This window comes from Niastella sp. sgz303648 (assembly GCF_059587045.1).
The window spans coordinates 115344-173014 of sequence record NZ_JCAPSW010000018.1 but is presented as its reverse complement, the minus strand read 5'-3'; the positions used below and the strand labels follow the sequence as shown (position 1 = coordinate 173014).

Here is a 57671-nt window from a genome sequence, read left to right as displayed (position 1 = left end):
ATCATGGACAAGCCCGTGGTAAAAGAGCTCATTCAAAACGATCTAACGCCGGGGAATCTGCGCTCAGCGCTGAGCGAACTACTCACCAATGTAACCAAACAGCAGCAAATGAAAACTGATTATGCCGGTTTGCGTAACCTGCTCGGCCAGGGAGGTCACGCATCGGCCCGGGCGGCTGCATACATAGTGCAATTTCTACAAAAAAATTAACGGTACTGCGGCCGCCTCGGCCTACCTCTTCATCGTCAACAGTTTAATAATAATTACAATAAGTGCGAAAATGAACATGAACAGCGAAATTCTGTTAATGCCGTGCATATAACGCATCCAGGATGAATGCGGCGCATTGGGATCGCGCTTTTTTATATAGAAATATTCCTGAAGTTGTCTCCACACTCCCATAATTGAGCTGCGCTCTTTGTTTTGAGCAATACAAAAATACAAAAGTTACAGGTTTCGGGTTACCAGTTACCAGGCCCCTGTTACCGGAAACCGGTAACAGGAAACCGGTAACCATTAAAATCACACATCCATCCTAAAGTATACGCCCTTACCTGAAACCATCAGTAAATTGAAAAACTTAAAACACACATGTATGAAAAAATGCCTGATGGCCCTTATTCTTTCGCCCTCACTACTGATCGCTGTAGCGCAGGCGCAGGATAAAAAAGGAGCCGTAGCCCCACCAACCGCCGACACCTCGAAACCCAAAAAAAGCGCCGGCATAACAGATAAAATAAAAACCAGTCGTAAAATAGATGGCTTGTTCACCCTGTACCAGGATACGACTACAGGATCCGTGCAGATATACATAAAGAAAAACCAGCTTGGCAAGGAATATATTTATCAAAGTTTTTCCATCAGCGGTCCCACCCAGTTATTTCTGAATCAGAGCATGCACCGCACCACCCTGGTGTTTAAAGTGCAGAAAGCCTTCGACAAACTGGAGTTTTCGCGTATAAACACCGGCTTTTGGTACGACCCCAATAACCCGGTTAGCAAAACCGCCGAAGTAGATAAACCCGAAGCTGTTTTTCTGGCCGAAAAAACAGTTTCCGAAGATGCAGACGGTTACCTGATCAACGGTGATGGTTTGTTTATCAGCGAAAAGCTCGATCCGGTAAAACCCGTTGTACCTCCTGCTTTTGCCAGCCTCATTTTTAATTTAGGCTCGCTCAACCCGGCCAAGTCACGCTACGCTAACGTACGCTCATTCCCCAATAATACCGATGTGATTGTTGACCTCGCTTACGACAATCCGGCTCCGATGAATTATGGCACCAGCGATATTACCGATGCCCGCTACGTTCGGGTGCGTATGCAGCACAGCCTCATCGAAATGCCGCAGAACGACTACAAACCCCGCAGGGATGACCCCCGTGTTGGCTATTTCCTCGAATATGTAAACAATCAAACCAGTATCAGCCCGGTGCCTTATAAAGACATTATTCATCGTTGGAACCTGAAGAAAAAAGATCCCACGGCCGCTTTAAGCGAACCGGTTGAGCCCATCGTTTACTGGGTTGAAAATACCACTCCCATCGAATACCGCCAGACCATCATCGATGCCGGCTTAAAATGGAATGAGGCTTTTGAAAAAGCCGGATTCAAAAATGCCGTGCAAATGAAAATAATGCCCGATGATGCCGACTGGGACCCCGCCGATATCAGGTACAATGTTATTCGCTGGGTATCTTCGGCCTCACCCTCCTATGGCGCCATCGGCCCCAGCTTTGTAAATCCGAAAACCGGAGAAATCATCGGCGCTGATATTACTATCGAATGGTACTCGGGCAGCGCTACGCCTATTTTCGATGAATTGTTCAAAGGATATGCCGCCAACGGTAACCTGCAGTTTCCTGGTATGGATCCGCAGCAGGAAGCCAACTGCACCCTCGCCGGTGAACTGAAAGCCCAGTTGCTGGCAGGTATGACCATGCTCGATGCCACCGGCGCATCGGCCAACGACATTAAAGAAATGCACAAACAGTTCCTTACCTACCTTATAATGCACGAAATGGGCCATACACTGGGTTTAAACCATAATATGGAAGCAAGTCAGATGCTGTCGCCCGCCGAGATCAACAATACCGAAATAACACACAAACTGGGTCTCATCGGTTCTGTAATGGATTATCCCGCCATCAACATTGCGCCCGACAAAAGCAAGCAAGGCGATTATTATACAACAAAAGCCGGGCCTTACGATCTGTGGGCTATCGAATACGGCTATACGCCTTTTGCCAGCGAAGCCGAAGAAACTGAAGGATTGAAAAAGATCATCTCGCGCAGCACCGACCCCAAACTGGCTTTTGGTAACGATGGCGACGATATGCGGGCACCCGGTAAAGCTATGGACCCACGCGTAAACGTAAACGAACTTACCAGCGATGCCATTGGTTATGCTGAAGAGCGTTTTAAAATAGTAAATCAAACCATGGGCAAACTGGTATCGAAATATACCAAAGAAGGACAGTCGTATGCCGAACTCAGGGCACGATATAGCACCCTGCTCGGACAACGGTTTAGCATGGTGTCGGCAGTAAGCCGTTATATCGGTGGTATTTATGTTGACAGAAGTTTCCCTGAGCAAAAATCGGGCAATAAACCATTTACGCCGGTTCCGCTGGCTACGCAAAAACGCGCCATGGATGTATTAAACAAGTATGTATTTGCTCCTAATGCATTTGATGCCGATGCCCAGGTATACGCTTACCTGCAGCCGCAACGTCGTGGTTACAGACAAATAGCTACCGGCGACGACTTCCGCATTTCCGACAATACGCTTGCTGTTCAGGCCGGAGGCGCTTTATCGCATTTATTGCATGGCGCTACTCTGTTGCGTATTACCAACAGCCGCCTGTATGGTAATCAATACAGCGTTGCCAATGTAATGAGCGATTTGCAAAAGGGCATATTCGATGCAGATATTACCGGCAATGTGAATGTATACCGTCAGTATTTGCAAACTTATTTTGTAAGGCAACTGGTAGCCATGATAGATCCCAAAACACAACAGTTTGATGATGTATCAAAAGCCGCCGCATTACATACGCTCAAAAAAATAAAAGCACAGCTGGCCACCGCCGTTTCAACCAACGAAGAAACGAAAGCACACCGCGCCAACCTCGTGTATATAATTAATAATGGGTTAGAGAATAAGTAACATTGATTTTTGCTTCTTCAAAAAAAAGAGCTGTCCGGTTTCGGGCAGCTTTTTTTATTATAAACAATCATTAATTATAGACAATCATCACCGGGCCGGTCTATACCAGGACCGGGCAACCTCCTTAAAGGCATGTTTAATATCTTTTATTACCACATTTACCTCAAAGTAAAAAACCTTGCCAGCGGCAGGGATTTTTTGTTGCGGTTCATGATGTTGCGTAAACCTTTTTCGATAGTGTATGTTTTTTCGCGGGATTCATCGTCATTAAGGGCTATCGACATATCGCAATAACTACTCTTCAGATCGAAAGTCATAATAACCACAATCACTTTCTGTCCCCAGAAATTGAATGCATTGTTATGCACAAGCTCAACTGAAATCTCTTCGATATTTTCATCAAATAACTCGTACCCATACTCATCGATTGAACGAAATACTTCCTTACTATGCTGCTTTTGAACAGTGATGGTAATGAACTGGCTCAAAGGATTTTCCTTTCCCTTTTCGAGGTTTAACAATAAAATTCGTGGGATGTTGCGGTTAATGTAAGTTTCAATGTGCTGAAATAAAGCTTTGTCTACGGTATAGGGGCCTAATCGCTTTTGAAGACTATACTTTTGCATAGCTTAATAGTTTTGATTGGAAATAATATTGCTATGCTATTAATCAGAGGGCCATTTCACATTAAATATAACTAACATTTGTGAGATATAAAAAACAAAAGATTTGCCCCATTTACCACCTATACCCCTACCTGTACAGCCCTTTACCAATACGTACTATTTTGTAGCCCCTGTTAAACAATACGACCATTCTGTACAATGAGGTTATCCGAAATTTGCTAACCCCCTGCCGGTGGTGCTATTTTTACATCCGGAAGCAGACAACACACAGGTGCTACCTCCGAAACCTTAATCTGACCCGTATCCTTTGAAAGTATTAACCCGTATGAGCGACCGTACCCTTAGGCCTTAACCCTAAAGCCCGTTTTGTTTTCGACCCTATGAAGCTGCCCTGAAAAACAGGGCCTGTTCCCTAAAAAGAACAACTGTATTATCCAATTGTATGAAAGATCTGAAACATTTTTTTGGAACCGCCAAAAAAGATTAGCCTCCCCAACACGGGGAGGTTTTTTTATGCATCCGATGGGTTTTCTGCGAATGCTTACCTTTTGCACACACTCATCAGATGCGTTACAAGATCGATTTCTGATCGTTTGAAGGAAATACTTTTATCTGTATCATAGTGGCAATAGACATCGCCCGTTGTTTGGTGAGCTCTGCCTTTTCGCCTTCAAACAGCTCGTCAACGGTGGCCAGAAACAACTTTTGCCAGCGGGCAAAATGCTCTTTCGACAATGGTGATTTCTGGTGAAGCTGCACATGGGCTACCATAGGATTGCCCCTAAAACCTCCGGTTTGAAAAATGATGTTTTCCCAAAAATCGTACATCCTTGGCAGATGATGCTCCCAGTTTACCTGGGCCACCTCATTAAACAGGTACCCTATCACTTCATCACCACGTACTTTATTGTAAAAGGCATCTACCAGTTCCTGTATATCTGCCCGGTTACTGATATCTCGTTTCATAATTTTCAATTAAGGCTGAACGCTAAACGCTTAATGCCGAACGCTCAATACAGAAGGCGCGTTCTGCGTTCCGCGTTTTGCATTCAGCGTTCTGCGTTCTGCGTTTCGCATTTTTATAAGTCTTTCCGGTTAAATTTCCTTACCGACCACCACAGCGGTAAAAAGGCCCAGGCTGCCATGATCAGTATGGTTGCTGTCATTCCCCACTGACTGCCAAAGAAATTCCTGAATATGGCGCTGGTGGCGCCCATCAGGGCCGAAATATCCAATTTCAGCAAAATCAATATGCGCGCAAGGTCAACAGGATTTAAACAACTGAACAGTATCATTGGTTTTTCCATAGGATAATCAATGAACTGGAACAACAGGAAAAGCACAATACCATCAAAAATAAGGGTAAAATAAAACCATAATAAAATTGAAACGCCAATTCCTTTGGCTTTATCGCGGGTAAGCACCGATGCCAGTAAAGCAATGGCCACAAAAACGACGGTGATCATCAGCCCCATGGCGGTCATTATAATACCAACATCGAAAGAGGCATAAATAAGTATGGGTAATCCGCAGCCCACCAAAAAAGCCACGCTCATACACAAGGCCAGCCCCGTAAAAATGCTCAGCCATATATTGATCCGCTTTAAGGGTTGCGATACCAGCAGCTCAATAAACTCAGCGGCATTGTATACATATATGGTAGAAAATACAATGCTCACCAGGGGCACTATGATCAGTATCAGGTTCAGCAAACTTAATATGCCTTTCGAAGGATTGTCTTCAAGGTTAAATACACTCAGCGATATGACTAATAGAAACAGTGTATACGCAATGGTGATCCTGTTACGGAGTAAATCGAGCAATACGTATTTGATGATCTTTTTCATGATTTTACAAGTTGATTAAACTATATGCACTTCGACTACGCTCAGTGCTGTACACCAGCCCCTTCGACTTCGCTCAGGGTGCCTGCATAACATGCGCAATGGCGCGCGACAGCTTGCTTTCGCCGGTATCGTGCTGTAACTGATCGAGCGATTTGTGAAAGCGGAGCTTTCCGTCCTGCATATAAATTACTTCGGTTACAATATCGTCGAGGTCGCTCAGTATATGCGAGGTAATCAACACCAGCTTGCCCTTTTGTTTTTCCCGGCGTATTTTTTCTTTCAGTATTTCGGTCGATAAAGGATCTAAGCCGGCAGTTGGCTCATCGAGTATCAGCACATCGGGGTTAAACAAAAAAGCGAGTGAAGCGCTTACCTTTTGCCGCGTGCCGCCCGATAAAGTTCCCATCCGTTTATCGAGCATAGTATCGAGCTTAAATAATTGTATCAGTTCTTCATCAAACTGATGCGTTGATTTTTTACGAATATCTTTCATCATATCGAACAACTGGGCGATCGTCATATTTTCAGGATAGCGGCCTATCTGCGGCATATATCCAATAGCTGCTCTGTATTCCCAGTTGAGCGCAATATTCTGCTGGTTAAAAGTTATAAAACCGCTATCGGGCACCACCATACCCAGCAAACACTTTATAAAAGTAGTTTTGCCCGATCCGTTAGGGCCTATCAGCGAAATGGTTTGCCCTTTATTACAGGTAACGCTTACATTATCGAGCGCTGTAAGCTTTCCGAATTTTTTGGTAACATTTGTTGCGATGATCATTTCTTAAGTTTCAGGTTACAGGTTTCAGGTTACAAGGCTTACATTCAGGGATCGTCCCTGCAACATGCAACCTGAAACGTGCAACGGTTATTTAAACGCTTTCATGCGTGGTCTGTCATCTTTTAAATTCTCAGGAATAAAACCCGGAATTGTTTTTTCGGCTTTATCGAGGAGGCCGGTCATGAAACTGCGGAACAGCATCATGGTAACCGGATTTCTTTCTGCAATCATAGCATACAAACTTACCGGCCTGTAAGGCACATCCCCTGCTCCATCGTGGTTAAGATCATATCCTTCATATTTATCCCAGTAATTATCATTGAATGTGTTTAATACCAGCGATCCGTTGGTGGCCACATCAAAACTGTTGCCGTTGAAATTGTTGCGGGTAATCGTATTATCGTTGCAACTGGCCTGTATTTTTATGGCCCAGCCATTATTATCAAAATTGTTTTGGGTAACCATAATGCGACTGGTGCCTTCCATATATATACCGGTGGTATTGCGCAAAAAGCGGTTGCGTTCAATTCGGCTGTCGGCTATTTCTTTCAATAAAATACCATAAGCAGCGCCGCCCCAGTTTTCGGAAAAGGTGTTTTGCAACATGGTAACGCCCTTCGAAAACATCACCGCCACGCCCGCACCATTATTTTTAAAAAGATTGGCTACATAGGTATCGTTGTTCGAAAACATAAAGTGCAATCCGTAGCGTACATTACCGGTGCTGATGTTGTTTTTGATCAGCGAATTGGTCACAAATTCAAAATAAATGCCGTCGCGGTGACCGGTAATGGTATTGTTAATGATCTGCATGCTGTCGCTCTTCCAGCAATGAATGCCATTGGCAGAAGTGATTTCGTTCACGGCATTACTGCGCAACTGATTGCCCGAAATAATGCAGGAAACCGCATGCTGGCTGTAGATGCCAAAGAAAGTATCGTCGAGTTTGTTATTGCGAATGGTTACATAACGCCTGTTGTAAATGCGAATGGCGGCAATATCATTATAACCTGAATAACCCGAATGCTGCACGGCAAAACCTTCCACAATAACATGATCGCTTTTCACGGCAATGATCTCGTATTTTTTTTGTCCGTCGAGCACCGGGTATCCCACGCCTTTTAAATACAGCGGCTTGTTGATGGTAATGGTTTGTTGCCGGTAAATACCTGGTTCAACCAGAATCGTATCACCAGGCCTTGCGTTGTTTATGGCTTGTTGTATCCATTGCAACGGGCCGGCCGGGCGAACGATCCATGTTTTGGCTGCGGCCGGCAAATACAACGCAACGATGCTTATTACCAGCCCAACTTTTTTCATATGTTTATTTATTGATAGCATCCCAGGTAAGTATTGTTCCGTTTAACTGTTTATTGAACTGTTGCCTTTTTTGATCAGAATTAAATGCAGCTACATTGCCGCCCATAGGACTGCGCAGCTCATCGCTATGCAACAGATAACTTTCATTGGCTTTTACGAATATGTTTTTGGCTGAATAATCGAGCAGGTAAATGCCTGCAATGTCAGCCTTCAAAGAATTGGATTTTAAAAACGAGGCGATGCAATGAATATCGTCGAACTTATACACTTTACCTTTTTTGGTAACGATCTCTCCGCCAAAACGCTGATCGAAGATGGTCATCTTACAAAAATCGCAGCCATCGCTGCCAAATTGTATTGGCTGCGGACCTGTGCTGCAGCTGCCAAAGAATACCATGCTGAAAAAAGCGGCAGCCGATAAACCTGTTTTCAAACCGGTAATTGATTTTTTTGCGGCACGAATTTCTTTAATGGCCAATACAAAAAGCAATAAACCCACTGCTATAAATATCCATCCGCCTGCATCGGGAATAGAATAAGCGCCAAAATTCAGCAGTTGCTTATAACCGATAAGCGGCGGCTGATAAGCCATACCAGGTACCTGTATGGGAGCAGTTGTATCAAGATTATGTCCGTAGTTATATTCCCAATGGTAAAAGTCGACCATAGCTGCCACAGCGAACAACAGGTAACATATGGCCCAGGTAATAAAAAACCATCTTCTGTTCAATGCTACCGACAGCAATCCAAACAATACAAAGGCACCGATGATATAAGGCAGTACAGTAAATTCAACAAAATCTTTTTCGTGCAGGGTGCGCATGCCTATATAATGGTTCAATCCGTTTACCACTTCCACATCGCCGCCGAGTTTACCGGCATGTATCTGCAACTTCAGTCCTTCGGGATATTGCGGGGCCGATAATTCAATTCGCCAGATCGGCAATACAATTACGCCGATTAACGACAACGCACATACCAGTGCTATTATGCGCGACAGGACCGATAGTTTCTTGTTCATAACTCATTTTTTTTAGAAGTCGGAAAGACCGAAAGTCCGAAAGAATCACACCTTTTAGTCAGCATCTTCCGGACTTTCCGACTTGCGGACTTCCGGACTTTCCAACTTAATTTGTGCCTGCTGAATCAGCGGCATTCGTTTTACCCAAACTAAAACTAATGGGTACATTACTACCGGGAGCCGATACACGGATGTAACCACTCATTTCCTGGTGCAATGCACTACAGAAATCGGTACAATAGAACGGGTATATACCGGCTTTTTCGGGAATCCATTTCAATGTTTGTGTTTCACCGGGCATGATCAGCAACTCGGCATTGTTAGCGCCTTTTACTGCAAAGCCATGCGGAATATCCCAGTCCTGCTCAAGGTTGGTTATATGGAAGTATACTTCATCACCTACTTTCACACCTTCGATATTATCGGGTGCAAAGTGACTGCGAATGGCCGTTGCATATACATGTACTTTATTTCCTTCACGCACTACTTTCGATTCTTTTTCGCCTTTGGTAGCATAGGCATTGGCATTTTCATCGATCTTATAAAATTTGGTAGAATTTTTCGAAATAAGATCTGCAGCGATTGCCTGCGCATAGTGTGGCTCGCCAATGGTGGGAAAATCAAGTATCAGTTGCATTTTATCGCCGGTAATATCGAACAGCTGCGCACTTTGCGCCAGTTCGGGACCGGTGGGCAAATAACGGTCTTTTGTAATTTTATTATAGGCAATTACATATTTCGCATTGGGTTTGCGGCTGTCGCCACCGGGCACACACAGGTGACCGATAGAATAATACGTAGGAACGCGATCGAGCACCTTCAGGTCTTTGATATTCCACTTTACAATTTCAGAACTAACAAAGAACGAAGTGTAGGCGTTGCCCTTGCCATCAAACTCGGTATGCAAAGGGCCTAAACCAGGTTTTTGTACTTCACCGTATAAAGCAGCTTCGTATTTGATAACCGGTATGCCTTCGAACTCGCCGTCATAGGCTTTATCGGCAATTGCTTTTTGAATTTTGTTGTAAGAGAAAACGGGTATCAGCGCGGCCAGTTTACCACTACCTACAATATATTCACCTGAGGGGTCAACATCGCAACCATGCGGCGACTTGGGGCAGGGAATGAAATAGCAAATATCTTTTAATACGGCAGGGTCAAGCACGGTTACTTCGTTCAATGTTTCCGAAACGGCATTATGTGTTTTTTCATCGTAGCTGTTACGGGTATATTTAACTGCTTTCTTTACCCCTTTTCCTGCTTTCAGGTATTCTTCTGCTTTCTTCCAGTTAACGGCCAGTATAAAATCTTTATCGCGCTGTGAAGCATTTACTTCAAGCAGGGTATTGGCCTGTTCAGAATTATAACAGCTAAAGAAAAACCATCCATGGCTTGGGCCTTTACCGGCATGGCTAAGGTCGAAGTTTACACCGGGCGTTTGCAGCTGAAAGGCAATGGCCATTTTACCGGTGGTTTTATCAACACTGATAAAGCTGAGCGAGCCTTTAAAATTCTTCTTGTAGGAAGATATAGGCACATCGAGGTTATCGCCAATGGGTATACTGAAACGGGTACCGGCTACTACGTATTCGGTATTTTGGGTAATGAATGGCGATGAGTGGTTGCCTGCACTGTTGGGCAATTCGATAATTTCGGCAGTGCGAAAAGTTTTCAGGTCAATTCGGGCAACACGCGGTGTATTATTGGCATTGGCAAAAACCCAGCGGCCGTCTATTTCGCCATTGGTTTGTGATAATTCGGTGTGATGCAGATCGTCCCAGGGCACAAATCCATGCGATGTATTCAGCATAGCTTTTGTGTTTTCGTTATACCCATACCCTTTTTCGGGGTCAACTGAAAATACAGGTATTACACGTAATAACCGGCCCGAAGGCAAACCATAAACAGACATTTGTCCGCTGAAGCCGCCCGAAACAAAATTGTAAAATTCATCGTACTTACCGGGCGCCACATACGCTTTTTTTGCGGCATCGCCACTTACAGCGGTGGCAGCATTATTCGGTTTACAGGCCTGCAGCAGGCCGATGGCAGCAACCGATATAATGAGAAGACTTTGATTAACTGATTTCATATATTTTATTTGAAGATGTTTGTTTTATTCAATGATTGTATGCGCATTGAATTTCATATTCACCATTGACCATTCACCATTGACCTATTTAACTCCATCATTTTTACGCATAAACTCATACACATGGCGCGCTTCCTCATCGGTAAGGTTTTGATTGGGCATGCGCACCAGACATATTTCAAGCATGGCCTGTGCTTTGGCATCCTTTTGCAACATTTCATCGGGGTTGGTTGCAAAATTCATTATCCACTCAGGTTTATGCCGGCTTGTTACGCCCTTCCAACCCGGGCCAACCAGTTTTTCATCGGTCAGCTTGTGGCATGAGGCACATTTTACTTCATACACCTTCTGACCGGCTTCGGCCATTGTTTTATCTAATGAAGCAGCAACATCAACCTTTGTAAATTTTCCGGCCCCACGTTCGGGATCGTAAGAAGGACTGCCAGTTTCGGTGGCTGCAGCCCCCGGCTCCTCTTTTTTTGAGGCATTGCCTGAGCAGGCGTACAGACCGGCTGCCAGGCTCAGTATCAGGATCATTTTGTTCATAACCGTTTCGTGTTTTAATTATTAATTCAGCACAAGATTACGTTGGTGTAAAGGCGGCCTTTATGATCGTAATCATAAATCAGGAAGGCGTGGTTTTACACACCGGGCCGGTTTACAAAAACATGACTTTCGTCATGCGTTTTTCAACTACCGGTTTTTTCTGAAAGCCAGTATGCTATTGGGTTTTACAGGCTGCTTATTGAAAGCCCGCGTTTTTTCATTACTCCGGTATACTGATAATAATCATGGGGCGCTCTGTGTAATATCATATCAGTAAAATCATGCTGTGTATAGCTTTGATATCACATACTAAATGTGGTAACCTATATGATGATCGACATTGATTTACTGCTCACCTGGGGCGCTACCTATAAAAAAGTGCAACGCGATGAAATTATCTTTCATGAAGGCGGTTGTGCTAATTTTTATTATCAGCTGGTAAGTGGCAAAGTAAGGTGGGTAAGCATCAATGAAGAAGGCAGGGAGTTTATACAAATGATGGTCGAAAAAGGAGAAAGCTTTGGCGAACTGCCTCTGTTCGATGATGGCGGCTATGCCGCCACAGCCATTGCCGAGGAAGACAGTGTGATAATCAGGTTGCATAAAAGCAGCTTTCTGCAATTGTTGAAAGATAACCCGGAGATTCATTTTGCCTTTACCCGGTTAATGGCCCAGCGGATGCGTTTTAAATTTTTAACCATTCGCGAAATGGCTTACTATAATCCCGAACACCGCATAAGCAGTTTGCTGCAGTATTTTAAAGAAAGCCACCGGCATACCTGCCCCGATTGTAACCAGATTAAATTAACCCGGCAACAAATTGCCGATATGACCGGCTTACGGGTTGAAACGGTGATCAGGGCCATGCGTCATTTGCACGACAAGGGTGAACTGTTTATCGACAAAGGAAAAGTGTATTGTATTGCTTAATTAGTAATAAATGAATGTATATAATAAATGGGCCAGGCTGGCATTATTAAATCTAACTATCGTTGCGGCGGCCGGTGTAATACTGCGCTATAAAATTTTATTTTCCTTACCGTTTTTTGATTATAAAAATTTATTGCACGCGCATTCGCATTTTGCTTTTAGCGGATGGATATCATTAGCTTTATTCATTGCCATTACTGCCGCTATATCAAACTATGCGAGCATCAGCATTTCGGCATATACAAGATTGTTCATTCTGGCACAGGTAGCCGCATTTGGCATGTTGCTTACTTTTCCTTTTATGGGTTATAAAGCGCCATCCATTGCATTTTCAACTTTATCTATCTTTTTCTCGTACGGGTTTACCTGGTTTGCCTGGAGGGATATGAACCGGAGTAAATTATCAAAGATTGTTATTGCATATTTTAAAGCAGCACTGTTCTTTTATGCATTATCGTCGTTAGGCGCTTTTAATCTGGCCTGGCTGATGGCTTCAAAAAACGGCGACCAGCATTGGTACATTGCCTCCATCTATTTCTTTCTGCACTTTCAATACAATGGCTGGTTTTTGTTTGCCATACTGGGATTATTTTTTTATCAGCTGGAGCGATTGCCGGTGGTGTTCAACAAAAACAAACCACGTACCATCTTCTGGCTACTGGCTGTTTCCTGTGTTCCGGCTTTTTTGCTCAGCGCATTATGGATGCAATTACCACAATGGTTGTACCAGATAGCCGTTGCTGCAGCATTAATACAGGTACTCGCCATATTATTACTGTTGAAATTCATCGCCCCTTTATATAAAGTGTTGCGCAATCAATTATTACCTGCCACTCGCATCCTTTGGTTGTTTGCGCTTATAGCACTAACTATAAAGTTTGTGCTGCAGGCATTATCAACCATTCCATCTTTGAGTCATTTGGCATTTGGTTACCGCCCTGTTGTGATAGGGTACTTACACCTCATATTCCTTGGCTTTGCCACATTCTTTATTGTTGGTTATAAGTTGCAGCAACAACTATTTCCTGCAGTGCGGGTTTCACGAACCGGGTTAGTGCTTTTCGTAAGCGGCGCCTTGCTCAACGAACTGTTTTTACTGATCACCGGCATAGCTGCCATTGAATATACCGGTGTTCCGGTGATCAATTATTTTTTACTGATAGCTGCAGTGATTATGTTCACGGGTGCTGTATTAATGACAGGTAAATTATGGCAAAACAACCCCACTGCCCGCATCCGATTATATGATCAAAAAATAAAAATGGTACATTAATTACCGTTGTAGACTTTTACCCACACTATATTGTAAACCGAAAAAATACACCGGGATATATTTCCACGCCTTTAGATTATTTGTATTAGTTAAAACAACTTCAACTGCTGTTTATTGCCGGGGGTATAATTATTGCAGCCCATAGCCCGCACCCTTTCCCGATTAATTAACCACAAAAAAAAATTTTCTATGGCAATGCAATCCAACGCAAAATCTAAAACTTCTTCAGCTGGTTCTGCAGCGGTGTCTAACTCAAAATTGCAGCAGTTCTTCATGCAACAATTGCAGGACCTTTACTGGGCCGAAAAGAAACTGGTAAAAACACTTCCCAAACTGGCAGATGCAGCTACCTCGTATCAGTTAAAACAGGCTTTCAACGATCATCTTGAACAAACCATTACCCATGTTACAAGGCTTGAAAATGTATTTGAATTATTGGGCGAAGAACCAAGGGCGCTTAAATGTCCGGCCATGGCGGGTATTGTAGATGAAGGTGAGGATATAATCGATGAAACCGACAAAGGCACTGCCCAACGCGATGTAGGTTTAATATTTGCCGCCCAGAAAGCCGAACATTACGAAATTGCTACTTACGGTGGTTTGGTTACGTTAGCACGTACCATGGGACAAAACCAGATTGCCGAGTTATTGGAACGAACTCTTTCCGAAGAAAAAGTTACCGACAGCCTGCTGACTAAAATTGCTGAAGAAGATGCGAATGTTAAAGCAAGCACTGAAAGAATGGAAGATTAGAACCGGCTATTCGATTTAACAAATAACTGTAAAGGGCTGTCTAAAGGGCAGCCTTTTTCACAAAACGGCATATGGCAATCGCCAAACGTGAAACGGCAAACGGCAAACGGCAAAAGCAACCCGCGAAACAAACATGTAATTTTCCTTTCACGTTTCACTTTTCACGTTTCACGTTTTACGTTTCACGTTCAAACACTTTTTTAATAAAAGATTGAGTTATGGCTAAAGATATAGAAGGAAAAATCCAATCTGCCAAAGGCAAACCATCGAACAAAACAAAAGAAGAGTCGGAACGCGCTGCAATGAATGCAGATGATTTAAAACAGGATGAGGAAATAACAGAAAAGTACACCACCGATAGCAACGAACCGGCGCCCGGTGTACACAAGCGGCATCCAAACCGTAATTCCGATAAAGCGGAAAATAAAAAAGAAAATGAACACCGGAGTCCTGAGGCTGTTAAAATCATAAATCAAACATATATCGATGAACGCTCTATTGCCGAACCCGAAGAGCTACCGGGCATCATGTATAAATCGTTATTTGAACAACTGGCCAGGTATCGGGCAGATTGCTGCATATCGGTATACCTGCCAACTCACCGTGCAGGCATGGAGGTAAACGAACAACACGACCGTATAGCCTTTAAAAACATGCTGCAGCAGGTTCGGGTATTGTTACAGGAAAAAGGGCTTTCACTGCAACAGATCGAAAAAATTATAGACCCCGGTTATAAGTTATTGCGCGAAAACGACCTGTGGCACCACATGACCAATGGCCTGGCCGTATTTATGGCTGATGACCTTTTTAAGTTTACACGGCTTTCTATTTCACCGAAAGAAGCAATACTGACAAACAATTCTTTTTATTTACGGCCACTGGTACCCGCTTTGATCGATACAGGGAACGACCATTTTTATCTGTTGGTGCTCAGTAAAAAAAGAGCTGTCTTTTTCAGAGGAGATGCTTTTTATATGGAAGAGATCTCTATTGAAGAATTGCCACGTGGGGTAAACGATGTTGTACATTTTGAAGAAAAAGACGATCAGAAATTTTCCCACCCCGGCGATAGCGGAAGCCCTGCGGCTAATTTTCATGGTGTGGGCGCAGGAAAGCCCGATGAAAAAGAAAATCTGGCGTTGTACATGAAAGAAATTGACAGGGTTCTTTGGCAAAAAGTTCTTGGCCGCGAACAGGCGCCTCTGTTACTGGCGGGTATCGATTACCTGATACCTATATATAAATCTGTTTCATCGTATCAGTATATATGCGACAATGCGCTGACCGGTAATTTTGAACATCATTCAGAAGTTTTGCTTTATACAATGGCCCGCGAAAAAATGGCGCCTTTCTTCGATAAGCATCATAAAGCAGCGCTCGACACTTACTATAACAAACTGGCCACGCCGCTTACCTCCTCTATGCCCGAATCGGTGATACCCTCATGCTATTATGGCAAGGTGGCTGATCTTTTTATAGATAACGACACGCACCTGTGGGGAACTTTTGATGCGCAGAACAATAAGCTGCAGCTGCACGCCACCCGGCAGCAGGGCGACGACGATATGGTAGATAAAGCAGTGATTGAAACCATTTTACACGGCGGCCAGGTTCATTTGCTCGAAAAAGAAAGGATGCCTAAGGGTAGTAATATAGCCGCGCTGATGAGGTATTAGAAATCAAGGCACAAGGCTCAAGAAAAAGGCACAAGACGCAGGATTCAATGCGCAAGGCCTGATAGGCACCTGCAGCTCAAATTCTTAAAGAAATTATAAATATTTAATGTAGGCAATAATACAGGGTAGGTTGTAATAATATCCACAACTATAATTCGTTCCTCAATTGCACGTTAATATTAAAGTAATATTGCAGTCAATTTGAGAAACACAGTGTGATAAAGTTTCAACCATCTGATCAATTAACCAACCCGCAAATTAAATCGGGTCTGCATTTAATATTAAAAGACGGTCTGGCTACCGAAACCATGAATACGTTAACGGCCGGTACGTTTCTTACCGCCATTGCTTTATACATGGGCGCTTCGAATGTGCAGATCGGTATACTGGCCGCATTACCCACCTGTACCAATATATTTCAGCTTTTTTCGGTTTGGCTGGTGCAACGGTTTAATAACCGGCGCGCTATTACCGTAGTAGGTGCTTTTTGCGGCCGCATTCCTTTACTGGTTATCGGCACGCTGCCTTTATTGTTCTCCAACACAGCCACGGTTTCTGCGCTGATCTTTTTATTGTGCTTTCAATATTTTTTTGCTTCTATAGCAGGCGGCAGCTGGAACTCGTGGATGCGCGACCTGATACCCACACAAATACTGGGCAGCTATTTTTCACACCGCAGCCGGCTGATGCAGATACTGAATGTTACGCTTAGTCTGGTAATTGCCATGAGCATTGATTATGTGAAAGATCATTACCCGGCTCACGAAATAACGGTGTATGCCGCTATGTTTATTATCAGCGGCCTTGCCGGTATGTGGGGCGTGCATGCACTGGCTCGTACGCCCGAACCGCAGTCGAAACCCATTAACGAAAACCTTGTAAAGCTGTTCACAAGGCCGCTTACCGTAACCAACTTCAGAAAATTGCTGGCTTTTAACTCATGCTGGATATTTGCCTTTAACCTCGTAAGTCCGTTTTACTCGGTGTACATGATGAAAACACTGGGCTTACCGCTTTTATACATTATTTGTTTGAACATTGTTAGTCAGCTCAGCAGCATAACATCGATGAGGTTATGGGGCCGTTGCTCCGATAAATTCAGCAACAAGACCATCATTCGCATTTGCGCGCCGGTATATATAACATGTATTATGGTATGGTCGGTGATCGGTGTTATGTCACCGGCTTTTATTTTGCCCTTGCTGGTTATCATTCATGTGCTTATGGGAGCATCGAATGCAGGCATTACACTGGCCCTTTCGAATATCGGGTTAAAGCTGGCGCCTGCACAGGAAGGCATTGTTTATCTGGTTACCAAAAATATTGTTACTGCCGTTTTTTCGGCTACGGCGCCGCTGGCCGGTGGTTTGCTGGCCGACTTTTTTACCAGTCATTTTGTAATAAACCTGTTTGGCCGCGGTCAATGGAATTTATTTTTTATGGTGGGCGCCGCCGTAGGTGTGCTTTCCCTGAAATTATTAAAAGCGGTAAAGGAAGAAGGTGAGCGCGACAAAAAATATATGCTGGCCGAATTACAACGCACCTGGAAAAAACAACTTCGTTACTGGTACCACCTGCCCTTATTACGCCGCTCATTTTATATGCGTACTATGGTGGTTCTGTTTAAGAAAAAGATATCGTTTGATTTTGATGATATTATTAAGTTTAAAGGATGGAACCCTAAAGGTTAATTGTTTGATTCAAACCCATTAAACCATCCCCGGCAGTTTAATGCCAGCCCCCTTCAGATCTTCTACTAACTTTTTCTGAACCTCATACTTCGACATCTCAAACTCAAAAGCATCTACCCAGCCGTTTACGATCACTTTAAAACCATCGGGGTCGAGGGCCGAAATGCCTATGTGTGGTTTGGGTTCGCTTTCAACCAGCGGCGATACCCGGAGCGTTTTTTCTATAACGGTTTTTATCTGTTCAAAATCGTAACTGTAATTAAATTTCATTTCCATATCGATCCTTCGCCTGCCCAGCCTGCTGAGGTTTATAATTACTTCATTCGATAACTTACTGTTGGGAATGATCACGGTTCTGTTATCGAGCGTAATAACAACCGTATAAAAAAGTTGTATGGAAGAAACTATGCCATCGTGCCCCTGTGCAATAATGTTATCCCCTACTTTGTAGGGTTTTAACATAAGTATCAGTACGCCGCTGGTAAAATTCTGCATGGTGCCCGACAGGGCCAGTCCGGCCGCTACACCAATGGCGCCCACCAGCGTAGTGAATATCGTCATTCTGATACCCAGTATCTGAATAATGCCAACACCCAGCAATACTTCCAAAACGGTAACCAGTAAGCTTATCAGAAATGGCTGGAACGATACATCGAGGTCTTTTTTCTGTAATCTTTTTTTCAGGCCTTTTCTGAATATTTTTATAAACCAGATACCTAATGCAAGCACTATAGCAGCTACCAATAACCGGGGCCCCATCGTTAAAATCCAGCTGTATAACTTATCGTATAAAATATCAGGCTTTACAGGTTTCATAGTTGTGAATTGATTTTCAAAATATTGCCTACAGCGTAATGATGTCCTGCGCTTTCACCGGATCGATTGGTTTGAAACAGCATTTAATCGAACGCAAGCTCCTTTACCTGGTCGACTGCCATTTCAATTACATTATTGCCAAATGGAAAGAGGTTCCCATGTAGACTTTTTGACAGAAGCACGCTATGTATTCAATGAAAATGATGCCACGCCTGCTTTGTGTTGTTTAATGAAAATCAGAACGCTTCTGTAGATTTTTTTCCCAATTCTTATACAAAGAGAAGCATGCGAATTCAAAAACAGCTTTATTTCTACGTAGCAGTTTTAGTCGTGAGATGGTTTAAAAATTGAATCAAATGCTGACGATATGTCTGTATAAAAGGAAATGTATGTATACACCGGGAATTAACGCTGTATTTCACGATTCATCGGCCTGTTTAGTGCAGGATGGTCCCATTGTATGCACACCACGCGATGCTATAGAATGTTTCCGGACTTCGCCGTTTGATGCGTTGGTGATCAATTCATTTTTACCGGAGAAGTAAATGAAGCCAAACATATCTGAAATAATACCCACTTATCATCGGCCGGCGTTGCTGATGCAATGCCTGCAGGCCCTTGCTATGCAGCAATTTCCCTTCACCAAAATTTAAAACATTGCTTTTATGAAAAAACTCCTTTTGCCCAACCTCAAAAAAATAGCGGTGTTCAGAGCCCTGCAGCTGGGCGATATGCTGTGCAGCATACCCGCTATGCGCTCCCTGCGCGGCGCCTATCCCGATGCAATCATTACATTAATCGGATTGCCCTGGGCAGCCAGTTTTGTAGAACGTTTTTCGAACTATTTTAATGACTTTATTTATTTTCCCGGTTATCCCGGTCTTCCTGAACAACCCTATATTGAAGAAGCCTTTCAGCTTTTTCTGCAACGGGTACAACAGGAACAATTCGACCTTGTATTGCAAATGCAGGGCAATGGCACCATTGTAAAGCCGATGGTGCACCAGTTTAACGCCCGTTATGTGGCCGGTTTTCATAATAAAGACAGCCAGGTAAATTCGCCGCTTTTTGTGGAATATCCCAATCATGGTCATGAAGTAAAACGGCTGTTGAAATTAACAAAGCACCTGGGCATTCCCGAAATAGGCACGCACCTTGAATTTCCGGTACTGCAGCCAGATTATAACGACCTCGATCAACTGCATCTGCCACTTGTTCACAAAAAATATGTTTGCATACACCCCGGTTCAGGAAGTGTATACCGCCAGTGGCCGGTTGAGTATTTTGCCTTATTAGCCGATTACTGCGCCGATAATGGCTATGTGCCTGTTATCACCGGCATCGAAGATGAACGGCCTATTACCCGTGAAGTAATTAAACACCTGCGTAATGAAGCAATAGATGTTACCGGCAAAACCAGTTTGGGCGCCATGGCGGCTTTATTACAGGATGCCGCCTTCCTGATATCGAACTGCACAGGTGTATCGCATATCGCCGCTGCTCTGCAAATTCCCGGCATCATCATTAGCATGGATGGAGAACCCGAACGGTGGGCACATCCCGGTCACAGGGTTATTGACTGGACAAAGACGCCTCATCTTGATATTGTATTGTTGGATACCGCAGCACTGGCCGACAGTCTGAAAACAAAAACTAAACGATTTGAAAATTTATCGGGGCAGAAAATTTATTAAGAAGGTTTAGATTCCGCCGCCGGCGTATCGGGTTTTGCGCTGACAGCTTCTTCAACCGGTATTACCTCATGATGTACGTCATGAATGTATTGCATTTTGAGGTGATCGTAAAAAGAATGCCTGTCCACAAGATATGCCACCAAACTGGCCACCATACCGGCCAGCATCAGGTGAAAAATAACATTGTGCCTGTCGGTCATTTCAAGCACCAGTATGGCAGAAGTGAATGGGGTTCGGGTTACGCCGGTTAAAAAGCCAACCATGCCCGCCAAAATGAGCAAATTGGCATTGTTGGCGCTTACCTGAAACCATTCAGACAAAACAGCGCCGATACTGGCGCCGGCAGTTAAAGCCGGAGCAAAAACACCGCCGGCCCCTCCGGTAGTAAATGACAAAACAGGGCCGAATATGCGAATAATCGGCATATACCAGGCCAGGTGTTTATCGGGTGTAAACAAGGCGTGGGTCATAATTTCCTTACCCGATCCCAACACTCTTTCGTTTATAAAAAAAGCGATGGCCGCCAATATTAAAGCACAGGTGGTAATATAAAGAACACGTTTGGAGCGCGATTTAAAACTTCTTGTCCAGTGCATAATGGATAATATCAACCGGGCCATGCTGCTGCCGAGCAAACCGGTAACAATACCTACCACAATAACGCCAAAGAAAATATATACCGATAAATTACTTACATCGGGATAGCCGAGGTACAAATAGGGCCCCAGCAATCCCTGCGCCGTTAAACCGGCAATGATTACGGCAGTAAACAAAGCGGTTTTAAAGTAACTGATATGTGTACGTGTTAATTCTTCCATGGCAAATACCACTCCGCCCAGCGGTGTATTAAATGCAGCGGCCAGTCCGGCCGCAGCACCTGCCATGATCATATTGCGTTTGGATATTTTTGGCCACCAGTTGGGCAACCATTGGTTAACTGTTCTGAATACCGATCCGGCAATTTGAATGGTAGGGCCTTCACGACCAACAACGCCACCGCCAAACACCATGATAATGCTGGATACTATTTTGATAAAAACAATACGAAGGCTCAGCAGTTTACTAACCTTATCGATGTATTTTGGCGTAGCGAGCTCCAACGCAGCAATTACCTGAGGAATGCCGCTTCCGCGGGCATTGGGAGCATATTTAAAAACCAGCCACCAGGCGGCAATAAAACAAACCGGGGTAACTATAAATAACAACCAGGTTCCCTGGTGCAGCATCCAGGCTGTTCCCATTTCGGCCCATGCAAACAAACGGGCATACAATACTGCCAAAAGACCGGTAATAACAGAAGCGATCCAGAAAGGAATTGCCTGCAATAAATTTTTCTTAAACCGTTCATTGTGTAATCTGTCGTACACACGTTTGAGCCGGTTGCGTATCGGGTGAATAATGCGCATCATATTGGTGATCCGGGGTTTGCGCACAGTGCAACTGCCCGGGTTATCATTTTTCGAACCGGGCAAAGATACCGTCTCACCACGCAATATCACATTAAAATGCACTTAATACAGGGCAGCAGGCAAAGGGGCAATGGGCAATTCGCAATGGGCAATATGCAATTGGCAATGGGCAATATGCAATTGGCAATGGGCAATTCGGACTCATTCCTACTTACTACTTATTACTTATTACTTACAACTTTACTCCTATACCTGCAACAGCATTCACCGAAGCAAGACTGTACTTTCTTTCAGCTGAAATTAAAGTTCCCGGTGAGGGGAAATTGGGATTATACTGGAATTTCTTTTTAGGCTTTGCATTGAAGTAGCTAACATCAAAAACAATATGCAGCATTTTATTTAGTTTGAATTGCAACCCTGCACCGGCCTGGTAACAAAATGCCCAGGGGAGCGACATTTTATCTACAGTTCCACCCGTCACCGGAAATCCGTTTTGATCGTATACTGAATAGCTGTATGCAGGAACCGCCGTTTTACAAACACCGGCCGTTAGCTTTGTAACCAGCAAACATTTCGACGAGGAACCCAACGGTTTGGAATAAAAACCACCGGCCATTATTTTAACCGCTTTCCATTTATTGGCTTTTGCGTTTATTGTTGAATTGCTGCTATTAACTTGTTTCAGATACTCTTCATAGGGATCAACAGTTTGGGGGTTAACGCTAATACCTCCCATCAGCATAACGCCGATATTTCTTTTCATATAATACCCTGCAGAAGCGTTTACGGCATACCCTGTTATGGCCAGGCCCGATGGTTCTTTATCCGTAGATCCGAATGAATAGGCTTTATCGGCAAACTGGCCAACGGGTATGGATGGTCCGCCATATAATTCACCGATATAACGTGGCGCTTTTTTTTGCGCCTGAATGGCCGTATTCATAAGCAACAGAATTAACAAGCAGGATAATTTCATACATATAATTTATAAGTGCACTTATTATCTGTCGTGGTAAACGATATCGCCGCTGTTCATGTTAATGAAACAATACCTGTAATTATGCTTCAATCCTTCTTCAGTTAACCTTTTTGTCATTTCCCTGTTTGAGGTTCGCTTTACCCCCTTCTGAAATGCGGAATTAATCAATGATGCAATAAAGCCATCGAGAAAATTATCAGTAGCCGGCATGGGTGATGAGGCCACTTCATCTATATGATTTTCCTGTATCGACAACAATGCATACATATCGGGCAGGTTAGCAGGAATATAAAAACTGAAAGTATTGTTGGATTTGTTCAATTTCAAATAAGAACTATCACCCAGTTTAATATACAGGTTCGTTCCATCACCAACTGCCCAGTGTGGTGATTTAAGAACAATGCTATCGGTGCCTGCAGCCAGCTTGTACACGCTATCCTTTTCATTGAAGGCCATTGCAACATGAGCCGGAGTAACCTGGTTACTCTTAAAATCATCAAACAAAGGGAAAATGCCCGAGGCTATATTATTGTCTTTATAAATTGGATAGTTCTTCCATTTTTCACTCGCCTTTACATTTATCTGTTCAAACGGAACATTATTTTCATCGTTCGAAAAACGAAAGCTGGCCGTATCGTTTAATAACTGCTGCACCTTAACGGGCAACCTGGCCACATCGATAGCTGTATCGGCAGGCAAAATAGCTGCCATCTGCATACAATCGTTCAGCATATGACGCAAGGCCCTTTGCAGATACTCGTACCCGCTATAAAAGTATTCTCTTTTTATAGTTAGAAATTTATTATACCGACCCTCTTCATTTTTATACCAGGCAGTGACTTCAAACAGCAGGCGGGTTCTTATGGGATAGGTAGCAATCACACCACTTTTTTTAAACTTTCTCAAGGTATACACCACGTTGGGAATTTGCAACTGCTCAATATTGAACAACAGTTCTTTATTTCCTTTTTTGCTTTTGCCCACCAGGCGGTACATATATTTTTTAATAGCTTCAGCAGCTGGTTCAGTAAATGATACGGTGTGTGGAGGATATGCACCGGTTTCTTCGGTATAAATGAGGGTGGTATCGAACCGGTTGTCTAATACCTGTATTTTATCAAACGGAAAATATTTAATGCGCCTGCCTGTTTTGGCCTGCTCCAGATCAATGTCGGAACGTTTTACCTGGCCGCTCACGTTTAATACGTCAACCAATAAAACAATGGCTACAATCAGTATTTTCACTGGGAATTTTGGGATTTATAGGATTTAGGCATTAAAACTAAAATTAGCAATATAACGGGGAATTTTGGGATTTCGTGATTTATAGATTTATGGATTTAATTTTGAAATAAGAAATTACTATGGGATTAGAGATTTTGGGGTTCAATCTCAAAATCACAAAATCTAAAAATCAGGATATATTATTGGTAATTTAAAAAGAACCGAAGAGATTAGTTCAATTTTTCAGGCACGCAACATTCCTATATCAAATCTTTAAATCAGACAGATATTGGCAATTAGCATGTTAGGCTGTTCCCTGCTGAAAACAGCAGTATGTAATTTTCGGGTATAAGATTGAAACAGATCAGTGTCCATAAATCTCGCCTCTGGACTGATTACGCCGGGAGTAAATTATTCCACAGCAAGCGGATGTGATTTCCAGCGCTCCAGTTTATGCAGGTTACGGGTAAAAAAGCCGGTCATAAAGTTGGGAAAGCCAACTTCCCGTAATTTACCTTTCACCCTTTCCTTCATATCATCAACTGATATGTTGCGCACTGTAAATTTTCCATCCTGGAAACAGTGACTGCAATACATGTTGCTTCTGGTGCCATCGGCGTGGGTTCCACCACCGTCCCGTTTCATAGGCATACCGCAGGATTGACAGCATTTGTAGGCTCTTTCCATAACAGTCGATTTTGAATATTTCTAATTTACAAAATTCTTTAATAGCACGATCAATGGATCGCATTTAATCTGATTTTTTTTCTATTTATTGGCTGTCTGGAGCGGCTCCCATGTTTATTCTACACATTTACAGGGAATTAAAAACGAGCCCTCCCCGGGTTAATTTTATATTATAAATTTTAATATGAAGCATGCCGGAATTACTGTATAGCAGAAATGGCTACCCGCAAAGCTTAAACGCTTTTGCAATAGAAACCCGATAGTTTAATCTATAAATTATTATGCCAGCCGCATATTGTTTTTTTGTTGACTGCCAGCCACTTTGCGCTGTATTTTGCCATCCTTGTCAACTTGTCAACTGATCAACTTATCAACCCGTTAACCTGCTCTTCATTTCATACATACCATCCTCATATTCAATCCATCCATCGAGAGAGTTATTAGTGAAATAAATTTTTACAGGAGCCATGATGGCTTTTTTATTGTCGGTAGGATACCATGCCCTGTTTTCGGGCACTATTATAAACAACCCTTCATCATCGCCCACTGCTTTAAAATGCTCAAGCGGAGGCTGCTTGCTGAAGTATGCGGCATTAAATTCATGCAATACCTGCTGCGACAGCGATTCAAATTCAGCGGCCTGAAACACCAGCCCCACTTCACTTACCGAAAGAAGCTGAGCGGCGCTGAATAGTTCCTCTGCTGCATTGTTCAAATCGAACCGCGCAATCAGCTCAACCACATTACCCGCAGGATCATAAAAGTAAACACTCTTTGCATGCCAGTTAGTAAACCCGGCTATAAAACCATTATAATCGCTTAAATACAATCGTTGCGCTTTGGTGGCTATCCAGCCCGATGCTTCTTCGATCTTATTGGCGGGAATATTAAAGGCAAAATGATACAGCGGTTGCTGCTGTCCGGTATATTGCAGAAATTGTACATCGGTATGGCCGGCTCTGAAAGTGAATGAATGATCGTCTTCATCGGTAAGCGAAAGTCCCAGCACTTCGCAATAAAACTCATGCAGTTCTGCCAGATGCATGGTTTCCATGGCAAGCATGCGAATGATCATACGGCAATGTTTGTACAAAGCTACGAAGAATACAGGCAGTGGGCAGCAGGCGGGTTACCGGTTACCAGTTGCCGGTTACCGGTTTGCAGTGGTAGCCATTGCACGGCTTAAACGACAAAGGTGAGCCACCTTTTGGAAGATGACTCACCCTTGAATATTGTTAATACTTATACATTCACCGGCTTCATGCGCGGAACCAGTATATTCATAATGATCCAGGCTGTAACATAAGCGAACGCACATACGCTGAACATCCAGGTGTAAGCGGTTGTTACATGACCCAGGTCGCCGAAATGCTTCGACAAACGACCGGCCAGCTGTTGCACCAGCACACCGCCAAGACCGCCTGCCAGGCCGCCGATGCCGGTCACCGAAGCCACTGCCCTTTTGGGGAACATGTCTGAAACGGTGGTAAACAGATTGGCCGACCATGCCTGGTGGGCCGCAGCGCCGATACATATTACGATCATGGCATAGATATAGGCGCGGTCGCCAAAAACATTTGTATTACCGAAATAAGGTGTACTGAGCAGCACAATGGGAAATACGGCGATAATGAACATGGCTGTCATACGTGCGCGGTAGGCTTCAAGGCCCCGGTTGATGAACACCATGGGAAACCCTCCGCCGAACGTGCTACCCAGGATGGCCACACCATACACGAGGAAAAGAGGAAGACGAATGGCCTCACCTTCCATATGAAACTGGTTTTTCATGTAGGTAGGCAGCCAGAATAAAAGGAACCACCAGATGCCATCGGTCATGAACTTACCAATAAAAAATGCCCAGGTTTGCCTGAAACCAAGCAGTTTAAGCCAGGGCACTTTGGCCTTATCTTCCTGTACCGAAGCGCCGGGTTGCACCGCATCGTCCTGATGAATATACTCGTATTCAGCTTTGCTTACTCTTTTTTGCTTCGAAGGTGGATTGTACAGCCAGAACCAAAGGATCAGCCATAGCAGTCCCACGGCTCCCGTAATGATATAAGCCATTTGCCAGCCTGCAATCCTGCCGTCGAACCAGGTAGCGTAGGCGATCACCGGCACCGTTAAGGAAGCGATCATAGCGCCGATGTTGGCACCGCTGTTGAAAATGCCGGTAGCCAGTGAGCGTTCTTTTTTAGGGAACCATTCGGCCACTGTTTTGATAGAAGCCGGAAAATTGCCCGCCTCACCAATGCCGAACAGGCTGCGCACAATAATGTGATTGATAACGGCTCCGCCGCAAACGGCATTGAGCGCTCCGAACAACGACCAGATGATCAGCGACAGGGCCAGACCAAGCTTAGTTCCTATTTTATCGATCACCCAGCCTGCCAGCACCGTAACACCGGCATAAAAAAAAGTGAACCACGAAATAACGTTACCAAAGTCAACCGGCGACCAACCTAAACCTCCTTCCGATTTGGGTTTGGAGAAGATCGGTTGCAGATAACCGATTACCTGGCGGTCCATGTAATTGATCGTTGTAGAGAGCAACAGCAGGGAGCATATCACCCACCTGTATTTTCCTATAGCTTGCTTCATGTAGGGAATTTTTAAGGCGTGCCGCGGTTACCAGATCGGGTTAAAGAACCGTGGCACACCTTACAGATTGCCACGAACTTTTTATCAATAAGCAATCGAACACGGGTCGTTTAACTATTTTCGTACAGAATTAATAATTTCAATGGCTTGTTTGGTAAGCTCTATTAGCTTATCATATTCCTTATTCTGCATTATTGATTTACTAACCAGTTTACTACCCATGCCAACAGCCACAACGCCCGAATCGAACCATGCGCTCAGGTTTTCTTTACTTACTTCCACGCCACCGGTAGGCATGAAAGAAATGCCCGGGAACAATTCTTTAATAGTAGAAACAAAAGCAGGTCCCAACAAATTACCAGGGAAAAGTTTTATCATTTTAGCGCCCAGCTGTTCGGCCTTAATAATTTCCGAAGGCGTCATACAACCCGGAACCCATAACATTTGCGCAGCATCTGCGGTTTTGGCTACCTCTTCTATCAACCCCGGGCAAATTATATAATCAGTGCCGGCGTCGATAAATGCTTTAGCCATGTCGCTGTTCTTAATGGTACCTACGCCAAGATACATATCTTTTAACTCAGTATCGCATACTTTACGCATTTCCCTGAAATTCTTCAATGCCTGTTCGCCGCGGTTGGTGTATTCAACTGTTCTGATACCGGCTTTATACAAAGCTTTTAAAATGTCTACGCTAACCTGCGTATCTGCATTATAATATAAGGGAAGTATACCTTGTTTAGGTATCAATTGTAACAGCGTTTCTTTCTTGCTCATACCTGGGATTTTATTTAATACGTTATCAATGATTATAATTTCACTTTCAGCACCAGTTTTTTTATTGGCCCTTCACCAATCATGGGTGCATGCACATCTTCAGGGAAAAAAATGGCAAACTGACCAGCCTGTAATTGAAAATACGTATCGGGCTGATCGTTATAAAAGATCACATCTTTCTCGGTATTGTATTCACCTTTAGGCTGCGTGCAGGTATTGCGGGGCCTCCAGCCTATCTGCTCGGTACCCGAGGGGCAAACCTGTATATCGATATAATTATTATGTGCTTCAAATTTTGCATCTGCCTGCTTTACGCCATCCTTTAAAGAAACCGAAGCATGCAGGTCGGTGCCATCTATCCCATACTTACCGGGTTCGATAGCGTTGAGATCCTGACCGGCAATAAACTCAAAAGCTTTGGCAAACCGTTTATGCATGGCAACATATTTTCCGGCATTTGCCAATGTATCAATTATCATAAAATAGGTATTTGTGGTTTAAATAAAAAAATCCGCCTGCATACCCCTGAGGGCATTACAAACGGATTTTATATAGAGATGATTCATTATCGTTGTACGCGTCCTGACGCGTCGCCTTTCATTAATTCTTTTACTTCCGATAAAGTAGCATGATTCAGGTCGCCGGGAATGGTATGCTTTATAGCAGAAGCAGCTACTCCAAACTCCGTGGCATCGGCCAGGCTCATTTCTGAAACCAAACCATAAATAAAACCGCTGGCAAATGAGTCGCCGCTGCCCACACGGTCTACGATACGTACTTCGTACTGGCGGCTATGATAGAACTCTTTGCCATCGAAAGCAAGTGCGCTCCATCCGTTATCAGAAGCACTATGACTTTCGCGTAATGTAGAAGCAATATATTTGAAACCGAATTTATCCTTCATTTGTTTGAATATATCCTTATACCCTTCGAGGTTCAGTTCGCCTTTTGTAACATCGGTTCCTTTGCTTGTAAAACCAAGGCATTTATCAGCATCTTCTTCATTTCCGATACAAACATCTACATACTTGCACAAACGGCTCATTACCTCACGGGCTTTGTCAACCGACCACAATTTTTTGCGGTAGTTGAGGTCGATACTGGTAGTAATACCTTTTGCTTTGGCGGCTTTTAATGCAGCTTCTGCCAATGCAGCGCCTTTATCGCTCAGCGCAGGTGTGATACCGGTTGTATGAAACCACGAAGCGCCATCGAGTATTTTATCAAAATCAAAATCACTTACTTCTGCGTCAGCTATTGAAGCTCCTGCACGGTCGTAAATAACCTGTGATGCGCGCATAGAGGCGCCGGTTTCGAGAAAATAAATACCCAGTCTTTTACCGCCCCTGGCAATGAATTGTGTATCTACTCCATAGCGACGTATATGATTGATAGCTGCCTGGCCCAAAGCATTATCGGGTACCTTGGTTACAAACGTACCATTCAACCCATAATTTGAAACGGCTACTGCTACATTGGCTTCACCGCCGCCATATGTAACATCAAAGCTATCGCTCTGTACAAATCGCTCAAAACCGGGTGTGGATAAACGCATCATAATTTCTCCCAGTGTTACTACTTTTTTCGGCATAGTCGTGGTTATTTTTTAAATTTTTGAAGGTAATGTATTATCTATACTGTTACCAGTTAAAATAGTTTTTAGCGTTGTTAAAACAAATGTCCTGTATCACCTGTCCTATCCATGCTATATCGTTCGGCAGTTCACCGTTCTCAATTTCTTCGCCAAACATATTACACAGCAAACGTCTGAAATATTCGTGGCGGGGATATGATAAGAAACTTCTTGAATCGGTAAGCATACCAACAAACTTGCTCAGCAGTCCCATGTTCGACAAAGCATTTATTTGTTTGGTCATGCCGTCTTTCTGATCAAGGAACCACCAGGCCGAACCAAACTGCACTTTTCCTGCTACGCTACCATCGTTGAAGTTACCGATCATGGTAGCCATTAATTCATTATCGGCCGGATTGAGGTTGTATACAATAGTTTTTGCCAGCTGATTATTGGTATCGAGCTTATCAAGGAAACGGGCCAGTGCCCTTCCCTGCGAAAAATCGCCGATCGAATCCCAGCCTGTATCGGGGCCCAGGCGTTTCAACATGCGGCTGTTGTTGTTGCGTAATGCGCCGAGGTGAAACTGCTGTACCCAGCCTTTTTCCCAATCCATTCTGGCAAACTCAACCAGCATAGCCGATTTGAACTGCAGGTTCTCTTCGTAACTCAACTGGCTGCCGCCTCTTACTTTATTGAAGATGTTTTTAATATCGTTATCGGAGTATGCTTCCGCATAAATCTGTTCAAGACCATGGTCTGAAACCGAGCAACCCATGGTAGCAAAAAAGTCGTGCTGCTTTTTTAATGCAGCGAGGAAATCGTTGTAATTGCCTACCGATACATTGGCGGCCGCTTCAAGCTTTGACACATATGCATTAAAAGTAGCGGCGTCATCAACATTCATAGCCTTGTCGGGCCGGTATGCCGGCAATACTTTTACTTCGAAACCGTCGGCTTTTATTTTTTTATGATATTCCAGGTTGTCGATGGGATCGTCGGTGGTGCACACCACTTTTACATTCATCTTACGCAGCAGGCTGCGTACAGAGTATTCCTTTGTTTGCAGCTTTGCCGTGCAGGCTTCGTACACTTTTTTAGCGGTAGATGAATCTAAAATATCGTATACGTTAAAATAGCGCTGCAGTTCAAGGTGCGTCCAGTGGTACAGCGGATTACGCAGTGTATAGGGCACCGTTGCAGCCCATTTTTCGAACTTTTCGTAATCGCTTTTATTGCCGGTAATAAATTCTTCGGGTACCCCATTGGTACGCATGGCGCGCCACTTATAGTGATCGCCGTACAACCATACCTGGGTTAAATTTTCAAACTGCACATCATTGGCTATCTGGTCGGGAGGCAAATGGCAATGATAATCGATAATAGGCATTGCTTTGGCAAACTCATGATACAATTGCTGAGCAGTAGGCGTTTGCAGTAAAAAATGCTCGTCAATAAATTTTTTCATTTGGCCGAGTTGGTGAATGGTGAATAGTGAATGGTGAATTGGCACTCAACATTCACATCTCTCCTTCTATTTATTAAATGATATTATTCGTGCCTGAACTTAAAACTTAATACTTATTACTTAGAACTTATAAAGAAACCCCACGCTTCCAGGGAATAAAATCATCCTGGCCGTGGCGCACTGCACTGATCTGAATTTCACCGCTGGCTACTTTAATCACATAATCGAGTATGCGCTCACCGGCCTGCTCAATGGTTTCTTCACCTTCGATGATGGTGCCGGTATTGATATCAATGATATCGCGCATTTTATTATATAAAATAGTATTGCTTGCTAATTTTACAACCGGCGCTATGGGATTGCCGGTAGGTGTTCCCAGGCCCGTAGTAAATAAAACAATGTTGGCGCCACTGGCTACTTCGGCCGTAGTGCTTTCAACATCATTACCGGGCGTGCATAAAAGATTCAAACCGGGTTTGGTAACTTTTTCGGGATAATCCAATACATCTGCTACGGGTGAAGTGCCTCCTTTTTTGGCAGCACCGGCCGATTTAATGGCGTCGGTGATCAACCCGTCTTTGATATTACCGGGTGAAGGGTTCATATCAAAACCGCTGCCTGCAGCTACCGCTCTTGCATTATAGGTTTTCATCAGATGCGAAAACCGCTTTGCGGTATCAACCTGTACACAACGGTCGCTTAAACCCTGTTCAACGCCGCACAATTCGGGAAACTCAGAAAGAATTACAGCACCACCCAGCGCTACCAGTAAATCGGATGTATAACCGATAGCGGGATTAGCCGAAATTCCCGAGAAGCCATCACTACCACCACATTCAAGGCCAATGCAAAGCTGGCTCAGCGGAGCCGGTTCACGTTTATTTTTATTGGCTAATACAAGTCCTGCGAATGTATGTTTAATGGCAGCAGCCAGCAGGTCCGATTCCATACCGATCTTCTGCTGCTCCAGAATATACATGGGTTTGCTGAAGTTAGCATCGCGTTTGCGGATCTCTTCTTCAAGAATGCTAACCTGTGCATTCTGGCAACCCAGGCTTAATACCGTAGCTCCGGCTACGTTAGGATGGGTGATATAACCTGCCAGTAACCCGCATAACGCCTGTGCATCCTGCCGGGTTCCGCCACATCCGCCATCATGGGTGAGGAATTTTATGCCATCTACATTGGGAAATAAGCGTTGCGACTCTTCGAGGGCTGCATCTGCCTGCAGATCGGCCTGCAAAATATCTTCAACGCTTTTACCCGTTTTGTATAAATCAATTAATTGTTGCGCCTGATAACGGTATTTTCTGTTTCTGCCATAACCCAGGTCGCGAACGAGCGCTTCCTGTAATACTTCGAGGTTACGGTTCTCGCAAAATACCATGGGTATTACCAGCCAGTAATTGGCGGTGCCTACGCGGCCATCGGGGCGATGGTAACCCATAAATGAACGGCCGGTAAATTTCGATACATCGGGTTTCTTCCATTCAACGTCGCGCTCATCGCGAATTACAAAATCGTTGGCTGCATGTTTTACATTGGAAGTTGAAATTAAACCGCCTTTTTTAATGGGCGATTGGGCTTTGCCCACCAAAACCCCATACATCATGATCGGATCGCCTGTTTGCAGATCGGCAGTCACAAACTTGTGTTTGGCAGGAATATCTTCCTGCAGCTGCCACTCCTGACCATTCAGTGATATTGTTTCGTTCTTTGATAAGTTGGTCAGTGCTACCACTACATTATCATCTTCATGAACTTTAAGGACCCTTTTCTTCATTACGCCAATACTTTTTTGGTCTGATGTATTTGAATTGTTTTAGTAATACCTGTTTCGATCAGGGAAGCCAGATTATCTTTTACTGCCTGTACAAATCCGGGAATACTACTTAAATCGGCGCCCCATAAGGCAGTATCGGCCAATACTTCATCGGCAATTTGAGCGGGCGTTAACCGGCTCCACTTTTCCTCGAAATACGCTGCAAAATCGTCGGTGATCACATATTCCTTACCCTGCCATTCGCCGTAAAATTTATCCTGTTTCTTTTTTACGGGTTTCAAAAATAACAGATAAGCTGCAAATCCAAGAGCTATATTCTCAGGCACCGATTTCATTCTTTCGGCATACTTCAAAATCACCGGCACATTACGCATTTTCATTTTCGAAGTATACTGCATGGTAATATTGATCCAGAGGTGTTCAATATTCGGATTGGCGAACCTGTCTAACACCTTATTGCCGAAAGTTTGTGCTACCTGGTGTTCTACGTCGTAAGGAATGCCCGTTGCTATTTCATTTAACATCAGGCGGGCAATAAAGGTTTGCATATTGCTGTCGTCCATAGCCTGTTTTACCGTACCAAAACCAGCCAGATAAGCCAATCCGCACGATAAGGTATGCGTTCCGTTCAACATGCGTAGCTTAAGCTCTCTGAACAGGTTAATATCGGGAGCAATTACCACCCCCTCGTCTACCGACGCAAAGGTAAGCACGGATTTAATGTGTTCGCCACCTTCTATTGCCCACAGGCGGTAAACTTCCGACATGGTTAACAGTTCATCTTTATAACCGAATTGTTTTTCGAGCTGCTCCTTTATTTTGCTATCGGGTTTTCCGGGTACTATGCGGTCGACCAGCGAGCTGCAGAAGTAGTTACAGGTTTCGAGCCATTGTATAAAAGTGTCATCCAGACCATTTAAATGGGCCAGCTCCAATACAATGGATTCCAGCTTTTTACCATTATCGGGGATCAGTTCGGTAGGAACGATCACCATGCCGCTCTGTCGGCTGCCATCGAAAGCTTTGTAGCGTTCAAGCAAAAATGCCAGCAATTTACCGGGGTAAGATACCGGCGGGTGGCGATGCACATCGTCCTGCACCAGCTGAATACCTACTTCGGTGGTGTTGGAAATAATGATCTGCATGTTCGGGTTGTGCGCGCACTGCAATATTTCGCTCCATTCGTCTTTGGCGCTTAACACCCGGCTTATTGATGAGTTGATGATATTCTCTTCAACCTTTTTGCCATTGTCTAATCCGCGAACGCATAATGTATACAATCCATCCTGCTTATCAAATGCCGACGAATCGCTGTCGGTTGATTTTACCACTACCACACGGCCGTTGAATATTCCCTGCCGGTTGGCCTTGTCAATAAAGTAGTCGGGCAAACCGCGCAACAATACGCCTGTGCCAAACTGTAATACTTTTTCAGGAAGATCAAATACAGAATCTGCAGGGGTTTCGATGTCCTGCGCACCAATGTTTTTCAGATTGTACCTCGAAAGGATCATACACTACGCGTTTAGAATTTTTAAAATCACTTTATTTTATTGTTGATGGCCTGATTGTTTGATTGTTGGGTTGGCTACCGCCCAGCCATCTAACAAAAAACCATTGATCAATTTACTTTGCTAAGATCATATGTATTACAATATTTTCTATCCTGCACTGACCTTGTGTAATGGTTTGATGGTTTAATTGTTTGATTGTTAGGAACCTGAATTTTCAAAACCTGATTGATCCGCAACCTCCCAACAATTTAACAAATTAACAATCGAACCATCTATTTTGATAAAAGCCATTTGGCCAGTTCATAAGCAGCTTTAGCATTTTCATACTCTACAGGTAATTTGCGACCATCGGTATACTCATTGTACAACCAGGGATCGCCTACCGCAAACACAGTTCCCTTACCATATTTTGCCACAGCCAATATAATATCGCCATCCTGTGTTACCAGTGCTTTGGCCGGGGCTTTTGTTTCAATGATGCTTATTTCTTTCAGGTAAACTTTTTTCGTTTGTTTAAATACCTCGTTACCGGCGGGTATTGGCACTGCACCTGTTTCGTACTGATTGCCCTGTACAAAGTTGCGTCCTTTATAGCTGAAAGTAATGCCAAATGCCTTTGCGAGTTTGTTGAAATGATCTATATCACAATTAGCGCTGTCGTTGGCCATCAGTAACAACGCTCCTCCTTTTTGTACCCAGCTGCTGATGGCTTTTACATGGCTGTCTTCAACATAATTGGGGTTTTTATTGTCTTTCAATCCATCCGGATCAACAATGATGTAAACATCCGTTTTTGCCAGGTTAGCGGCAGTAGGCGCTGCCTCGAGCGTATTTAGTTTTGCACCGTAGCTGCTGAAAACATCGCCGAGATAACTGAAGCCGTTATAGCTCATTTCGTTCCAGGTATAATGGGTGGGCACCTGTACTCCGCCGAGGTTCTTTTTAGCTTCGTGATTAAAGTAATAATCAACGGTAACCGTTTTTCCTTTACCCGGTAAAGCAGCTGGCAGGTTTTCCATTTCAGCTCCGGCTAATAAAAAAGCGCCGATACCCTTCCAGTCGTTTACGATCACCTGTTCGCTCATATAATAATCAAAACTACCATCGCGGTAAGGGTTGCCGCCGAGGCCCGATACCTTTACTGTTCCTTTTAACTGTACCTGGCCATTTGCGTTTTTATCGACGAATGTTTTTAAAATGCCTTCATAGCCTTTTTTGGCATTTTGCCAGTAAGTAACAGGCAAATACCCTTTGCGAACGCCTTTCGATAAAGTATATACCAGCATGCACGATGCCGATGCTTCGAGGTAATTTTTAGGTGTAGTGGGTTTATCAACTATATCGTACCATACGCCGCTTTTGGCATCCTGCACTTTCACTACGGCTTTGGCAAAGCGGTTCAATATGGCAATGATCGTATCGCGGCCGGGGTGATTGGCCGGAAAATAATCCAGCGCATCAACCATCGCCATGCCATACCATCCCAATGCACGTGCCCAGAACAGTGGCGATGTGCCGGTTTGTTTACTGGCCCATTTTTGCTCTTTCGATTCATCCCATCCATGATACAACAAACCTGTTTTAGGATCTCTTGCGTGGCGTTCTATGGCTGCAAACTGGCGGGCTATATCATTGAAAGCGGTGTCTTCCTGAAACTGCATGGCATATTCGGCATAAAAGGGCTGCGCCATATATAAGCCATCGAGCCATACCTGTGAGGGATATACTTTTTTATGCCAGAAGCTGCCTTCATGGGTGCGCGGATGATTTTGTAACTGATTGCGCAATATGTCGGCGGCTTTTTTGTATTTGGGTTTTTCTGTTACACGGTACAACAACAGGCACAGCTTGCCATTATTTACGTTGTCGATATTGAACTCTTCGGGATTATATCCTTTTATGCTGCCATCTTCCTGCACCCATGCATCGATGCTTTTTTGAATGTACCTGAAATAGGCGCCATCGCCGGTAGCATACCACAGGGCCTGCATGCCTTTCAGCACCACGCCCATATCGTAGCTCCATTTCGAGGGCTGTATTTTTGCGGAATCGTCCCACCAGCTCATAACCGAGGCCGCCATTCCCTGCGACCAGTTTTCCTTACCGGGCACAACGCCGGCAGGCGCTGAAGTAACACTTTGCTGTGCATTGGCAATAGAGACAGATGCAATTCCTATGGCAATCAATACCTGAGATATCTTCATTGTGAGAAACTTTTTTGTTACCGGTTTCCGGGTACCAGGTATCCGGTATCCGGTAACAGTATTTTTTATTTTATAGTTACATTCTGCTCCGATGCTCCAAATTCATACAATATCTTCTGCTTCGCTTTACCTGCGTCGGTGTTTATTATGCTGATGCCCTGTACACGATCCCCTCCCACTCTGAACAATAACTCTGCGTCGGGTTTATACTGCAGTTTATCGAAAGTAAGGTTATCGCTGTTGATAATATCCACCACCGGGTTGGTTTGCTTACTTAAGATGGTTATGTTCTTAAATGTAATGCCCGATGCTTCCTGTATATCGATGCCCTGATCGGCCTGCAATACCATGTTTTCGAGCTTTACATCTTTTACATGCATTTCGGGTATACCGCGCACAAAAATACCCCTGGCGGCGCCGTTACAAACAACATTTTTTATAACAAAATTCCTGAACTGAGGAGTGGCTTCCGTTACCGGCAGGGTTTCTACCTTGGGCAGTTCGCGTTTTTCGCCGGCCTGCGCCACGGGGTCTACGGCCATGTAGTACATATCGAACAAAATGGCCTCGCCGGCTATATCTTTCATCTGGATGTTGTTCACGTAAATATTCTCTACAATACCGCCACGGCCGCGGGTGGTTTTAAAACGAAGACCAATATCGGTTCCTATGAAAGTGCAATTGGTTACCCACATATTACGGGCGCCGCCGCTCATTTCGCTTCCGATAACAAAACCGCCGTGAGCATGGTATACTTTACAATCGCGGATGATCACATTTTCAACGGGCAAGCCTCTTTTACGGCCGGCCTCGTCGCGACCGCTTTTCATACAAAGGCCGTCGTCGCCTACATCAAATACTGAGTTTTCGATGAGCACATTTTTACAGCTTTCCACATCAATGCCGTCGCCGTTTTGTGCGTACCAGGGATTTTTTACCGTAACATTTCTTACGGTAAGATGCTCACACATGAGCGGATGCAAACACCAGGCAGCTGAGTTTTGAAAGGTCACTCCTTCGAGCAACACCTTTTTGCATTGGGTGAACACGACTAAATTCGGACGAAGAAAATCTTTTATGCTGTTGTAAAATTCGGGTGTTTTTTCGGGACTGATAGCGCCGGGATTTTTCATTTTGGAGGCATTCAACCACTTTTCAGAGGGATACCATGATTTACCATCTTCGCCTACAATACCGCCCGAAGCCACCAGTTTTTTCCATTGTGTTTCGGTGAGCTTGTCTTTACGAACCTGGCGCCAGGCATCGCCATTGCCATCGATAATACCATAACCGGTAACAGCTATATTGGTGGCCTTATCGGCCGATAAGGGGCTTTGGTTGCGCATTTGTGCAAGGCCTTCCCAGTTACCTTCTACAAGGGGATACTGATCAAAATCTTTGGTATACTGTAATAATGCGCCTTTTTGCAGGTGCAGGTTCACATTGCTTTTGAGCACTACGGGGCCGGTTATCCATAATCCTGAAGGCACTACCACAATGCCGCCGCCTTTTTTGCTACAGGCATCAATAGCTGCATTAATGGCTTTGGTATTTAAGGTAATACCATCGGCTACGGCGCCGAAGCGGGTTATATAAAAAGAATCTTTCTTAAACGAAGCTTGTTGTATTACGGGTAAGCTGTTTTGTGCTGCTATACTTAATGGCGACAATAACACAAAAACTGCTGCTGCTTTAAACCATTTGTTCATTACACGTTGTTTACATCAAAGAAATTAGTTATCCGGGAAAACATATTGATCAGTATTACGATATGCGTGTATGCCTGCAGTAGTTTTGTGCCTGTAAAATTAGGCAATATCAGCAATCGTTCGAAAACATAGTTACAGGTTACATGTTTCAGGTTACAGGGAATAATACAGGGAAAACCCCCATGTAACGCAAAACTTGTAACCTGTAACTAAGATAATACCTGTTTTTCACGACAAGTGTACACAGATATTTATACCCACCGAAACGAATATGGAATTTTATTTACGCAAACGTTACCGGCAACGTTCACAAGGGAGAATTTAAATAAAATGCTGGCAATCAACGTAGAATTACCGAAAAACCATACTCCTTTACGCGACTGCCAGCAATAATATAAATGCCTGTGGCATATACATAGCTATAGCGACGGTTTAGTGTATAGTAAAAAAGGGGATTGTTTAATTGCCTGATTGCTTAACTTTTTCTGTTTTTAATTTCTTTATGGTAAGAATATCCTGTCCTGTTGCATCTCCCTGTTCCTGCAGCTTGCCAAATGCGGCAGCCGTAGCATAATCCAATATTTCCTGCGGCGCCTGCTGATGGTAAATTCCATATATCAGTCCGGCCATAAAACAATCGCCACTGCCGCTTCTGTCGCGCACACCTTCACAGGCAAACTCGGTCGATGTGTATTGCTTACCGCCGGTTGATAAGGCAGTATAGTATTTTACATTATTATTTTCTCCGTCGAACCGGAATGTATTCGCTACCGTTTTGCATTTAGGAAATCTTTGCATCATCTCAAGCGAAGTGGCTTGTGCATGATCAAGATAAGCCTGCTTGCTTTTTTTATCATGAATATGCTCATCAAGCGCTGTTCCCAGCAGGGAATGTGCGCTCCAGATATTTCCCATTAACACATCACAATGCGCTGCCAAAGCCGGCATTACTTCCGTTGGTTGCTTACCATATTTCCATAAGCGCGAGCGGTAGTTAAGGTCCATGGAAATAATTATATTCTTTCGGGAAGCGGCTTCAACAGCTTCGAGGCATACATCTGCCACATTTTCATTTAATGCCGGATTGATGGCTGTAAAATTGAACCATTCCACATCCCTTAATACCTTATCCCAGTCCACCATTCCTCTTTTTAGTTCTGAAAAAGAAGAATGATCCCGGTCATATGCCATGCTTCCTTTTAAATCAGCCCCTCTTTCGAGGTAATAAATACCGATGCGGTTGCCCGAAAATAAAATAGACGATGTATATATTCCTTTATATTCCAGGTAATCTATCACATGATGGCTCATAAAATTGTCGGGCAATACAGTAAAGTATTTTACCGGAACATTCCATCCCGCCAAAGCCGTTGCCACATTGGCTTCAGCTCCTCCAACATATAAAAGCATCGGGTTTTTATTTGTCATTTCTTCATTCGAGGCTGGCGATATGCGCAATAATAATTCTCCGAAACAAAGTACTTTCTTCTTATGCATATAGGTACATGGGATATTTAGGAGCGAACAAAAGCCAAATATCGCATTTTTTATAACCGTCTGCAATGATTTTAAACAGCACGGCACAAACTGCTTTTAAAATGTTGAACCGAAGCGCTTTCTTCATCTCCATATGATGTACCTGTAAGCCGGGTATGTCAATTGTCAACAACCGGATTCAGGGATTAAAGGTGAGCCGCACTTTGCAGGGCGGCCCACCTTCCATGACCTGAAAATATTTATTGGTATCCCTGATTCTGTGTAAACTCGGTCTTATTAGTAACTGCATCAATTTGTGTTTGCGGTATTGGCCGCACGGTTTGAAAGGCTTTTATGTATTGAGCGGCATCGGGGTTCAGCGCTTTTACACGATCAATCAGTTTATTGGTTCTTTTTAAATCGAACCAGCGTAATTGCTCGCCGCACAATTCACGGGCACGCTCATCTAATATAAAATCAATGTTTACATCGGTACTGCTGATCTGCATGGCCGCTTCATGGCCCGGAATAGCAGCCCGCTTACGAATGATATTCAGGTAATAAGCCGCAGAATCGCGCTTGCCGATATTAAATTCGCCCTCGGCAGCTATCAGGTACATTTCGGCCAGGCGCATTACAAATACATCCCGGGCACTTTGCGCTTCAGCAGTTGATGCACGGGTTGAATCTTTGAACTTCTTCAGGGATACATAAAACTTTCTTTGGCCGGGAATGCCATTGGAACCATACACCCGCGAAATATCGTAGGTAGTATAGCGTTTGGCATTCATGTCTGAAGCATTAAGCGTGTTTTTTGAAGTATAGCAAACCGTATCACCCACTTTATAATCAAATGAATCCTTTATAAATGTATTCCCCACTGCCCGGGCCGCTTTATTGCAATACCATACTGTTTGAAATGATGACTGGTAACGTGAATCATCATTCTCGTTAAACATATTCAGGAGCGACAACGTAGGCATGTACCGGTTAAAGGGCCGGCCATTGTTAATGTCGCGGATGAGTATCGACGTATTCACCTGGTCATATACCTGCAGGAACATCAGGTGCCCGTTATTTGAACCGCGGCTATGGCCGGTAGGATATGCCGAAGTGGCCAGGTCGTTATTGGTTAAATTGGTTGAATAATCAATAGCCCAGATCACTTCTTTGTTCTTGATATTAGCCATGTTCCACAAATCGCCGAATTTGGCCAGCAGGGTATAACCGTAATTGCTGATCACATCATTGGCCATAGCTATAGCCTGTTCATTCATGCCACGTGTTAAGTACATGCGGGCCAGAAAAGCCTTTGCCACAGGAACGGTGGCACGACCGTAATCGGTGGTTTTATCGGGCAAATTCTTTATCGCAAACTGCAGATCTTCGAATATCTGTTTGTAAAAAGTATCTACCGGAGTTCTGTTGGCTGTAGTTTCAACGCCAACTGCCGGTTGGGTAGTAAAATGAACACCGCCCCAGGTTTCAACAATATGCCAGTAATAAAAAGCGCGCAGGAACCGAAGCTCGCCTTCGCGTGTGGCTTTTTGTGCAGCTGTATAATCAGGTATTGCGGCAATTTTCGAAATACCTGTATTACATAAAAAAACGCCTGCATAAAAATTATCCCACAACAGGTTTAATGCCGATGTGTTGCTTCCCTGCAGGTTATCGTACCTGGTTAATTGCGTATATACATCACCGCTCCCGTTCGTCCATATATCGGTACCCATTTCCGAAACACTGTATCCTTCTTCTTTACCGTACCAGAAACGGGTGTAGGTATACGCTGCATTTACCAGCGTTTCGAACCCTTTGGCATTTGTATAGGCTACATCGGGCGTTAACTGGCTCGGGTTAATTTCGTTTAGTTTTTTGTTGCATGAAGTTCCTGCCACTACTACCGCCAGCAACCAAAGCAATATTGCATGTACATGTATGTTCCTTTTCATATTGCAGTAATTAATTCAATTAATAAGTTTTGTTAGAATTCAAGATTCAATCCGGTTACGATCAGTTTTGTCAATGGTCTTTCGAAAGAACCCTCTCCTTCCGGATCATAATCTTTCACTTTTGAAAACGTGAAATAGTTTTTGGCGCTTACGTACCAGCGCAAACTACTGATATGAATTTTTTGGGTAAGTGTTTTAGGAAGCGTATACCCGATGGTGATATTTCTGATCTTTACAAATGATCCGTTTTTATAACCCAACGTAGTAGCAAAAGGCAATGAAGCTCTTGACACATTAATATTCGGGCGCGGATAATCGTTCGTGGGATTTTCGGGCGTCCAGTAATTCACGGCCGCTCCGTTTTCGATAGCATTGGGCTCAAACTTGTTTGCATAATCTGATACAAAGGTTTGTCCTATTCTTGCAAATACATATACATTCAGATCGAAGTTCCTGAAAGTAACATCGTTGCTGAAGCCAATGGTATATTTAGGTACAGCCGATCCTACAATAGTACGGTCGTAATTGGCGTCGATCTTTCCATCGGGTACGCCTTTGCTGCCGCTTAAATCGGCTACGCGAATATCGCCGGGTTTATAGCCAAAGCTTTTTGCTGCAGCAGAATCTGCGGTTTGCCAGATGCCAAGCTTTTGATAATCGTAGAACGATTTAACCGGTGAACCGATGAACAAACCGCTGGCGATATCGTTTATGCCGTTTACGAGGTCGGTGATGCGCTCTTTATTGCGGGTATAGGTGAGCGCGGTTGTCCAGGTAAGTTGGTTGGTTTGAATGTTCACGCTGCGCAATGACACTTCAATACCATTATTGCGTGTTTTACCAACATTCTCCACTACCCTTGCGTGGCCCGAAGAAGTGGGCAGGGGACGCAGCAGCAACAGATCATGTGTTTTTGAATCGTAATAATCAACACTACCCGATATTCTGTTCTTGAGCAAACCAAAGTCGATACCTATGTTTTGTGTTCCTGTTAATTCCCATTTCAAATCGCGGTTACCGTTTTGCGGATCATAACCATAGGCCTGCATGGTTTGATCGTTCCATGAAAACGGAATGAGTATTAAACCGGTATTGGTTGAATAGGGTTTAACAGCCGCATTACCTGCAATACCATAGCTGGCGCGTATTTTTAAATCGCTGAGTAAATGCTGCGAGGCCATAAAGTCTTCATCGATCACCCGCCATGCTACAGCAGCAGAGGGGAAGAAAGACCAGCGGTTAGCTTTGGTAAGTACTGAAGAACCATCGGCGCGGCCGGTTACTGTTAACAGGTATCTTCCTTTATAACCATAGTTTATTCTAAAGGCGCCCGATAACAGGTTGCTGCCGATATAATTGCTCCATATGGCCAGGTTCGAGGGGTTGTTCAGCAAGGCGTAGAACGATTGTCCGGGCACCAGCTGTCCTGTTCCCTGTGCGTAGGAACTATCCTGCTTGTTCGAAATATAACTGGTAACAGCTGTTACATCTACACAATGATCGGCAAACTTTTTTTGCCAGGTGATAATGTTTTCCCAGATCAGATCGGTTTGGGTAGCATTGGTAACTTTTGCCGATGAACCGGTAGAAGTTGAACGGCTGATAGAATTTTCGCCGTTGAACAATCCGTTTCTCGAACTACCATTCGTGATACCTAAATTAGAGCGGAGTGTAAGACTGCTGAACGGTTTCCATTCGGCATAGGCCGATGATAAGATACGGGTGGTATTTGTTTTGTTAACAAAAGTCCCCGGCAATTCTTCCAACAAGGGGTTTATCTGGTTGGCATTGCCGGGAAACTTAATTAGCGAACCGTCCGTAGCATAAGGTGTATAGTAGGGAATAACTTTATTAGCAACAGTTAATACGTTATCAGTTCTTCTGTTTTCATCGTACCAGGTTAGCTGGCTTTGCAATCCCACTTTAAAAGTTCCGATAATGGTTTGGTCGATATTGAGACGCAGCGTGTACCGGCTGCTGTAATCATTGGCCAGCAATCCTTTTTCCTTGAAATAATCGAATGAGAAGAACACTTTTGTTTTTTCACTGCCGGAGGCTACGTTCACACCATAATCCTGTTGCGAACCTTTCTTTAATAATAAACCGGGCCAGTAGGTCGAAACGCCGTTTTGAACAGCTGGAAGATCCGCTTTAAATATGCCTGCATCATCGGCACTCGATTTCCAGGCGCCGGCGGCGCGATTGGCTTCGCGTTTTAAGTTAGCATACTGCTCACCGTTCATCGGCACCGGATAACCCGTATCGTCGGTAACGCCATAGTATGCATTGGCCCCTACTCTTACTTTACCCGAAGCGCCTCTTTTGGTAGTAATGATAATTACGCCATTGGCGCCACGTGAACCGTATATAGCGGTTGATGCAGCATCTTTCAACACCTCCATCGACTGAATATCGTTGGGGTTGATGTCCTGAAAGTTTGAATACTGTATACCATCTACAATAAACAGCGGAGTATTTTGAGCAATGATCGACCGGTTACCCCTCACCGTTACATTCACATTACTGCCGGCGCCTCCACTGGTACGGGTGATATCAACTCCGGCTACTTTACCCTGAACACTTTCCATCACATTACCGGCCGGTACTTTTTTTACTTCATCGCCTTTTAATGAAACCACGGCTCCGGTCAGATCTCTTTTCTTTACAGTGCCATAACCGATTACGACAACGTTTTCGAGATTAGCCGCAGCAGACGCGAGCGAAATGCTGATCTGTGTTTTGTCGCCCACTTTTAATTCCTGCGGTTCAAAACCCACGTAGGAAAATACCAGTATATCGTCGTCCCCGGCAGATATATTAAATACACCCTGTTCGTTGGTGGAAGTTGCTTTTGTTGTGCCTTTTACGGTTACGGTTACTCCCGACAACGGCGACCCGTTTTGATCGGTAACCTTTCCCGAAACTTTTTTTTCGGTAGCCTGGCGGGTACCATCTTCATTAATAACGATCAGGTCGTTAGCCATGAACCTGTAGGTAAGTTCGGTTTGGGCAAACAAATAGTCGAGTGCTTGGCGTATACCTGCATTCTCAACATGAATAGATACCTTACGTTTGATGCCACGCAACTGATCGTTGTATAAAAAACGATAATGTGTTTGTTTTTCAATGTTCATTAAAATGCCGCCAATCTCGGCATTTTTATAGCTGAGGCTCAGTTTGTCTTGCCCAAAACCACGGGCCGACACCTGCAATACACCAACGAGCAAAAAGAAAGTAGTCATTTTCATAACAAGCAGCGCTTTGGAAAGCAACGGGTTTTTAACCCCCGTTCTAAAACTTTTCATACTTTAGTATTATTATGGGTTAAAAGAAATCTGGTCCCTGGTCCGCTAACCGCCTTACGAGTTATGACCGGGGAAGATGCAACACAAAAACTTAACCTGTAATGCACGGGGAATGCTGCTAACATTCTCCGTTTTTTTTATCCGCTATGTAGGATGCATGTTACTTCGATGATTTAATGAATATTTCATTGTTTTGAATTGTTGCGTTAAACGGAACCGCCGCCTTTAAGGCCGCAAAAGCCTGTTCCACAGTTTCATTTTCGAGCGACCCGTTGAAAACCAGTTGCCGTACGGCATCGTCTTCAAAATAAATCCTGATGTTATACCATCTTTCGAGCCTGTGGGCCAGCTGCTCAAAATTCTCTCCTCTGAACTCAAGCCGGTTATATACCCAGGCGGTTTCGATATGCTGATTTTCTTTTAGTGTACTATCGATATGAATGATATTCTGTACCCGAGTTTTGTTATCTGAATGAGCTGTAGTTGTTTCAGTTGCGATTTCAGCATCATTTTTACCTGCCGGCAGCACAATTTTTTCGTTGGGATGTAAATAAACAGGCGGCGCCTGTTTATCGTCTTTGCGGGTAATTTGCACCAGGCCCCTCATGAGCGTTGTTTCAATTGTTTTTTCGTCGGGATATGATTTTACATTGAAAGCCGTTCCCAGCACTTTGATATCAATTTTACCGGCATGAACGATAAAGGGCTTTTTCCCTTTGTTTCCCCCTCCACCGGAGGGGGCCAGGGGGAGGCTAACCACATCAAAAAAAGCTTCTCCCTCGAGCGTTACTTCACGGGCGGGGCCGCTGAAATCGGCATACACGATGCGCGATCCGGCATTGAGCCATACGGTAGAACCGTCGGGTAACAGGGTTCTTGTTTTACTGCCTTTGGGTGCAATAATTTCGTTGGCAGCCAGCGTAGGTTGCTTTCGGTTCCATTCCATAAAAAGCCATATACTCAATCCCAAACCGGTTAATACGGCTGCCCATGCCACTACTTTACGCCATTTTACCATTTTAAAAATCGTTGCCTTTATAGGAGGGTCGGCGGCTTTTTCGGCGGCCGACAATTGTAAAATGCGGCTGATCTTGTCGTTTTCTACCGGTTCTTCGTTCGTGGGGGTGTTCACCGGCCATAGCTGGTGTAGCATTTCGTACTGCTGCATCAGTTCGGGGTGTTGTTGCAGCAGGCGACTCAACTCCTCTTTATCGGCTTCCGTTGCATCACCACTCAAATTGCGTGACAATAAAAACCAGATTCGTTCAGGTGTATCCATGCTATCGTTTGTACGTTTACCATGGAAGGACAGGGAAATTGGAAAAGACCATTAAAGGAAAGAGAAATTTTTTTTCCAAGCATTAAAGAGAAGAAGTTGGGGGAAAAGTTTCAGGTTGCAGGTTGCAGGTTTCAGGTTGCAGGTTTCAAGTTTCAGGTTACAAGTTGCATATTTTCCCCTTATAGGGCCGCTGGTCCCGGGGAGCTTACCATGAAACCTGTAACTTGTAACCTGTAACTTATTTATACCTTATTAGTTATGGTTCTGGAAGTTCGATTCACCTGCAAGTCAGTGCATATTTTCTTAATGGCAATGGCCATTTGCACATCTACGGTGTTGATGGAAATATTAAGGATTTCAGCTACTTCGCGGTGTTTGAGGCCGTCTTCACGAACAAGTTTGAAGATCATTTTGCAGCGGGCGGGCAGATTTTCAACCGCCTGTTGCATTCGTTTCATCATTTCGGCCGTCACCAGTTGATTATAAGGATCGGTAACCATGTGACCGGTTTCGATATCAAGGTCATCGAAGGGGGCCCTGATCAGCTCGCTGGCTTTTTGGGAAATGGCGTTTAACGACCTGTTCTTTACTGCTACATACAGGTATACGGTTAAATTATCGATTTCGTTTATCCGGTGCCGGTTGCTCCATAATTTTACAAAAACATCCTCCACAATTTCTTCGGCCATTTCAGCAGAGCGGGTAATTACGCGGGCAAAATGATGCAAACGCTTATTGAATAACCGGTACAGTTCTGCCAGACATTGTTCATTTCCGGCATGTATACCCTGTTGAATATGTAGCAGGCTGGTAGTCATATTTTCTCAATAGGCAAAGTCCCGGCGTTAAATGTAATCATTTTATTTTAAGTCCGAAAGTCCGAAAGACCGAAAGTCGGAAAGAAAAACATCTGCATCATACTTGTTCCGATCTTCCGGACTTGCCGACTTCCGTACTTACGTACTACTCTACGCGAAACCAATCCACATCGGCAAAACCCGAATCATTTGTTTTTGTAGTACGGGAACAAAACAATCCCAGTTTGGCGCCGATCCATCGCCCGGTTTGGGCTGTGAATGGATCACCTGCACTGGTGAAATTTTTTCCATCTTCGCTGTATGAAAAGTTGCATATTGCGCCTTTGCTCACCTGCACACGGAGATATATTGTTGCCGATGTTATTTTACCGGGTGTTTTTTCATCTTCCGGTTTTCCCTGTTCGGCCTGTTTGCAGGTAACATAGGAAAGATAAATACCATCGGCTTTTTTAACAAGACCGATCCATGCATAATCGGAGCCCATTACCACCAGCCCTGTTTTTTCGCCTTCGAGCCTTGGTTTAAAATCGAGTTTGGTAGTTGCGGTAAATGCTTCGGCCGGAAACTTCTGCATTAATACATTCGGTACAAACCAAAGGTTTTTAGTGGTATCGGCAACCTGCCACGAAAACAACCGCAGGTATCCATTACCGGGAAAAGCCCAATAAGGTTTTGGATTCGCCTGCCATTGCCACTGCAGCCCCATTTCAGATTCGTTAAACTCATCTGATTCCTGCGGAGTTTGAACCGGATATACTTTACCAACATTTGGTTTTTTATACACCAGCACCGGTTCGCCTTTCCCATCACCGTCCTTATCAACTCCAATAACGGGCCAGTTGTTTACCCACTTCATCGGTTGCAGATGAACGATACGTCCGTAAGCGCCCTTATCCTGAAAATGCAGGAACCAGTCTTCACCGGTTTTGGTATCAACCCAGGCGCCCTGGTGCGGACCATTTATAGATGAACTGCCCTGATCCATCACCACTTTTCTTTCATAAGGGCCATAAATATTTTTTGAACGCAATACCAGTTGCCATCCGGTGCCTACACCGCCCGCCGGTGCAAATATGTAATAATACCCGTTGCGTTTGTACAGTTTCGGACCTTCGAGGGTTGGATCCTGATCGTGGCCGTCGAAAACCAGCACGCCGTTATCGGTAACTTTTGTTCCGGTGGCATCGAGCGTTTTTATTACCACAATGCTTTTTATGCCGGCGCGGCTGCCCGCATAGGCATGTACGAGATATACCTTGCCGTTATCATCCCAAAGCGGACAGGGATCTATCAATCCTTTGCCACCTTCTACCAGTATGGGCTCTGTCCACGGACCGGTAATGTTCTTTGCTTTTACCACATAAATACCAAAATCGGGATCGGGATAATAAATATAAAATTCGCCATTATGATAGCGGATGGCAGGCGCCCATACGCCATTGCCATGTTGTACCTGTGAAAAATGATCTAAAGGCGGCTGACGCTTTAATGCATGGCCGATGATCGTCCAGTTAACAAGGTCTTTCGAATGCAGAATGGGCAATCCCGGAATGCCGTCGAAGCTGGAGGCAACGAGATAATAATCATCTCCTACCCTGCAGGCATCGGGGTCGCTATAATCGGCAAACAGCACCGGGTTTTTATAAGTGCCGTTTTTATTATCGGCCACCCATACTTTTGAAACGTAGGGTTGCTGAGCGGTTGAATACAATGCGGTAAATAAAGCACCAAATACAAATAATTTCTTCATTATGATTTATTTCGTCAATCGGCAAACGTGAAAAGGCAAACGGCAAACGTGAAACGTGAAAAGGCAAATCGCTCCATTAATGTCAACTTGTTAACTTATAAACCTGTTAACCTGTCAACTTCCTACTTCATACTTCCTACTTCAATAACCAAGTATATTTTTCAAAGTATACTGCTTCACCTCCTTCTTAGTCAACTGATGCGACCAGGCAACGCGGCCCGATGGATTGGCGCCGGGTCCGGTGCTGTTGTATTCGGCATAATAAGTCGTTTTTTCATTTTCGGCATTGCGCCAGTTATCCCATCCGGCAGGTGCAATATGACTTCCCATATCGGTGTTAATGAATACAGTTTTGGCATGAGGCCGCCAGGGGCGTCCTAAAAATACTTTGGTAACCCCCGTATCTGCAATCAGTGAACAATTAAGAAATACAAAACCATGTGCCTGCGAGGGCGTAGTGGAAGCGGCTGTTATAAAAGAGTTCAACAAACTTTTGATGGAGCAATTTTCGAACACAGCAGTAGCCCGGCCAAAAATAAAATCTGTAGTGCCTTCAATAAAACAATTATAATAATGTTGCGGACTACCTACTACATATAAAGTATCCTGATTGCCTAATAAACGGCAATGTTTTACTTCACAGTGATCGCCTTCCACATGCAATGCTACTGCCTGTCCTACCCGGCCGGCTGTATTTTGAATGGTAAGATACTCAACTGAACAAAAATTGCCCTGTATCAGCACCGTATAGGAAGTGAAAGTACTGAACTTATCGCGCCCGGTGGCATCTTTACCGCATGGTAAAGGCTTACCTGAATAGTCGTCATTGGTAATGATGGTGCTATCGGGGTTTTCACCTATCAATGTGATGGCAGTTTTCCACGAGGGAATTACCAGTTTTTCGTGATACACTCCTTTCTTAATAAAAATAATAACCTGCACCTGCGAAAAATCGCGCACGGCATTTACCGCTTCCTGTATGGTTTTATAATCGCCGCTGCCATCCTGTGCTACTGTTAATTTTGACGGATAGGTTTGCTGTTGGGCCATGGCAATCATACCGGCAAACAGCAGCGTAATAAGCACAAAAGATCTTTTCATGTTGTCAGTAATGAATCGTCAATGCCCGCCCCGGATGACCCGATCGGACGGGGTCAATGGTGAATAGTGGCCGAAGTTATAACAAACTCATTTTATTCAGGCTCCTTATATTGAAAAAAACGGGCCAACGTTTGCATTGAAAATCGCGAATGGTCAATGGCGAATGGTGAATAGTGAACAAAGCCGTGCCGCGGTGTTCATACGCAGCACGGCTTTGTATTTTTCACGTTTGCCATTTGACGTTTGCCGTTTTCACGTTTGTCGTTTGCCGGCATTATTGTTTTATAAATCTCAATAACACACGTTCATTTAATCGCGTAAACTCAACAAAATACATTCCGTTCGGCAATCCGCTTATGTACACGGTTGTTGACCCGGTATTTGATTTTGTTTGATATGTTCCCATTAAATTTCCATTGGCATTGTATATCCTGCAGAATCCAACGGTATATAATTTAGGATGATAAATGATTACATAGTCGCGCGCAGGGTTGGGATTGATGGTGTATTCGGTATAAGCCGTACCTGTAACAGTTGTATTAACGACTGTTGCACCATTTACCTGCACCACCATGTTGCCATCGAAGGTACCGGCCGATTTTGCGTTTAACCGTATCATCAGGCTCTTTGTTACAGTAGCACCCAGCGCTGGCGTAAGCGAATACGGCGATGTGTTCGTAATCCACGTTTTACCTGTATCAACCGATATTTCGTAATTAGCCGGCGGAGTAATAATAATGGTGCCGGGCACATTTGCAATGGTAAGTACTGCTGTTTGCACATCCGATGGCTTACCCACTGTTTGTAAAAAGCTGTGCAGGGTATTAACAAACGTTGTTACAACGGGGTTCAGTGTTTGTCCGGTTACAGCTACATTCATCGTGACAGCACCCGTAGAAGCATTGGTAATATTGCCTGCATAGGTACCGGCGGCAGATGCATTTAACCGAACGCTGATGGTAGCAGGCATAATAGTGTCAACATTACGGGCAACCACCAGTGCAGTACTGCTGTTGTACCAGTTAGTGCCATCGGCCGATACCTCAAATCCTGCAGGCGGTGTAATCGTTACATCGGCAGTAAGGTGAGCAGCCGTAAGCGTATAGGTTTTAACAGCCGAAGGGGCGCCTGTTGTTTGCATAAATTTATCGGGGCTGCCGGTAACAGTAATAACCGGGGGCAATACTGCGATACCTGTTACAGCCACATTTTGCGTGGTAACACCAGTAGCCGTATGCATAATAGAACCTGCATATGTACCAGGTGTTGTTGCATTCAGTTGTACCCTGATGGTAGTGGTTGGTACTGTTCCTTTTGTTTGGGTAAGCACAAGCGGTGTTGTATTGGTGAACCAGTTTGTTCCGTTTGTTGAAACCTGGTATCCTGCAGGCGGCGTAATCGTAATGTTGCCGGCCAGGTTGCTGCCCGATACCGTGTAGGTTTGAACTGCAGAAGGACTACCAATAGTTTGCGAAAATGATATAAGCGTGCCTGTTGTAGTAACACCAGGCGTGAGCGGCACACTGCTTACTACAAACGCACCGAATTTAGTAAGGTTAGCTCCTGCCACTGTATATGGTGCAGCTAAAGTACCGCTGCCACCGGCTGTTGTAGTAATGGCCGACCATACGTTATTCTGATAATTGTACAGAGATGCATTGGCCGGTGTAAATGCCGAACCCTGATCTGTTGTTAACCAGCCAAGCGTAAGGCCTACATTAGCGGCGCCCGAAGCGTTATCGGGTGTAATGCTCCATTGCTTTCTTACAATCCTGGTAGTATCGCTGATACTATAATCACTTGTATCTTTTACACTCACACTAAAGTTATCGGCAGTGCCGCTGTTGGTAAGGGTAGCCGGCGTATAAGATGAAACAGAAGAGCCTACCGGGAATAATACGTTACCGAGTGTGCTGTTAACTGTTTGTTTCAGTGTACCGGTTCCGTTTGTTACAATATAATTGGCCGGCACATTGCCCATGATGGTTGTATCGGCGAGCGTGTTGTTACCAAGTAATAATTTTCCGGCTGTTAAATTCACGATGCCGGCAGTTAATACTGCAGATAAAGTAACATTATTGCTGTTGTTGATGGTGAGCGTATGCACACCGGCGGGCAAGGTAGCACCGGTTGTTTGTGCAGCCGATCCGTTAAAGGTGTAATTACCGTTGGTGCTGTATTGTTTGGTGCCGGTATTGGCAAAGTTGCCATCGATACCTGTTGCTGCACCAAAGCTTACTGAAGCACCATCGGCAACAGTGGTAGTTCCTGCACCGCTTACCACGCTGGCGCCTGTGATCAGTGTTCCGTTCACCACCAAACCAAAACCAGCTGTTGGTACGGTAAGGTTGGCGCCCAGCGTATAATATCCGTTCACGAATATCCAGGTATTATTGAGCGTACCTATATGCGCAAATGTTTTATTGCTGCCGTTTAATTTAAGATATAAAGGATCGGTGTTCTTCATATTGGCGCCAAAGGTTCCGCCGGTCACTTTAAAGTCGCCTGCCACTACCATGGAGTCGGTTATACCTGAAGCGCTTTCATTAAAGTACACGCTGCCGCCGGTTTGAATATAATTACCGCCGATACGGAAGGTGGCGGTAGCCTGCGATAAGGCAATATAGGTGGTACCGGTGCTTTGTACGGTAAAGTTGCCGGTTACAGCAGCCAGCGTATTACGCAATGCAAAATAATTCTGTTGCGCCGTACAGTTCCATACCATGTTGCTTACGGTAGTGGGTGTTGTAAACAAATTGGTTTGCGCTGTTTTTATACCGGTTACCAGTAAAGTACTTCCCGATGCAAACGAAACGCGTGCAGGCAAACCGCCGTTCATATCGTGCTGGTAGGTGCCCGTAGCCGCTACTGCTACCGAATCGGCAGTATTAAAGCCCAATGTACCTGAGTTTACAAATTTACCATTGATCTGGTATACCACTTTGCTATTGGTTGCTATAGTGCCGAGGTTGGTAAGCGTACCATCTACCTGCAGCACAGTTTGGGTGCCATCGATACCGGCCACCTGCAGTTTTTGACCTGCGGCAACCACCAGCTGACCGCCGCTGGCAATCACGGTTTTTTGAATATATCCATACCCATTGGTGAATGACGTAGTATAACTAACAGTATGGCCGTTTTGAATAGTTGCCGTATTTACACCGCCATCATAGGCCGGGTAATCGGTAAGCGCAGCAGCTGCTGTCCAGACTGTACCATTGTATTTTTGCCAGGTAGCGGTGTCGCTCCATTCGCCTGATTTTACAGAGCGGTAATCGCCTGCAACAGGATTTTTAGTGGAGCTTCCTTTTACAATAACATTTTTAAGTTGAAGATATCTTCCTGCACTGGTTGAACCGGTACAATTATAAATACGGAACGACAATGTATCGCCTGCTTTTACCGACACACCTGAAGAGCCATTTAACAACAGGGCAAACACATCGGTAACACCTGACGTTTGATTACTTAAATCAAAGGCCCCGGTGAAGGTGCCGCTGGTGCCGGGCGTTAGGCCTGTTCCGTTTTTGATGGCAACTTTTATTTCGGTTGAATCGGTTCTGAAATTAGTTGTTGAGTAAACTACTGCCAGTTTGGTGCTGCTCGATGTATTATAAAATGCGGCCGACAGAATAATTGAATCAACTTTTACCGTATGGGTCGATGCAGCTACTACTGTAAACTGCTGGTAAATGCTTCTGTTCAATGTTCCGCCGGGACCACCTTTGGCAGTTGTCCAGTAACCGTCGGCGGTAGCACCATAAGCTTGTCCGCGTAAAGCAGAATAAGCAGGTACTGCTGCTACTGTTACGCCATCGCTCAGCACGAGATTTTTGAATGCCGGCGTTGTGCCGGTTACACCAACGGCCCGTATTGCAGCACTATCGGCATTATTGGTTGTTAACGGCCATTGCTCAAGCACTATAGAGCCTGAGCTCAGCGGATCTGTTTGAATGGTGCCGCTTACAGCTATGTTTACACTGGCAGCGTTGGTACTGGCATTTACAATGTTCCCATTCCAGGTACCTGCTACGGTACCATTTAATCGTATAGATACATAGGTATTGGCTACTACGCCGTTCGATTGAGTTATAATAAGTGGCGTAGTGCTGTTATACCAGTTGGTATTATCAACCGAAACTTCATAAGGCGCAGGCGGCGTAATCGTAATGTTATCCATTAAGTTGGCGCCCGATACCACATAGGTTTGTGTAGCAGATGGCGTACCCAGTCCCTGCAGGAAACTGCCCAACGAGCCCGACACAGTAATAGTAGGCGTGCTCACTACCGACGTTGTATCGGATGTAATACCTGTAAAACCACTCTTTGAAGCCTTTACTATATAATAATAAGTTTGACCGGGCGGCGGAATGTTTTCGGTAAAGCTGAAGTTGCAGGCAGAGTCTTCGGTACTAACCTGGCTGCTTATCATCGAGAAATTGGTTTTGTCGTTACTTCTGTACAACTCACAGGTAACGCCGGTCATCGGCCACGACAAATTCCAGGTAATGGTTGATGTACTGGTGCCTTTTTTGGCAACAAGGTTCGATACAGACAATTCGGGTTTAAACGTTGCGCTCAGCTCAGACCATACCGCATAAGGATTCCAGTTGGTCATGGCCGGCGTATTGGCATTTATAAACACCGTATCGTTGTTGTAATAATTTACAGCCTCAGCAGCGGTCAGCTGTTTTGACCAGCTTACACGGCCGCTCACGTCAACCGCCGTTCCATCGTATTTTTTTGAATTATATTCACCATAGGTAATATAACTGGTAGTAGTACCCGCATCCCAGGTGCTCCAACCGTAGGGCTGTACGGTAGAGCCCATTGTGGTATTCAGGAACACGGTTTTGTTGCGCGATTTGGCAGCATCAGCTGTACCGGCATCATTTTGCCAGGGGCGACCCAGTGAATACAGGGTAAAGCCCCTGTTCTTTGTGATCTTACAATCTCTGAACACATAGCCGTAAAGTGATTCGGCTTTGGTGTTCACCGCAGTTACATAACCGCCGGTGCCATTGTCTAACCTGGTTCTTGGATATATAATACAGGTGTCAAAGATTATAGTTGAAGAACCGAACATGAAATCGGTATTTCCATCTATATAACAGTTCTTAAAATAACAACGTGTTGCTTTATTGTTACCGCCATAATAGGTATCCTGTCCGCTATTGAACCGGGTGTTATAAAACACCACCCTGTCGGAAGTGGTGTATACGGCAACTGCCTGCGGGCCATCACCGGGCGCGGGCACTGCTGCATTGGCATCGATACCATAGCCGGTTGAATTTTCAATGGAGAGGTTCATAACCATTACATCTGCCGCATTAACGATCAATGTAGCGCAGGTAGAAGTGCCATAGGTGCCGCCGGCAGGATTGGCTTTACCTGAATAGTTATCGTACGAAAGAATGGTTTCGGCCAGGCTTTCACCTACCAGTTGAATAAAAGGTTTGGTAGATGGAATATTTACCGTTTCAACATACTTGCCTTTTCTTATAAAGATTTTATACGGCGCAGTTTGCGAGGCGGGCGCTGCATTGATCGCCGCCTGTATGCTGGTATAATCGCCGCTGCCGTCTTTGGCAACTACCAGTTTTGTACCTGTTGGCGGGGGCGTGCCTGCATTTACGGTAGCACCGCTTACTGCCATATTAATGCTGGTTGCACCGGTGCTGCTTATTACAATGTTTCCAGAATACGTACCGGCTGCCGCCGCATTTAAACGAACCGAAACCGTTGTACCCGAAACAGTGCCATTGGTAGCTGTTAATGTAACAGCCGAAGCGCTCCAGGTAGTGCCATTGTTCACCGATATTTCAAAATTCGTAACCGGTGTAATGGTTATATTATTGGTTAACCCTGTGCCCGAAACAGTAAATGTTTGTACCGGTGAAGGCGTACCCTTTGTTTGGCTAAATGCTGTTAAACTGCCTGTTGCACTGATGGTGGGCGTTGGTGTACCGGTTTCATCGATCATAATATTTGCCGATGCAGGCGTGGCGCAGTAATTATATGCCTTATCGGCTGTAAAAACGTAATAATAATATCTTGTATCGGCTGTGATGAGCGTATCAACATCGGTAAATGATGTATTGGTTCCCAGGTAAACCACTTTGTAACCGCTGCCCATTTCATTACCTGCAATATATACGCCGTTGGCATTGGGAACAGGTGCGGTTGACGAAGTACCGCGCACCACTACATAACCGCCGCCATCTACTCCGGTTGATGGGGCCGTCCAGTTTACTGTAATGGAATTATTATTAGCATTGCCGGTAGCAGCGGGAGAAGTGGGCGCATCGGGCGCTGTGGCATCTGCTGCAGAACCGGGATATACAACAAAGTCATCGATATCAAAAAAAGGCGACTGAGGTGTAGCGATTTTAAACCCTGCGTAGGTATTGGTAGGTGTTCCGGAAGAGCTTGTTACATTGCCTGTATAAAGCACCCATGTACCAACAGGCGTTGCTGAACTTAATGAAGCAGCTGCCGAAGAAATCGTACCTGAACCTCCTAAAGCCCCAACTGTAGTTAACCAGCCCGATAACGTAGTAGTACTGCTTAATTGCGCCGGTACCCGGTACCAGAACTGAATCATATATGAAGTGCCGGCCGTTAAAGGGGTGGTTGTTAATACAGGCGAATACGCATACTTATTACTGGTGCTTGCCTGTGTATAATGATAATATTTTGAACCGGTTCTGGCATCGGATGTGGCAATATTAAATGTGGCAGAAGTTTCCCACTGAGTGGTTGACGTGTGGGCAGATGTTGATGGTAAAGCAGTATAAGATCCTGCTGTTTGTTTTTCAAATCCACCATCCATATCAACAGAACTGCCCAGGCCGTTCGCAATGGTACTGTATATACCTGTTAGCGCTACACTTACATTTGTTGCACCTGAACTTATATGGGTAATATTACCGGCATAGGTACCCTGTGCCGAAGCATTTAAACGAACCATTATACTGGTACTGCTTAAAGTGCCTGAAACAGGTGTTAAAACAATCGGGCTGGAAGGGCCATACCAGGTAGTACCATCGAGCGATAATTCATACGATGCGGGAGGCGTAACCGTAACGCTTCCTGTGAGATTGTAGCCTGCTACTGTATAGGTTTGCGTAGCAGATGGCGTACTGCTGGTTTGAGAAAAGCTTTTTAATGATCCGCCAATTGCAATGGCCGGTTCGATATTTGTTACGCCGTTCAGATAATTCTCCAACATGGTATATCCACTGGCATCATAGGCATTGCGGTCTGATGCATCGTTGGGGTTTAACGAATGGCTGGTTTCCCATGCATCGGGCATACCATCGTGATCGGTATCGGTAGGAGCGGTAGTAGAATTTAATGTAGGCCATGCATTTACTGTTAAGCTATAAGCGGTTCCATGCGGATAACCACCCTGCACATCGATGATGCGGCCTGTTCTGTTGCGCACATCATTTACGATGCGCTGGTCGAGTGTATCGCGCCGGGGTAAAATGGCGCCGGCACTTTGCAGCACCGAATCATAGGCAGTTAAAGGGCTATGTGTAGTTACTGTAAAACCCAGATCAAAAGGAGTTGTTACTTTGGCCATGGATGTGTCGTACCCCTGATCCATTACCACGCCCGACCAGTTGTTATTGGTATTGGTGGTGGAACCATCAACATAATTACCGTTCACATACCATTTTCCAAAGGGAATCGATGAGTTGTAATAAGTGGGATTGCATACGCGGTACTTTGAACCCGAAGTGGTATTAGGCCCCCATTTATAATAGTTATTCACTACGTTGTAATTTCCTCCTTCGCCACCATAAACGGTATTGATGCCCCAGT

The 57671-nt window shown here is 44.4% G+C and carries 41 protein-coding genes (2 of these 41 cut by a window edge); 9 read left to right on the top strand and 32 right to left on the bottom strand.

Annotation, left to right across the window (positions count from 1 at the left end):
- On the top strand, positions 1-210 hold the end of the coding sequence (lpxB, locus tag AC59IL_RS33465) for a lipid-A-disaccharide synthase (protein ID WP_496556613.1). 903 nt of this gene lie to the left of the window's left edge; the window shows 210 of its 1113 coding nt (coding positions 904-1113); its start codon lies off the left edge, out of view; it ends in the stop codon at positions 208-210.
- Positions 211-231: 21 nt separating this feature from the next.
- Here lpxB and AC59IL_RS33460 read toward each other — a convergent pair whose 3' ends face one another.
- Positions 232-402 (bottom strand): DUF6728 family protein, encoded by a 171-nt coding sequence (locus AC59IL_RS33460; protein WP_496556625.1) that lies wholly within the window; start codon positions 400-402, stop codon positions 232-234.
- Positions 403-595: 193 nt separating this feature from the next.
- On the opposite strand from AC59IL_RS33460, the gene AC59IL_RS33455 reads away from it, so the two are divergent.
- Positions 596-3166, top strand: coding sequence for a zinc-dependent metalloprotease (locus tag AC59IL_RS33455; protein WP_496556612.1), 2571 nt, complete (start codon positions 596-598; stop codon positions 3164-3166).
- A gap of 158 nt (positions 3167-3324) precedes the next feature.
- On the opposite strand, the gene AC59IL_RS33450 is transcribed toward AC59IL_RS33455, so the two are convergent.
- The 8 genes from AC59IL_RS33450 to AC59IL_RS33415 form a co-directional block, all read right to left on the bottom strand.
- A complete protein-coding gene (locus AC59IL_RS33450; protein WP_496556611.1) occupies positions 3325-3792 on the bottom strand; it encodes a hypothetical protein in 468 nt (155 codons plus the stop codon).
- A gap of 570 nt (positions 3793-4362) precedes the next feature.
- Positions 4363-4758: a group III truncated hemoglobin gene (locus AC59IL_RS33445; RefSeq protein WP_496556610.1), complete on the bottom strand. Its 396-nt coding sequence runs from the start codon at positions 4756-4758 to the stop codon at positions 4363-4365.
- Between the two features lie 113 nt (positions 4759-4871).
- Positions 4872-5639, bottom strand: a complete 768-nt coding sequence (locus tag AC59IL_RS33440; RefSeq protein WP_496556609.1) for an ABC transporter permease — start codon at positions 5637-5639, stop codon at positions 4872-4874.
- Positions 5640-5712: 73 nt separating this feature from the next.
- The gene (locus tag AC59IL_RS33435) at positions 5713-6420 is read right to left on the bottom strand and encodes an ABC transporter ATP-binding protein (RefSeq protein ID WP_496556608.1); all 708 of its coding nucleotides are present in this window, start codon (positions 6418-6420) and stop codon (positions 5713-5715) included.
- Positions 6421-6507: 87 nt separating this feature from the next.
- Positions 6508-7740, bottom strand: a complete 1233-nt coding sequence (locus tag AC59IL_RS33430; protein WP_496556607.1) for a nitrous oxide reductase family maturation protein NosD — start codon at positions 7738-7740, stop codon at positions 6508-6510.
- 4 nt (positions 7741-7744) lie between these two features.
- Complete coding sequence (locus tag AC59IL_RS33425) at positions 7745-8761, bottom strand: nitrous oxide reductase accessory protein NosL (protein ID WP_496556606.1); 1017 nt, start codon at positions 8759-8761, stop codon at positions 7745-7747.
- A 106-nt stretch (positions 8762-8867) separates the two neighbouring features.
- Positions 8868-10853: a Sec-dependent nitrous-oxide reductase gene (nosZ, locus tag AC59IL_RS33420; protein WP_496556605.1), complete on the bottom strand. Its 1986-nt coding sequence runs from the start codon at positions 10851-10853 to the stop codon at positions 8868-8870.
- An 84-nt stretch (positions 10854-10937) separates the two neighbouring features.
- The gene (locus tag AC59IL_RS33415; protein ID WP_496556604.1) at positions 10938-11399 is read right to left on the bottom strand and encodes a c-type cytochrome; all 462 of its coding nucleotides are present in this window, start codon (positions 11397-11399) and stop codon (positions 10938-10940) included.
- Between the two features lie 327 nt (positions 11400-11726).
- On the opposite strand from AC59IL_RS33415, the gene AC59IL_RS33410 reads away from it, so the two are divergent.
- From AC59IL_RS33410 to AC59IL_RS33390, 5 genes are all read left to right on the top strand, one after another.
- Positions 11727-12329, top strand: a complete 603-nt coding sequence (locus AC59IL_RS33410; protein ID WP_496556603.1) for a Crp/Fnr family transcriptional regulator — start codon at positions 11727-11729, stop codon at positions 12327-12329.
- A gap of 10 nt (positions 12330-12339) precedes the next feature.
- Positions 12340-13602, top strand: coding sequence for a hypothetical protein (locus AC59IL_RS33405; protein WP_496556602.1), 1263 nt, complete (start codon positions 12340-12342; stop codon positions 13600-13602).
- Between the two features lie 189 nt (positions 13603-13791).
- Complete coding sequence (locus AC59IL_RS33400; RefSeq protein WP_496556601.1) at positions 13792-14355, top strand: YciE/YciF ferroxidase family protein; 564 nt, start codon at positions 13792-13794, stop codon at positions 14353-14355.
- Between the two features lie 218 nt (positions 14356-14573).
- On the top strand, positions 14574-16031 hold the full coding sequence (locus tag AC59IL_RS33395) for a baeRF7 domain-containing protein (RefSeq protein WP_496556600.1): 1458 nt from the start codon (positions 14574-14576) through the stop codon (positions 16029-16031).
- Between the two features lie 215 nt (positions 16032-16246).
- Complete coding sequence (locus tag AC59IL_RS33390) at positions 16247-17722, top strand: MFS transporter (RefSeq protein WP_496556599.1); 1476 nt, start codon at positions 16247-16249, stop codon at positions 17720-17722.
- A gap of 18 nt (positions 17723-17740) precedes the next feature.
- Here the strand turns inward: AC59IL_RS33390 and AC59IL_RS33385 are convergent, their stop codons facing one another.
- Positions 17741-18538, bottom strand: a complete 798-nt coding sequence (locus tag AC59IL_RS33385; protein WP_496556598.1) for a mechanosensitive ion channel family protein — start codon at positions 18536-18538, stop codon at positions 17741-17743.
- Positions 18539-18927: 389 nt separating this feature from the next.
- Here AC59IL_RS33385 and AC59IL_RS33380 point away from each other — a divergent pair, with 389 nt between their 5' ends.
- Positions 18928-19083, top strand: coding sequence for a hypothetical protein (locus AC59IL_RS33380; RefSeq protein ID WP_496556597.1), 156 nt, complete (start codon positions 18928-18930; stop codon positions 19081-19083).
- 120 nt (positions 19084-19203) lie between these two features.
- On the top strand, positions 19204-20232 hold the full coding sequence (locus tag AC59IL_RS33375; protein WP_496556596.1) for a glycosyltransferase family 9 protein: 1029 nt from the start codon (positions 19204-19206) through the stop codon (positions 20230-20232).
- Here the strand turns inward: AC59IL_RS33375 and AC59IL_RS33370 are convergent.
- From AC59IL_RS33370 to AC59IL_RS33265, 22 genes are all read right to left on the bottom strand, one after another.
- The gene (locus AC59IL_RS33370) at positions 20229-21641 is read right to left on the bottom strand and encodes a chloride channel protein (protein ID WP_496556595.1); all 1413 of its coding nucleotides are present in this window, start codon (positions 21639-21641) and stop codon (positions 20229-20231) included. The genes AC59IL_RS33375 and AC59IL_RS33370 overlap by 4 nt on opposite strands.
- 232 nt (positions 21642-21873) lie before the next feature.
- The gene (locus AC59IL_RS33365) at positions 21874-22617 is read right to left on the bottom strand and encodes a hypothetical protein (RefSeq protein WP_496556594.1); all 744 of its coding nucleotides are present in this window, start codon (positions 22615-22617) and stop codon (positions 21874-21876) included.
- Positions 22618-22641: 24 nt separating this feature from the next.
- Entirely contained in the window at positions 22642-23865 is a 1224-nt protein-coding gene (locus AC59IL_RS33360) for a hypothetical protein (RefSeq protein WP_496556593.1), read from the bottom strand.
- 390 nt (positions 23866-24255) lie between these two features.
- Positions 24256-24531, bottom strand: coding sequence for a zinc ribbon domain-containing protein (locus AC59IL_RS33355; protein WP_496556592.1), 276 nt, complete (start codon positions 24529-24531; stop codon positions 24256-24258).
- A gap of 370 nt (positions 24532-24901) precedes the next feature.
- Positions 24902-25606 (bottom strand): VOC family protein, encoded by a 705-nt coding sequence (locus AC59IL_RS33350; protein WP_496556591.1) that lies wholly within the window; start codon positions 25604-25606, stop codon positions 24902-24904.
- Between the two features lie 167 nt (positions 25607-25773).
- Entirely contained in the window at positions 25774-27132 is a 1359-nt protein-coding gene (locus AC59IL_RS33345; protein WP_496556590.1) for an MFS transporter, read from the bottom strand.
- 114 nt (positions 27133-27246) lie between these two features.
- Positions 27247-27909 carry a bifunctional 4-hydroxy-2-oxoglutarate aldolase/2-dehydro-3-deoxy-phosphogluconate aldolase gene (locus tag AC59IL_RS33340; protein WP_496556589.1) on the bottom strand — a complete coding sequence of 221 codons (663 nt, stop codon included), beginning with the start codon at positions 27907-27909 and terminating at the stop codon, positions 27247-27249.
- 32 nt (positions 27910-27941) lie between these two features.
- Positions 27942-28388, bottom strand: a complete 447-nt coding sequence (locus AC59IL_RS33335; RefSeq protein WP_496556588.1) for a NanQ anomerase/TabA/YiaL family protein — start codon at positions 28386-28388, stop codon at positions 27942-27944.
- Between the two features lie 86 nt (positions 28389-28474).
- A complete protein-coding gene (locus AC59IL_RS33330) occupies positions 28475-29500 on the bottom strand; it encodes a PfkB family carbohydrate kinase (protein ID WP_496556587.1) in 1026 nt (341 codons plus the stop codon).
- A gap of 49 nt (positions 29501-29549) precedes the next feature.
- Entirely contained in the window at positions 29550-30950 is a 1401-nt protein-coding gene (gene uxaC, locus AC59IL_RS33325) for a glucuronate isomerase (protein WP_496556586.1), read from the bottom strand.
- Between the two features lie 127 nt (positions 30951-31077).
- Positions 31078-32733: a UxaA family hydrolase gene (locus AC59IL_RS33320; protein WP_496556585.1), complete on the bottom strand. Its 1656-nt coding sequence runs from the start codon at positions 32731-32733 to the stop codon at positions 31078-31080.
- Positions 32733-34247, bottom strand: coding sequence for a tagaturonate reductase (locus tag AC59IL_RS33315; RefSeq protein WP_496556584.1), 1515 nt, complete (start codon positions 34245-34247; stop codon positions 32733-32735). Before AC59IL_RS33315 ends, AC59IL_RS33320 begins: the two co-directional genes overlap by 1 nt.
- A 272-nt stretch (positions 34248-34519) precedes the next feature.
- Positions 34520-36451, bottom strand: a complete 1932-nt coding sequence (locus AC59IL_RS33310) for a glycoside hydrolase family 88 protein (RefSeq protein ID WP_496556583.1) — start codon at positions 36449-36451, stop codon at positions 34520-34522.
- Between the two features lie 65 nt (positions 36452-36516).
- Positions 36517-38160, bottom strand: coding sequence for a glycoside hydrolase family 28 protein (locus tag AC59IL_RS33305; protein WP_496556582.1), 1644 nt, complete (start codon positions 38158-38160; stop codon positions 36517-36519).
- A 459-nt stretch (positions 38161-38619) separates the two neighbouring features.
- On the bottom strand, positions 38620-39657 hold the full coding sequence (locus AC59IL_RS33300; RefSeq protein WP_496556581.1) for a sugar kinase: 1038 nt from the start codon (positions 39655-39657) through the stop codon (positions 38620-38622).
- Positions 39658-39896: 239 nt separating this feature from the next.
- Positions 39897-41588, bottom strand: coding sequence for a RagB/SusD family nutrient uptake outer membrane protein (locus tag AC59IL_RS33295; protein WP_496556580.1), 1692 nt, complete (start codon positions 41586-41588; stop codon positions 39897-39899).
- A gap of 32 nt (positions 41589-41620) precedes the next feature.
- Complete coding sequence (locus AC59IL_RS33290) at positions 41621-44893, bottom strand: TonB-dependent receptor (protein WP_496556579.1); 3273 nt, start codon at positions 44891-44893, stop codon at positions 41621-41623.
- Between the two features lie 160 nt (positions 44894-45053).
- Positions 45054-46172, bottom strand: coding sequence for a FecR family protein (locus AC59IL_RS33285; protein ID WP_496556578.1), 1119 nt, complete (start codon positions 46170-46172; stop codon positions 45054-45056).
- Positions 46173-46414: 242 nt separating this feature from the next.
- Positions 46415-46990: an RNA polymerase sigma-70 factor gene (locus AC59IL_RS33280; protein ID WP_496556577.1), complete on the bottom strand. Its 576-nt coding sequence runs from the start codon at positions 46988-46990 to the stop codon at positions 46415-46417.
- A 145-nt stretch (positions 46991-47135) separates the two neighbouring features.
- Positions 47136-48740 carry a glycoside hydrolase family 43 protein gene (locus tag AC59IL_RS33275; protein ID WP_496556576.1) on the bottom strand — a complete coding sequence of 535 codons (1605 nt, stop codon included), beginning with the start codon at positions 48738-48740 and terminating at the stop codon, positions 47136-47138.
- Positions 48741-48881: 141 nt separating this feature from the next.
- Entirely contained in the window at positions 48882-49841 is a 960-nt protein-coding gene (locus AC59IL_RS33270) for a pectinesterase family protein (RefSeq protein WP_496556575.1), read from the bottom strand.
- Positions 49842-50115: 274 nt separating this feature from the next.
- On the bottom strand, positions 50116-57671 hold the 3' portion of the coding sequence (locus AC59IL_RS33265) for a pectinesterase family protein (RefSeq protein WP_496556574.1). 814 nt of this gene lie beyond the right edge of the window; 7556 of the gene's 8370 nt are visible here — the last part of the coding sequence; its start codon lies off the right edge, out of view; the stop codon is at positions 50116-50118.

Bases quoted from the DNA above. Each gene is read 5' to 3' on its own strand.
- AC59IL_RS33355 (WP_496556592.1), bottom strand. From the start codon at position 24,531: ATGGAAAGAGCCTACAAATGCTGTCAATCCTGCGGTATGCCTATGAAA.
- AC59IL_RS33440 (WP_496556609.1), bottom strand. From the start codon at position 5,639: ATGAAAAAGATCATCAAATACGTATTGCTCGATTTACTCCGTAACAGG.
- AC59IL_RS33270 (WP_496556575.1), bottom strand. From the start codon at position 49,841: ATGAAAAGATCTTTTGTGCTTATTACGCTGCTGTTTGCCGGTATGATT.
- AC59IL_RS33365 (WP_496556594.1), bottom strand. From the start codon at position 22,617: ATGAAATTATCCTGCTTGTTAATTCTGTTGCTTATGAATACGGCCATT.
- AC59IL_RS33285 (WP_496556578.1), bottom strand. From the start codon at position 46,172: ATGGATACACCTGAACGAATCTGGTTTTTATTGTCACGCAATTTGAGT.
- AC59IL_RS33320 (WP_496556585.1), bottom strand. From the start codon at position 32,733: ATGAAGAAAAGGGTCCTTAAAGTTCATGAAGATGATAATGTAGTGGTA.
- AC59IL_RS33375 (WP_496556596.1), top strand. From the start codon at position 19,204: ATGAAAAAACTCCTTTTGCCCAACCTCAAAAAAATAGCGGTGTTCAGA.
- AC59IL_RS33430 (WP_496556607.1), bottom strand. From the start codon at position 7,740: ATGAAAAAAGTTGGGCTGGTAATAAGCATCGTTGCGTTGTATTTGCCG.
- AC59IL_RS33330 (WP_496556587.1), bottom strand. From the start codon at position 29,500: ATGCCGAAAAAAGTAGTAACACTGGGAGAAATTATGATGCGTTTATCC.
- AC59IL_RS33460 (WP_496556625.1), bottom strand. From the start codon at position 402: ATGGGAGTGTGGAGACAACTTCAGGAATATTTCTATATAAAAAAGCGC.
- AC59IL_RS33300 (WP_496556581.1), bottom strand. From the start codon at position 39,657: ATGCATAAGAAGAAAGTACTTTGTTTCGGAGAATTATTATTGCGCATA.
- AC59IL_RS33405 (WP_496556602.1), top strand. From the start codon at position 12,340: ATGAATGTATATAATAAATGGGCCAGGCTGGCATTATTAAATCTAACT.
- AC59IL_RS33410 (WP_496556603.1), top strand. From the start codon at position 11,727: ATGATGATCGACATTGATTTACTGCTCACCTGGGGCGCTACCTATAAA.
- AC59IL_RS33435 (WP_496556608.1), bottom strand. From the start codon at position 6,420: ATGATCATCGCAACAAATGTTACCAAAAAATTCGGAAAGCTTACAGCG.
- AC59IL_RS33310 (WP_496556583.1), bottom strand. From the start codon at position 36,451: ATGAAGATATCTCAGGTATTGATTGCCATAGGAATTGCATCTGTCTCT.
- AC59IL_RS33380 (WP_496556597.1), top strand. From the start codon at position 18,928: ATGTATACACCGGGAATTAACGCTGTATTTCACGATTCATCGGCCTGT.
- AC59IL_RS33340 (WP_496556589.1), bottom strand. From the start codon at position 27,909: ATGAGCAAGAAAGAAACGCTGTTACAATTGATACCTAAACAAGGTATA.
- AC59IL_RS33395 (WP_496556600.1), top strand. From the start codon at position 14,574: ATGGCTAAAGATATAGAAGGAAAAATCCAATCTGCCAAAGGCAAACCA.
- AC59IL_RS33295 (WP_496556580.1), bottom strand. From the start codon at position 41,588: ATGAAAAGGAACATACATGTACATGCAATATTGCTTTGGTTGCTGGCG.
- AC59IL_RS33305 (WP_496556582.1), bottom strand. From the start codon at position 38,160: ATGAACAAATGGTTTAAAGCAGCAGCAGTTTTTGTGTTATTGTCGCCA.
- AC59IL_RS33400 (WP_496556601.1), top strand. From the start codon at position 13,792: ATGGCAATGCAATCCAACGCAAAATCTAAAACTTCTTCAGCTGGTTCT.
- nosZ (WP_496556605.1), bottom strand. From the start codon at position 10,853: ATGAAATCAGTTAATCAAAGTCTTCTCATTATATCGGTTGCTGCCATC.
- AC59IL_RS33335 (WP_496556588.1), bottom strand. From the start codon at position 28,388: ATGATAATTGATACATTGGCAAATGCCGGAAAATATGTTGCCATGCAT.
- AC59IL_RS33290 (WP_496556579.1), bottom strand. From the start codon at position 44,893: ATGAAAAGTTTTAGAACGGGGGTTAAAAACCCGTTGCTTTCCAAAGCG.
- AC59IL_RS33275 (WP_496556576.1), bottom strand. From the start codon at position 48,740: ATGAAGAAATTATTTGTATTTGGTGCTTTATTTACCGCATTGTATTCA.
- uxaC (WP_496556586.1), bottom strand. From the start codon at position 30,950: ATGAAAAAATTTATTGACGAGCATTTTTTACTGCAAACGCCTACTGCT.
- AC59IL_RS33450 (WP_496556611.1), bottom strand. From the start codon at position 3,792: ATGCAAAAGTATAGTCTTCAAAAGCGATTAGGCCCCTATACCGTAGAC.
- AC59IL_RS33345 (WP_496556590.1), bottom strand. From the start codon at position 27,132: ATGAAGCAAGCTATAGGAAAATACAGGTGGGTGATATGCTCCCTGCTG.
- AC59IL_RS33350 (WP_496556591.1), bottom strand. From the start codon at position 25,606: ATGATCATTCGCATGCTTGCCATGGAAACCATGCATCTGGCAGAACTG.
- AC59IL_RS33455 (WP_496556612.1), top strand. From the start codon at position 596: ATGAAAAAATGCCTGATGGCCCTTATTCTTTCGCCCTCACTACTGATC.
- AC59IL_RS33445 (WP_496556610.1), bottom strand. From the start codon at position 4,758: ATGAAACGAGATATCAGTAACCGGGCAGATATACAGGAACTGGTAGAT.
- AC59IL_RS33280 (WP_496556577.1), bottom strand. From the start codon at position 46,990: ATGACTACCAGCCTGCTACATATTCAACAGGGTATACATGCCGGAAAT.
- AC59IL_RS33415 (WP_496556604.1), bottom strand. From the start codon at position 11,399: ATGAACAAAATGATCCTGATACTGAGCCTGGCAGCCGGTCTGTACGCC.
- AC59IL_RS33315 (WP_496556584.1), bottom strand. From the start codon at position 34,247: ATGATCCTTTCGAGGTACAATCTGAAAAACATTGGTGCGCAGGACATC.
- AC59IL_RS33385 (WP_496556598.1), bottom strand. From the start codon at position 18,538: ATGAAACCTGTAAAGCCTGATATTTTATACGATAAGTTATACAGCTGG.
- AC59IL_RS33370 (WP_496556595.1), bottom strand. From the start codon at position 21,641: ATGATGCGCATTATTCACCCGATACGCAACCGGCTCAAACGTGTGTAC.
- AC59IL_RS33425 (WP_496556606.1), bottom strand. From the start codon at position 8,761: ATGAACAAGAAACTATCGGTCCTGTCGCGCATAATAGCACTGGTATGT.